The organism is Variovorax sp. OK212 (genome assembly GCF_900112425.1).
Lineage (GTDB): Bacteria > Pseudomonadota > Gammaproteobacteria > Burkholderiales > Burkholderiaceae_C > Variovorax.
Genome location: NZ_FOLP01000027.1, coordinates 1 through 57,368, shown reverse-complemented (window position 1 = coordinate 57,368; position 57,368 = coordinate 1). Strand labels below are relative to the sequence as shown.

Below are 57,368 nucleotides of genomic sequence, written 5' to 3'. Positions count from 1 at the left end.
GCTGCCGGCGGGCATTGGCCGAGTTAGCAGCTGCGGGCGAAGAGCTGGAGGCCGGGCGGCAGGAACCCGTCGGGCGCTTGCGGCTCACCATGCCCGTCATCATCGGGCGGCTGCTGATCGCGCCGCTGCTGTTCGAACTGGGGGAGCGGTATCCGCAGCTGAGCTTCGACATCGCCTACAGCGACCGGCGGGCCGACCTGATCGAGGAGGGCATCGACCTGGCCATCCGCAGCGGCGTGCTTGACGACAGCACCACGCTGGCGGCGCGGCCGCTGGGGCGGCAAGTGATGGCCGTCTATGCGTCACCCGGCTATCTTGCGAAGCATTCACGGCCGACCTCGTTCGACGATCTGCTGGTGCAACGCGAATCGCATCGCTTCGTGGGCTATGCGCGCCAGGGGTGGCGACAGCCCTGGCGCTTCGCCTCCGCCGACGGCGCCGCTGCATCGGTCCCGTTCGAGGTCGAATCGCGCTTCGTCTGCGATGCGCTCGACGTGGTGATGGACGGCGCCGTCGCGGGCTGGGGTCTGGCGCGCGTGCCGGTCTGGATGGCTGCGGGCCACGTCGCCGCGGGGCGGTTGGTGCGCGTGTTCGACGAGCCCGAGCCCTTCGGCTACGAGCTGCATGCGGTCTGGCCGCGCATGCGCACCCTCCCCATGAAAGTGCGCGTGGTGATCGACACGCTGCTGGCGCGGCTTCCCCATTCGATGGCCGCCGCAAAAGCCGGCGAATGAGCGCAAGCTGTTGGAGTCCCCTGCGCTTGGGCCAGTATGGCTCCGAGAGGGCAGATCGTGGCGTATGGCCACCTCACGGTGAGGCGCGCTCGGTGCCGGCACAAATCGTCCGCCGAGAACGGCCCAAGCGCGTGGCTCAAAGTTGTCTGAGCGCGATTAAACTTAACATAAGACACATAGTAGCTTTCGGCAAGCTCCGGTGATCTACAAGAAACGTGAATGAAGACGTTTCGACCCGACAGCAAAAATGGACGTGATGGGTTGACTCTGCCGGCGTTCCTCACAGCGACGCCGACGTCCGCAAACCGGACATTGGAATTCTTCACGCCAGCGTCCACCATCCAACGCGCGCAGGCCATGCTCAGAGCTACGTAGAGCAGCGTGGTGCGTTTTCGACGATTCGTCGGACGGACGCTACGCGTGCCAGGTCAGTACGCGCCCAATGGCTCCGGATTGTTGAACCGCTTGTAGCGCGCAGCACCTAGCAGGTGCCCGAACGGCACCTTCAGCGTGTCGCGCAGGTCCGATTGCCCCAGCGCTGCGGGCGAAACCTCTAGTGCCCTTCGCAGAAAGCGGTTCGCCTGATCTACCTGTGCATGGCGCATGGCGCCGGGTGACTGAGGTGTAGAACGCCACCCCCAGCGACACCGACACGCCGTCATTGGCCGTGACCCAAGGTGGCTCGGAACGAGTCAGGTGCGGCATGGTGCTTGGAAAGTAAATGCCACCGCCCGGCGTGGTGTCAAAGTGGAAGCCGCGCGAGCGATACTCTTCTTTCAGGCGCACGCCTTCGAGCGTTCGTCCGACGATGAAGTCGTCCACAGCCGGCGCACCCACGACCGTGCGGTCGTTTCGGTCCCACACGCTCATAGTCTTGCGACCATGGGCTGCAGCCAGAAGTCGTTCTCGCGGTCAATGTGAAACGGCGTGATGGAGGGTGGCGCCGACAGGAAGATAAAGCCCGTTACCAGGAAGATGCCTGGCTTCTCGCTCGATCTCAGAGCGCACCGCGTCGATGATCTGGTGTAGCAATGCAGCGTACACGGGATGCGTCTCGATGTTGCAGAGCGCCACCCAGGACTCCGGCTCGTGGATGCGTTCGAACACTCGTGGATGCTCTTGCCGAGTGGATCCTGGGCATCGTGCTCGAAATTTGATGCCTGCGTGATGCCCGGGCGCACGAAACGGCATTGCTTCAACGGGGCCAGGTACTTGGCAAGGTCCGCCAGCGCCGATAGCTGCAACAACGGATGCTCGTGGAAATTGAGCCTGAGTGGGCTGATGTGGTTGAGGCTGAAATCCGACTTGTTCGCAGGCCAGATACTGTGGGACTCGGATTGTTGTCTCGGTTCGACCCATGCGCCTGATTGAGCGTCGCGTGCTGCTGTGAAGGCGAATTCTGGATAAGCATTCGTATAACTCTGTCGTTGTCTAGATGGGGTCGATTCAAAGGCGCATGGGCCACTGGCAGCGGAATTGTCCCTAGGCCCGTTGCCGCAGCTGTTTGGCCCACTTGAAGGGCGCGGCAAGGCGAGACACGCCGGAGTAGAGAAGCTCGTCATGGGTGCGCGGGTGCGAGGTCGACAACGCACGCATGAATTTGATTTTCATGCCATCAGCAAGCGCGGATTCGCCTGGGGCTCGGGGGCGAAGCCCGAGCTTTCGCATGCAGTAGTTCGCTTGGTAGACGTGCCCACGCTCCTCCATCTCCGGCATCGAAAAGTACACCGACAGGCTCACTGAAACGTCATCTCGGTTCCGAATCCGATGCGGTGCCAGCGGCGGATGATGCACACCGATTCCTGGTTTGAGCAGGAAAGCGGTCGCGGCTTGCTCGAGCTCCTCGCGGTAGATGCCGGCGACTGGGTTGTGGCGGTAGAAGTCCTCGATCTCAGGCGCGGTGAGGCTGCCGTGCTCTCGGGGATACAGGTGCAGGTCTTTCTCCCCACTGATCTGCATGAGGAAGTTGGTCTCGTGGTCGAAGTGGTAGGGCACGGCAAGGCCGGGCGCGCTCATGAACACCGATAGGCTCCCCCAGGTCATCTGGCTTCGCACCGGAATCTCGATGATTTCCTCGATGTCGGCCAGCAGCAGGTCGAACAGGTCTGCATATTCAGGGTCCATCTCGTCGATGTAGTGGAGTGCCACCCACTTCCCGTTTTCGCCAATCTGCTCGATGCTTTCCCGAAACTGCTTTTTCAGTTGCTCGCGCGGCACCCTCAGCTCGCAAGGCGTGAAGTAGCGCTTGTAGTGGTCACGGTCGAAGGCGCGCTCGGAAAGGCGCGCCAATCGCTCGATGGACAGAAGAGGATGACTGGACAGGGAATGCTGAAAGGCGAATGGCTGGACATTGAGTTGTCCCCACGCCCGTGCGTCGCCATGGCGGATCAAGCCAGACGCGGAATGCCGACCCAAGTGCGGGTTTCGCAAGCAAGGAATCATGCTGATGTCTCCGATCGTTATTCGTTGGAATTTGGAGACTAATCGTTACTAAAAGCGCGTCTATAACCTTCGGGATGAACGTTTTTGCAACATTTGCAACAATCACACGCGAGACGCTCGTGTACTTCGGCGCCGTCCAGCAGCAGGCGCGACGAGACGAAACCACCTGGGAGCACGGACGACGGGCGGCTCGCCCGCTGCATGTCGAGAGCAAGGCGGCAAGTTACAGTGGCGCCCCGCTCGGGCGTCACTGAATTCATTCGAGTGTGGCGCCAGCGCAGGCGGCAGCCGACCATCGCCGCGTCGGCTTCCGCTCCTGACTCGTCGCTCAATCGGCGTCAAGGCGGGTGCTTCGACCGTTGCTTGCATTGCCACCTCAGGCGCGCATGCTGGCGCGCGGCCTCCATTTCGGGATGCGGGCGCCTTACCACGCGCTGCCCTCCCGGCTACTACGTCACCTGCGCACCAAGAGAGCCATTGACCGGGCTCTTCACCTAGGCGTTGCCCCCACGCCCAAAGCAGTTCCTTCAGCACGAATAGCCCAAAAGAGCGAAACGTGTTCCGAGCGCCTCACATAAAAGCAGGATTGATGGGGCCGACGCGTCGCGATCAACTCACGCCCAAAAGAATGACGAGGCACGACGATGAACAAGGGCACCTATCACCGACCCACTACCACCCTCAAGCTACCCTATGAGACGAGCCCAGATGCGGAGCTGAGCGCGCTTAGGGCGGCAGGGATTCCAGTCAACGACTTGGGCGTCGCCACGACGGGATTTCTGCACGTGCGAACGACCAGAGACTACCGTTCGCGCATCTTTCGATGGTTTGACAACACAGGTTCAGAGAGCCCTCCACTTCGGTGCCCTTGTCCGTAGTGTCAGCGCGGGACCCGTCGCCCGCTCAGCCCAAGCCCGTCAGACCTGGTGTGCACCACAGGCAGTTCGAGTGCAGCACACGTGGGTCAAGATCCTGCACGCCGCGCAGGAACGAACGCCGACGATTTCGCGCCTTACCTCGATACGGCCATGCGTGATTGGGCCGAGGTGCTTGCTGGAGACCTTGCTCCCGCCCCCCAAGCGGGCGCAGCGCCAAAGCATCATGCGACGCCTGAAACACCGGCAGGCGATGAACGCGGCAAATAAGAATTGGCGCCCGATCAAAGCGCAGCGCCCTCTGTCATCTCAATGGTCGATCAAAGAATGTTCGCCCGCGCCATCCTGAGGCTGGCAATTGCACTCGGTCGAACGCAGAAGCGTACGTCCTCCCGACTTGAGCTGACAAGCCATTTGAATCGACGTGAGCTATGAGCTTTCTTCCACGAACGCTTCCTCACGCTTGGAACGTATAGAAGGCAGCAGCACGATCAACATCAGGATGACCGCGGCAACCAGCAACCCCGCCGAGATCGGCCGCGTCACGAACACGCTCCAGTCACCGCGCGACAATAGCAGCGCGCGGCGCAGGTTCTCTTCCATCATCGGCCCGAGGATCAGGCCCAGCAGCAGCGGCGCGGGCTCGCATCCCAGCTTGATGAAGGTATAGCCCACCACGCCGAAGATGGCCACGAGCCAGATGTCGAAGACGTTGTTGTTGGTCGAGTACACGCCGATCGCGCAGAACAGCACGATGGCCGGGAACAGCCAGCGATAGGGAATCGTCAGCAGCTTGATCCACAGCCCGATGAGCGGCAGGTTCAGAATCACCAGCATCAAGTTGCCTATCCACATCGAGGCGATCAGACCCCAGAAAAGTTCTGGGTTGCTGGTCATCACCTGGGGGCCGGGCTGGATGTTGTGGATGGTCATCGCGCCTACCATCAGCGCCATCACCGGATTGGGCGGAATGCCCAGCGTGAGCATCGGGATGAACGAGGTCTGCGCGCCCGCGTTGTTGGCAGCCTCCGGCCCAGCCACGCCGCGGATGTTGCCCTTTCCGAAAGTGACCTCGCCGGGTTTGAGCTTGATCTTCTTTTCAAGTGTGTACGCAGCGAAGGCGGACAGCAGTGCCCCGCCGCCAGGCAGGATACCGAGCGACGAGCCCAGCGCAGTGCCGCGCAGCACCGCGGGAAACATATGCTTGAAATCTTCTTTGGTTGGCATCAGGCCCTTGACCTTCGCTGTGAACACTTCGCGCTCATCTTCCGGCCTGGCCAAGTTGGCAATGATCTCCCCGTAGCCGAACACACCCATGGCGATCGCGATGAACCCCAGCCCGTCCGTTAGTTCCGGAATGTCGAAGCTGTAGCGCGCCACACCGGAGTTGACGTCAGTGCCCACAAGCCCCAGCAGCAGCCCGACCATGATCATGCAGATCGCCTTGATCAGCGAACCCGATGCCAACACCACGGCGCCGATGAGGCCGAGGATCATCAGCGAAAAATACTCGGCCGGACCGAACTTGAAGGCGATCTCCGTCAGCGGCGGCGCGAAAGCGGCAAGAATCAGCGTGCCCACGCAGCCTGCGAAGAACGACCCCAAGCCGGCCGCCGCGAGCGCAGGCCCTCCACGTCCTTGCTTGGCCATCTGGTGGCCGTCGATCACCGTGACCACGGAAGAAGACTCTCCAGGCAGGTTCACCAGGATTGCGGTGGTCGATCCGCCGTACTGCGACCCGTAATAGATGCCCGCCAGCATGATCAGCGCCGCTACCGGCGGCAGCGCGTAGGTGGCAGGCAGCAACATGGCAATGGTCGCCGTCGGGCCGATGCCCGGCAGGACACCGATCAGCGTACCCAGCAGACAACCGATGAATGCGTAGAGGATGTTCTGCAACGACACGGCCGTTGCAAAGCCGAGCGAGAGATTGTTGATCAAGTCGGTCATGGCGCTCGCTCCTAATTCAGCCGCTGATGAAGGTCGGCCAGACCTGGAACTGCAGTTTCAGGCCGACGATGAAGGTGAGGTAACTGCCGATGGCCAGAACCGTCGCGAGGATCAGCGAGAGCTTCATCGAGAAGTTTGCCCCCGCCATGCAGGCGACGACGACGAGCGCGTAGATCGCGACGATCAAGCCCATTGCCGGTAGTCCGATGTTGTGCAGCCCCGCCAGCAGCACGCCGAACAGCAGGTTCGCGCCGATGACGAAGCCCAGGGGCTTCCAGGCGATCTTTCCGACAGGGTCGCCGTCGGGCGTCTTCAGCGTGAACGCGCTGGCGGTCACCACCAAGCCCAGCACCGTGAGCAGGGTCCCGATGATCAGTGGGAAATAGCCCGGTCCCATGCGAGCCGCACTGCCCACGTTGTAGTTGTTGGCCCCGATCGCAAAGGCCGCTCCGACACAGGTGAACATGACGCCGGAGAAGAAAGTCTTCTGGCTTTGGATCCGCATGGGCAATTTCTCTTTCCGATGAATGGAGTTCGCCGCGCGCTGCCGCTCGACAGCGGCACGGGACGAAGGAGGAATGCACGCAACAGGCAGCGCTCGGGGCGCTAAGCCCCATCAGTCAGGTTGCAGACAGGTACCTCATGCTATGAGGTTTAATAGATCACACTGTGAGTAATTACCCTCTGTGCGCCTGGGCGCCACTGCTACATTGACCGCCTCGAACAAATAACACGCGGAAAATGTCAATGGCCAGTCAACAGCGCAGCATCGAGAAGCAGCGCCTCGAAGCGCTCTCCGACTTCAGATTCAGGCTGCGCAGCTTCTTGCGCTTCAGCGAGGATGCCGCGCGCGCAGAAGGCGTCACCATCCTCCAGTACCAACTGATGCTGCACACGCAGGCCTTTCCCGGCCGCGAATGGGCTACGGTCAGCGAGATTGCTGAGCGTTTGCAGGCCCAGCTTCACGGCGTGGTCGCGCTTGTTTCGCGATGCGAGGAGGCTGGCCTCGTCAAGCGAAAACCCAGCACGACGGACCGGCGGCAGGTCGAGGTTCACCTCCTGTCGGTGGGACGAAAGAAGCTGGAGAAACTTGCGCGTCTTCACCAAGACCAGATCGGGAAGTTGGCCGAGGTAGTGTTGCTCGCCGGCAGCCCCTCAGGCCATGATGTCGAAACCTGAAGCGGTAACGTGCACCATGTACGCGCCGCATTTCAACGGCGCTCTGCGGGACAACGCCGCATGTCCTCGCTCTGGACCAAGCGTTCTGAACCAAAGACCGCCGAAGTTGCGCGGATTCCCCTGGGCCTCCTGCTCCGGTGCGACCGTTCCGCACATGTGATGAGCGCTCTGATCACGACGGCAGCCCGCCGATGTACCCCTTGAAGGGGTGTCCGCTCTTGGCAACAAGACCGACGCGTCCATTCGCATCTCAGAGTAGTTGATGCCGGGCGAAGCGTCAGTGCGGCGTTGTGCGGGCAGGCACCGCGTAGCTCAACGGACCCAGCGCCGCTTGGATGCGAGCCGACTGCTCCGCGCTGACCAGTTTCGCGAGCGCCTCCTGAAACCGTGGCTCCAGCGCACCGGAGACGATGTACTGCCAGCGATACGCCTTCAACACGGTGGCGTTCACCTGCTCGGTACGTGCACGGTCCCAGCCCATGCCGCAGACGCTCAGAAAATACGCTGCATCGGCCTTGGCCTGGCCTTGCAAGATCCCATCGACGCCGCCGACCAGGGAAATCAGGTCGTCCACTGCCAAGTCGCGCTGCACTTCACTCGTCAGCTTTGAGTCTTCACGCTCCCACTCCAGTTCGTCGATGATTGCGTGTTGGGACTCTTCTTTCCAGTGGAACAAGAAAACGTCCTTGAAGAGTGGCGACAGATGCTCGGCCGCATCGATGCTGGCGCGGTAGTGAGACTGTGAGAACAGCTCGATGTGACAAGTCAACGCGAGCACAGCCCACGTGCACTTGCCGAGCACGAATGTGGCGACGTCGTTGGGGACTACATCGAAGCGGTAGCCCACGGGCATGTGAGCACCCGCCAGCAGTTCCAGCCGGCGGAACAGTTCCTGGTGCTTGAGTTCCTCGTCGGTGAAGCGCACGATCGCTTCGAGCGCCGTCTGATTGCCCAGCCAGTGATCGCGACTGACCTCCAGCATCTTTGCACCGATGAATCTTTCGACCAGACCGAACATGTTGGCGTAGGTGCGGCCCTGGACTTGGCTCAGGAAGCGATGCTCGGCTGGCGCCAGATATGGCAGCTCATCGGCCAGCGACAGGCCGTCCGGCAGGAAGATGTGCGCCAAGTCGAAGGTGCGCCCGCGAATCACGTCGCGGTCGATGTCCCAGCGCACGCGTTTGGAGGCGTCGATGGTTCTGGCATAGCGCGCGATGTCGGGCGTGGCGGTGCAGGTGGTCATGGCGATTCCTTTGAAACGATCCGTCGTGTCGACGTCGATAGAGCGTCTACCTCTGCGGGTTCGCAAGCATGAGGCGCATGTCCCAAGCACGTGGCCCGCGCATGCCGCAGGGACAAAGCCATAGGACATGCGTCCCAGACGCGAGACAATTCTGCATGCCCTCCCCTTCGACCATGCCGCCAAAACTGCGCCAGAGCTTGCGCTTTTGCATCGGCGCCGATGGCACGCGCATTGCCATTGCGTCGATCGGGTCCGGGGCGCCGTTGGTGCGTGCGGCGCATTGGCTCAGCCATGTGGAGCATGATCTGCACAGTCCTGTCTGGGGGCCCTGGCTTCGCGAACTCGGACGAGGTCACCAGTACATTCGATACGACCAACGGGGCTGCGGCCTGTCCGATAACGCCGTAACCGATTTCTCGCTCGACGCTTGGGTCGGGGATCTCGAAGCCGTGGTCGACAGCATGGCCCTGCGCCGCTTCCCGCTCATCGGCATGTCGCAAGGTGGCGCCGTCGCGGTGGCTTACGCAGTGCGGCATCCCGACCGCGTGTCGCACCTGGTCCTGGCCGGCGCCTATGCACGCGGCGCGCTGCAACGTGCCAACAACGACACGCAGCGGCTGGAAGCCGAGACCTTGGTGAACCTGATTCGCGTGGGCTGGGGACGCGACAGCGCCGCCTTTCGACAGGTGTTCACCAACCAGTTCATTCCTGGTGGCACGCAGGAGCAACACCAATGGTGGAACGAACTCGAACGTTTGACCGCAAGCCCCGAGAACGCCGCTCGCACCCTCGACGCGTTCCATCGGGTGGACGTGACTGAGTTGGCACGCCAAGTGCAATTGCCCACGTTGGTGCTCCATGCGCGAGGCGATGCACGTGTGCCATTCGACGAAGGCCTGCGGCTGGCGGCACTCATCCCGGGCGCGCGCTTCGTGCCGCTGGACAGCGACAATCACGTTCTGCTCGACAGCGAGCCGGCGTGGGACGTTTTTCTGGCCGAGGTCCGAAGCTTCTTGGGTTCCGCTCCGGCGGATGCCTTGAAGCCAAATGGCGACGGGGAACTGACGCAGGCAGAGCGTAGTGTCCTGCGCCTTGTGGCACTCGGCCTGGACAACCGAGCGATCGCACGACAACTGTGCAAGAGCGACAAGACGGTTCGCAACCAGGTATCAAGCATCTTCGCAAAAATCGGCGTGCACACGCGCTCGGCGGCGATTGTCCACGTGCGCGATGCAACGCCGCGATGGAACGAAGATTGATGCAGTCTTCAATAGTCCGGTACGTCGAGGATGCAGTCGACACCACCCAGGAGCGTTGCGGCCAGTTCGCGAGGACGAAGGGAAGGCAGCGTTGACCTCCCGTCCGGGGTTGATCGTCTCCGCCCGCGAGACGCCGAGGTCCCGAAAGCGGTTGATTTGGGTCTGTCGATCTCCAGTTGACCGAAGTGACCCGCAGTCCTCGATCAGGGGCGGTGGACTTTTCACAGGTGCGCAAGCGCTGCCGCCCGGAACTTCCGCGCTGGGCTGAGCCCTCCTCGTCGGAGGGCGTAACTTGCCGCACTTTCGTTCGACGCAGGCCATCCGGCAAGCGAGCGTGCGTCGGGCGTTGGCGAGCGCTTCGGTGTGTCGGCATCAATGTCTCGTACAGAGGTCGCGGGCCACGCGCCGGGCGCAGTCTAAGCGGCACGTGAGGCTCGGCGTGAGCGTCCAGTTGTCCCATCTTGACCGGCGCACGCAGTTCACTCGCACTGCAGTAGTGCTCCGATGTAGGCAACGCACTCCACGAGGTTGAAGGCGCCAGCAGCAAGAACTTTTCGGCGTCAGTGCGCACGCGCAACAGGTCGTGCTCGCCTAGGTAGCGTACACGAACGCCAGCAGGTAGCGCTCGGGGTGGTCGACGCAGGATTTCGTAACCATATGCTCGACGAGGTCTGGCGGTACGCCTTCGATGAACCTCATCGTTGCCGCCAGCCTCTGCAAGCAGGTTTCCTGAACGTCTTCAGAGATCGTCGGCACGGCGTGCCCGCAGTGCTTCATGGCCTGCAACGCAACCAGCAGAACATGGATCGGCACCTCAAGCTGCAGCATGTCGACCCCGTAGCGAGGCAACACGAGGATGGAGGCCAGCAGGTTCGGCTGTCCAAGCGCTCGCTGACCTCCCGTCCGATGCGCGTCATCGAGCGCCCGCGGCCGGGCTCCAGGCAGTCGGTGCGCTCGGGCTCGTGGTGGTGTTCCACACGGCGCAAGCGATCGGGGAACGGGTTGCGACGCGGCCGGCGCGGGGCGGCTTGGCCGTCGTGCCCGAGGCAGCTGCTGCGGCGGCGGCCGCCGCAGCTTCACGCCGAAGCCGCTTGAGATGCTCGCGCAGGCCCGCCTCATGTTGTCGGCCCGGTAGAAAGCGCCGCTTATCCTTATCTGTTTGGCCTAAGCGGCCATCCTGTCAGCGTCAGTCGCGCGACGCTTGACGTCGTATACGTCGACCTAGAACGCCATCCCGATCGGGTTTGTCGCTCCAACGTTCAGGCAGCGCTTGGAGCCTTCAGGACAAGTCGCTCGTCATGGAAGGAGAAGCGGGGTGTCTACTCGCTCGAGGAGAGCGCCACGGCGGAACTGCTGCGCCAGCACGGCCCGCTCGATGTCCCAGCCCCTGGTTCATCGCGGCCCCGCTGACGACGAGGATCATTGGCTGCTACCAGCCGGACGTAGACCATTCCGAGCCCCATAAAACTTCGCGCTGGACGGCCACGCGGGCTTTTGCAACTCAGTGCTGGATCAATACATCTTCTTGGGCAACTGCGACGAGCGGACGAGCTTGCGCTGGCGACTGACGGCCGCAGCCTTCTTGCGCTTGCGCTCCGTCGTAGGTTTCTCGTAGAACTCGCGTGCGCGAATCAACGTCAGCAGACCCACCTTTTCGATCGTGCGCTTGAATCGCCGCAAAGCGATTTCGAAGGGCTCATTGTCTTTCACGCGAACAGTGGTCATGCGGGTTCTTGAAGTGCTGGTAGCGCCCGCGGGTCTCCGGCGCGAGATGTGCCGGCCACATGAAACAACCTGGTTTGTGGAGTTCAATTATCAGGGCTTCGAAGCAACTCCTTCAGATACTGCAGTCCTGCGATTCTGAAGATCCTCAAAAGCACCCAGACTAGCTTGTGTTTCGCGAGACCTTGAGCAGCGCCCTCCGCGGGACCACGAGTTCCATTTCGGAAGGAAGACTTCGCGCCTTGTCTTCTTCCTCTTGCCCGCTTGCTCCGCATCCGCAAAGCTGATCTGACCCATCGCTCTTGCTCCTCGGCAGGGGGCGATTCTTCATGCAAAAGCGTGCTCTTTATCAGACATTTCCTAGTGCGCGCGGCGCTGAGCCTGTTGTCCGAGCGCGCGGATCGCATGCCGCAGATCTGAAGCAGCGACTTCAAGTTGCGGCATAGGATCCGCTTGGTGTCAGGTACCGCTCCGACCCAAGCCCGGTTGCCTGACACCCCCGCACCACGCCACCACTTTGCGCAGATCAGGTGGCGTTGCAAGAAAAAGTAAGGTGCCAGGCCCGGCAAGCCGTCGCAAAATGCCGCTCGCCAAGCACGGTGACGCCAAGCCTTGATAGGGTGCGCAAGCCGTCGGACTGCGATGGGCTCATGCACCTGCGTGGGTTCGCCAAAAAGAAGAAGAACGTCTCCTCCCGTCTCAGGCCTGTGGGATGCGACGAAGTAACTAATTCGAGAGGGTGGATGAGTCTTTTTGCATTCAATGAGGAGGCTGCTCGCGCGGCTGCGCAGGCGTCGCTGGACCGTACACATATTCAGGTGCGGGTCGGCCGCGCGTGTTGAAGACAGCGGCATTCAAGTGGCTGGGCGTCCTGCGCGTGATCGCAGGGCTTGCGCTCCTGTCGCTCGTTTTCCTGGTCACGCCCAGCCGCGCCGATGTCCCCGCGTTGCGGCTCGACCCGAAGCTGAGCTTCAGCGAACGAAACTTCGGTGGTCATCTGCAGGCGTTCCACGACCCCACCGGCCAACTGACCCAGCAGCAGGTTGCGTCGCCTCCATACGCGCAGCAGTTCGAACCGATCGAGGACGGCTTCAACGGCGGCTATTCGTCCGGCGCATGGTGGTTGCGCTTCCAGATCCAGGCGACACAGGAGGAGGCCGCCCATCCGCTGAAGGGCGGCTGGTGGCTGCGGCTGGGGGCCCGGTATGCGGACTACCTCGACGTATGGCTGCCGGGGGAGGGTGCCGACGGAGCCACGGCGCTCGTGCACCGCGAACTGGGGGGCATGCGCGCGGGCTCGGCGCGCGAGCTGCCGTGGTCCCTTCCGGCGGTGCGCCTGCCTGAACTGCCCGATGCGCAACCGCGCTGGGTCTGGGTGCGCCTGGCGGGTGACCGGGCGTTGAGCCTCATCGGGGGGGTGTCGCCGCTGCGCGAACTCGCAGCGGTGCAGCAGCAGATCACCGCTGCGGGCGCTGCCGTGGTCGGCATGGTCCTGCTCATGGCCATGGTCAGCCTGATGATGGGCATGGCCTTGCCCGACCGGCGCTTCATCGGCTATGCGGGTTATCTCCTGACGCTCGCACTGCTGTTTGCGACCTCCGAGAACCTGCAGGCCTCGCTGTGGTTCCAGGACAGCCCGGTCGCCGCCGTGCGCCTGCACAGTTTCTCGCTGTGCCTTCACAGCGCGGCCGCCTTCGCCTTCGCACGCAGCCTGCTCGACATGGCGCGCCAGTTTCCGCGCATGGACCGCGTGTTCAAGGCGCTCGCATTCGCTTGCGGCCTGGCTTGCGTGATGGCCGTGGCGGGTTGGTACGGGCGCATTGCCGTTGCGCTGAATGTGCTGTGGGTGCTGTTTGCGGTCTGCGTCGTGGCGCTGTGCGCCGTGCTCTTGCGCCGCAACAGGCACGCCTGGCCGACCCTGGTCGGCTACTCGGTGTACCTGCTGACCGGAGTGATGCACTTTGCCAAGAACCTGCAGTGGCTGCCTTTCACGCTGGCAACGCAATACAGCTACGCGATGGCCGCCATCGCTCACGTGCTGGCCTTCTTCTTCGCGATGGGCTGGCGCGTGCGCCACCGTGAACGCAAGGCGCTCGCGCTGTCCCGGCGCCATGGCGCGCGGCTGGAGCAACGCGTGCACGAGCGCACCCGCGACCTGCGCCAGGAAGTCACGGACCACCAACGCACGCACGAGCAACTGACGCTCGCGCTGCGCGAGCAGAAGGGCTTGCTTGCCATGGTCTCCCACGAGTTCCGCACGCCGCTCGGCACCATCGGCGGCGTGGCCCAGATGCTTTCGGACGAGCGCCTGGGGCTGGCCCGCGAAGAGGTGAAGAGCGAGGCAGAGAAGATCACGCGCACGGTGCTGCGCATGCGCGACCTGGTGGACACCCTGCTGGCCGACGAATGGCTCGAAGCCTCCAGCGAGAAGATGAGCCCGGTGCCCATCGAGCTTGCCGATTTCCTGGGCGAGAAGATCGGGGAGCACAACGAAGGCAACGCCCGCGGGCGGATTTCGCTGGCGCTCGACGCACCCGAGCTGCCCGTGCTGGCGGACGAGACGCTGCTGCACATTGCCGTCGACAACCTGCTGACCAACGCCGTCAAGTACGCGCCTGCGCAGTCGCAGGTGTTCGTGCGTGCCGGGTTCCGGCAAGACCTGCGCGACACCACCGGGCATGCCGGCGCTACCTCATGCGTGCGCATCCAGGTGTGCGACCAGGGCCCCGGCTTCAGGCCGCAAGACCTGCCGCACGTGTTCGAACGCTTCTATCGCGCGGAGGGCGTGCGGCGCCTCCCCGGAATCGGCCTGGGGCTGCACATGGTGCGGCGGATTGCCAGGCTCCACGCCGGCAGCGTCACCGCGGCCAATCGGCCCGAAGGCGGTGCCGTGCTCACGCTGACGCTGCCGCGGCTGGCAAGCGACGACCCGCAGGCGCGCGAGGATGGAGACCCAGCGGTGAACTCAGATCAGCGAGGTTTCGGATGGCAGGCGTGATCCGCGTGCTCGTCATCGAGGACGACGACGACTTGCGCGACACGCTGGTGCGTTACCTGTGCGGCGTCGGCATGCCGGCGCGCGGGGTGGCAAGCGCCGAAGAGGTCGACGCCGAACTGGCGCGCCAGGACTTCGACGCAGCCGTGTGCGACGTCAATCTGCCGGGTGAAGACGGCTTTGCCGTGCTGGCCCGCTTGCGGTCGCGCAGCGCCATGCGCATCGTGATGCTCACCGCGCGCGGCTTGGCGAACGACCGCCTGCGCGGACTCGGCCTGGGCGCCGACTACTACCTCGTCAAGCCGGTGAACCTGCGGGAACTGGAGATGGTGCTGCGCAACCTGCTGCAGCGCAGCCAGGAGGCGCAGGGCGTGCGCGAACCGGCTGAAAAAGATGCGGAAGAAACTGGCGTGGAACTGGCCGCGGGACCGGCCGTGCCGAGCCCCTGGCGCTTCCAAAGTACCGATTGGGTGCTGCTGGCCCCCGACGGCCAGCGCGTGCAGCTCTCGAGCTCGGAGGCGCGGCTGGTGCACAGCCTCATCGCGCGGCCGCGCGAAGTCGTCGATCGCACCACGCTGCTCGTGGCCATGGGGCGCCCGGGACTGGAAGTCTACGAACGCAACCTCGACGTCACTGTCTCGCGGCTGCGCCGCAAGGCCGAACAGGCCTGCGGGCAGAAGTTGCCGATCGTTGCTGTGCGCGGTGAAGGCTACAGCTTCCAGGGAACCGGATGCATCGAGCCATGAGGACCGTGGCTGCAGCGCTCGGCATCTCTTCTTCGAACGCATTCCGGTCGGCTTGCCGCGGCGGGCCGCGACTGTGTTCAATTTTCATTATTCAAGCCGAACTACAGGGAGCGTAGATTTTTCATGAACCATACCCACCGCATCGTCATCAACCGCCGCACAGGCGCGCGCCAGGCTGTTTCCGAAGTCGCGAAATCATCGGGGGGCGGGGGACCGCGGCTCGGCTGCGTTCTGGCGTTCGGCGCGGCATTGCTCGGGGCTGCCGCACTGCCAGTACAGGCACAGGTCATCGACTGGGTGTCTCCCGTTGCCGGCGACTGGCTGGCTGGAAGCAATTGGAGCGGCGGCGTGGCACCGACGGCTCTCGATACAGTTCGCGTCGCGACGCCGGGGATGTTGCAGCTCTCAGGCAGTGGTTCCGAAGGCCAAGCCGCATTCCTCCAGCTTGACGTGCCCGGGGCTTCTTTGTCCGTAAGCAACGGGGCAGCACTGACGATCCGCAGGACGTTTGCTGGGGTCGGCGGTTTGGGCACCATATCGGTAGACGGTGCCAACTCGGTGTTCGATGCGGCCTCCCTCGTCTTGGGTTTCAATGCGCCGGCTACGCTGACCGTCGGCAACGGTGGCACTGTGCGATCGTCTCAGATCGAACTCGGCGCGGCAGCGGGCGGTGCGGGCACGCTCAACCTCAACACCGACGGCACCCTCGAGGTCGGCGGCGTTAACGGCCTGATCCCGGCGAAGGCTGGCGCCACCGACGCGTTCAACTGGGCTGGCGGCATGCTGCGGGTGACAGGCTCCCAACTCGTGACGGGCATGGACGCCACGCTCTCAGGCGCCGGTTCTGCCATCGACACCAACGGTCTCGGCGCGACGATGTCGGGTGTGCTGTCAGGTGGTGGTTCGCTCACCAAGACCGGTGCGGGCGCGCTCACCCTGTCAGGCTTGAACACCTACGGCGGCGGTACGCGCCTCGATCAAGGGGTACTTGCCATCGGCAATGGCGGCGCCCTGGGATCGTCGAGCGTGACGATCTCCAACGGCGAACTTCGTGGCACCGCTTCGATGACGCTCGGCAACGAGGTGCGTCTTGCCGGGCCAGCCACATTTTCGGCTGCGACAGGCACCACACTGGGCCTGACCGGCAACATCCGGTTCGACGGCGACTTCAACGTCGGCGCTGTCGGTCAGCAAGGTGTCGTTGACTTGGTCACGAGCCAGGCCGTTTACTCGACGCCGGGCAAGATCGGGGTGAACTTCGGCACGCTGAAGATATCGGGCAGTGCCTTCGGCAACATGGCTCAAGCAGCGTCCGAAACAGCCATTGCCACAGGTGCCGTGCTCGACCTGAACGACCGTGCGTCCGCGGTTTTCCCCATCGCCAACTTGCTCGGCGGCGGAACGCTCCGAACGGGAACGCTTGCCACTACCGCGGCAGGTGTGCTGGCCGGCGACTTCTCCGGCGTCATCGCAGGCGCGGGCGGTATCGCCAAGAGCGGCGCCGGCACCCTGACGCTGCGAGGCGCAAGCACCTACACGGGCCCGACGCAGGTCACCTTGGGAACGCTGGCATTGGCAGGATCGGGTGCGCTCTCGCGCGCGACCGCTTTGACCGTCACGTCCGGTGCGACTTTCGACCTGCAGGCTATCACCGGCAGCGGCACCGGCATCGGTTCGCTTGCCGGCGCGGGACTGGTGAGCCTTGGAATCAAGTCCCTGAATGTTGGCGCCGACAGCGCGAGCACCACCTTCTCCGGCAGCATCAGCGGCGGCGGCGAGCTCGTCAAGGAAGGCGTGGGCACCCTGACCTTGAGCGGCACCAACCTGCACCTGGGGGGCACCACGGTCACCGAGGGGACGCTGGCGCTCTCAGGAGCGGGCTCGCTGGTGTCGGGCAGCACGGTGACGGTGTTGGCCGGTGCCACTCTCGACACGACGGGGCGTGCCGCCGCAAACATGATCATCGGCGATCTGCTCGGCGATGGCGCCGTACAACTTGGCAACAAGACGTTGACCGTCGGCTCGGGCGCCGGCACCCAGGCGATCTTCTCCGGCGTCGTGAGTGGCGTCGGCGGCTCGCTCGTGAAGCAGGGCGCAGGAACGGTGTGGCTGGACGGCATCAATACCTTCACCGGCCTCACCGACGTTGTCGCAGGCAAGCTGGTGGTGGGCAGCGACGCCACCAAGTCGAGCGCTCGTGTTGCGGGCGCAATGAACGTGGCTTCGGGTGCGACCCTGGGCGGCCACGGCCGCATCGGCGGCAACGTGAGCATTGCCTCGGGCGCGCACTTGGCGCCGGGCAATTCCATCGGCACGCTGACCATCGACGGCGACCTCGGCATTGCCAAGGGCAGCGTGCTCGACTTCGAGTTCGGCGCACCAGGCACCGGTGCCGTGCCCGGGTTGAGCGACAGCGTCGCTGTCGGCGGCAACCTCGCGCTCAACGGCGCCACGCTGAATGTCTCCGACACCGGCGCCATGGGCCTGGGCCTTTACAACCTGTTCAGCTACGGCGGGGCGCTCACGCAGACCAACGGCGGTATCGCGCTGGGGAGCTTGCCCGCGGGCAGCTTTTCGCTGCAATACCTCACGGGCAGCAAGCAGGTCAACCTGATCAGCTTCAGCCCTGCCGCCGTACTGAACTTCTGGAACGCCAACGGCCTGGCCAGCTCGACGGCGATGGGCGGCGGCAACGGCACCTGGAGCCTGACGCAGCCGAACTGGACCGACGACAAGGGTTCGGTCACCGCGGTGATGCAGCCGCAGCCCGCCTTCGCGATCTTCGGTGGCGCGGCCGGCAACGTGGCGCTCGACAACACCGGCGGCGCCGTGTCGGCCACGGGCATGCAGTTCGCGAGCGACGGCTACAGGCTGTCCGGTGACGCGCTCACGCTGGTGGCCGACAAGGCCTCGCCGGGGCCGGTCGAGGTGCGCGTGGGCGATGGCAGCGCCCCAAGCGCCGGCTGGAACGCGACCGTGTCCAACGTCATCGCGGGGACCGACGGGCTCAGGAAGACCGGTGCGGGCACGCTCACGCTCCAGGGCGTGAACACCTACAGCGGCGGCACGACGGTGAGCGCCGGCACGCTGCAGATCTCGGCGGACAACAACCTGGGCAACATGAGCGGCGGCCTTGCGCTCGACGGAGGCACGCTGCGCGTTGCGACGGGCTCGGCGCCGATGCTGTCGAGCCGGGCAGTCACGCTCGGGTCTGCGGGCGGCACCCTGGACCTGGGCTCGAACCTCGTGGCGTTGGTCGGCGGCATCGGCGGCAAGGGAGGCCTGACGGTCACGGGGGCCGGCGGAACGCTGTCCGCCATCACGCCGAATACCTATGAAGGCGGCACCACGGTGCAGGGCGGTGCCACCGTCACCGTCGCCGGTCTCGGCACGCTGGGCACCGGCGCCGTGCAGCAGCAGACCAACGACACGAGGGTTTCCTTCACCAGCGGCGCCAGCGCCGGCAGCAACAGCTACAGCGTGGGCCGCGCGGGCGCCGCCGATGCCAACAACGTGCTGGCGTTCTCGGCGGATGCGACCGCGGCGTCGTCCAGGCTCTTCGTCAACGGCGCGGGCTGGCAGGCGCCCGGCGTCAACTCGCTTCAATTCAGCGGCACCAGCACCGCAGCCGCATCGACCATCACGAACGAGGGTGGGGCGGTGTACTTCCTGCAGGACGCCACGGCGGGCAGCGCGACCATCGTCAACGGCAACAAGAGCCTGTTGAGCTTCAGCGACGCGTCGTCCGCGCGCGGCGCCCGGATCAGCAACGAGACCGGCGGCACGCTCGACATGTCGGGTGTGACGTCCAAGGCCGGCATCGAGATCGGTTCCCTGTCGGGCGCGGGAACGGTCACGCTCGGCGCGGCGAAGCTCACCCTTGGCGGCCTCGGGTCGAACGACACGCTGACCGGCGGCGTCAGCGGAAGCGGCGGTTCCGTCGTGAAGGTCGGCAGCGGCACGCTCACGCTGTCGGGCGCGAGCACATACACGGGCGGCACCGCGTTGAAGGAAGGCAGGCTCGACGTCGGCAACAGCGCGGCGCTGGGCACGGGCGCGCTCGCGATGGACGACGGCACCACGCTGGGCTTCAGCGCCGATGGCGTGAACATCGCCAACGCGATCCAGCTCACGGGCACGAACGACCCTGTCGTCGACACCGGTGCGTTCTCGGGCACCCTGAGTGGCGGAATCAGCGGCGGCGGCTTCCTGACGAAGGAGGGCACGGGCACGCTGACATTGGCGGGTGCCAACACGTACACCGGCGCAACGAACGTGGCGCAGGGCACCCTGCGTGCAGGCGCGGTGAACACCTTCAGCGCGGCTTCCGCACACAGCGTGGCCGCGGGCGCCACGCTGGACCTTGCAGGCTACGACCAGAGGGTGGCCTCGCTCGCCAACAGCGGCACGGTGTCGCTGGCGGGCACCGCCGCGGGCGCGACGTTGACGGTCAACGGCAACTACGTCGGCAACAACGGCGTACTGAAGCTCGGCACCGCCCTGAGCGGCACGGGTCCGTCAGACCGCCTGGTGATCAACGGCGGCACGGCCACCGGCAAGACCAGCGTGCAGGTCGCCAACCTCGGCGGCCTGGGCGCACTCACGAGCGGCAATGGCATCGAGGTGGTGACGGCACAAGGGGGCGCGACGACCACCGCGCAGACCACGAAGGACGCGTTCAGCCTGGCGGGCGGCCACGTCGATGCGGGCGCCTACGAATACCGCCTGTACGCCGCCGATGCCGAAGGTGCCGGCGAGAACTGGTTCCTGCGCTCCACCACCAACGCGGTCGCACCGGGTGCGCCGGCGGTGGTCACCTATCGTCCGGAGGCCTCGCTGTACGCCGCGCTGCCGAGCCAGCTGCGCCAGGGCAGCCTTGCGATGCTGGGAGATGTGCGCAAGCGTGTGGGCGACGACGACGTGAAGGGCTCGGCCACCGCGCCCACCGGTTCCGACCGCCGCGCATGGGCTCGCGTGCTCTCCACCGACATCGACATCCAGCAGAGCGGCGCCGTCGCTCCGACCAGCAAGGGCCGCCTGACCGGCTTCCAGGCCGGCACGGACCTGCTCGCAACGCCCCACTGGCGCGCCGGTATCTACGTCGGCCAGCTCGACGGCGATGCGCGCGTCAACGGGTTCGCCAGCGGCATCCAGAACCTGGGCGTCGGCCGCAACGACCTGCGCAGCCAGTACGTGGGCGTGTACGGCACCTACACCGGCGACAGCGGCTTCTACGCCGACGCCGTGGTGCAGTCCGGCCGCCACCGCTACACCGTCGAGCCGCTCGCCAGCGCGGGTGTCGGCGGCAAGGGCAACAGCCTCTTGGGCTCCATCGAAGTGGGACAAGCCTTCGCGATCAGCGGCAGCGGCTGGACTGTCGAACCGCAGCTGCAGCTGATTCATCACCACATGGACTTGAACAACTCGGCCATCGCCGGCGCCATCGCGCAACCGCAAGCCGACAGCGGCTGGATCGCGCGCGCCGGAGTTCGCGTGAAGGGCCAGATCGACACCGGCATGGGCACGCTGCAGCCGTACGGCCGCTTCAATGTCTACAAGACTTCGAGCGGCACCGACATCGCGCGCTTCGTGAATGGCGCGACCACGACCGACATCGCGGCGCCGACCGGCGGCACCAGCACCGAGCTGGCCGGCGGTTTCACGCTGGCCCTGAGCCAGTCGACCAGCCTCTACGGCGAAATCGGCAAGCTCTGGGGCTCGGGTGGCGACGCCAAGGTGAAGAGTTCGGTCAACGGCTCGTTGGGTGTGCGGGTGAAGTGGTAAGACGCAGGTACGGCGTTTGATGACAGGGTCGGGCAAAGGGCGCCAATGATCGGTCCGCAAGCAACTGGCCCTTCGACCCATTGCGTGATGCTGGCCCGCCTTCCTTCAATATGCTCGACGGCCTGCAAAAGGCCGGTATTAATCTGGACGAGGTGGCGGCGCTCGCCGGCTTCGAAAGCGACGACCTGAAGAAGCCGCTGAAGATCTCCCTTGGCTCTCGCGCCAGCGTTCCCGCCATGTTCTAAATGGCGGCGGCCTTACGCGTTCGAGCTGCCATGACGCTTGGAGGCCTGAACCGGACATTCATCTGTTGATTTCCATCCGGAAGTGACCCACAGTCGGTGCCGGCAAGCTGACCGGCACGAAGACGGTCTTGGGCTCTTGCGCCTTGGCTCCATCCACGACGTTTGCGCGCACGACCTCGCTTCCTGGCTTCATCTCGGCCTCGTGCACCCATCGCCGCAGCAGGTTGGCGTTGATGCCGTGGGCCATTGCCACTGCGGCCATCGACATGCCAGGCTGCGCGCAGGCCGCCACCGCACCGGCCTTGAACTCGTCACTGTGCACGCGACGCCGCCGGCCACTGCCGGCTTGTGGAGCAGAGATAGTGTTCACGTGTCCACCAAGAGTTGAGGTGGACACGAGGCTCCTATGCTCCGAGCCAGCTTTCAAGATGGTCGGACTGGACGCTCACGGCTCGGCGGGCGAATGCTCGCGTGGTGCCGACGATCCGAAAGAAAGAGTCAGCGCGGCGAGCGTGGCGCCCACTGGGCAGTTCCGACCACTTCACGTGTCGCATCGTTGAGAAGGTCCCCGCTGCTGAAGAGCACCACCCACTTCGTGCGCGAAGCCACGATTGCCGGCAGCCGAGCTGCGCGAAATCATCACGCTCGAGCCTCGGCGCAAGGTCACCTTCTTCCAGGCGACCGGTCCGCGCGAAAGCGCGATCGTCAACGAGCTGTTCGAGGATGCGGCCGGCGAGCTGCAGCTTCGGTTCTATTGCTACATCGGCCTGCGCGGCAAGGAACCTGGCGGCCCCGAGGAACAGGCCGAGCAGGCGCAGTTCGACAGTGCGGACAAGGGCTACAAAAGCGCCCTGCTGTCGACGCTGAAGCGCACGCGTGAGCTGCTCGCGCAGGGCAAGCTGTGAGCGCCGGGCCATGAGCATGCAACGCGATGCGAGTGGCCTTGCTGAACCTCGCTGAACCTTGCTGAGCCCGCTGGGGGCAGGCAGCATCGGCCTCAGACGCGCTTGTCGACCAGATGCTGGAGTGCGGCTTCGAGCAACGCCCAGCTCGCAAAGAAGTACACCTTGTCCGTGTGGTCCCAGCGAGCGCCGAACTCGCGCAAGGTCATGGCGACGCTGGAAAGACTCCCGAGAAGTGCGGGCTTGGGGGCGCCCGCCGCCCTTCCCTTCAGTGGTCGACCGCGCGCTTCAGGCCGAGGGCGTGCGCTCGATCAAGCCCTGGAACACGGCCTCGGCGCCTTGACCAAGCCCGACTTGCCGGGCACGGCTGTCTGGAGGCCTCGTTGAATGCAGCCCTCGGCGCGGGGCTGGTTCAATTCTCCGGAATGCAGCCATGTGCAATTCCCGCGGGAACCGATGTCGGGATGACGTTCAACACCCTGTGGCGCTCTGCAATGGGAAGACCTACGCTACTAAATACACTAACGGCAAGAAATTCGTGTTTATGTGCGGATTCCGTCTTGGGACGACTTCCGCGTGCCGTTAGTGTATTTGTTGTTGCGCTTGTAGCGCGTCGCTCACCGGGAGGGCGGGGCTGAGGCCGGCGTATCGTCTCAACTGCCCTGCCCTGCCCTGCGTAGAACACTTCTGTCGCTGGAGCCCGAGGGGTTTCAGAAGAGCGGCGATCGGGGCGCCATCTGCCGATGATCAAGACCCAGGGCGGCCGAATCACGCGCGCCCTCTTCCCCTTGGACGAAAGCGAAAACTCAACGACCGCCACCATCGGAATAATCAACCACCGACTTGCAGCCGCTCCAGCCAAGCCATCCGGCCGTCCAGGCCCATCGGACGACAACGCTCAGCGCGAACGAAAATCGTCCAGCGGTGTACCGCCAGCCAGTGCGTCGCGCAGCCAGCGCGGACGGGGTCCGCACCCACCCCAGACATTTCCGCTGCCGTCGCTGTAGGCAGCGCCAGCGCTGCGCCGAATTTGTGCCGTGCGCGCCTTGCCCGACTTTGCCGATTGGGTGGGCACCGCAGCGCGCTTGTCATGAAGCAATTGCGGCGTGATGCCATAGGCTGCAATGGCTTCCTTGATCCGTGGGACGGACGACATCTGTCACTTCCTTTCGGAGCAGATCCGCTTGGAGCGCCACCCTGGCACTTGGCTTCAACGACTCGGCCACATCGCTGAGCCTCCCTGCTTGGCTATGCACGATGTGGCGGACTTTCAAGCCAGCTTCAGCTGCCTCTAGAGCCGCAGCAACCTGGCTTTGCCTGCCGCTGACAAACACTGAGTTTTTCATCGCGTCGCGGAAGCGGCGTGCGACTACAAGCGAGACGCTGAAACAGCGTAGATCCGACGTTCAAGCCAGCGTCAATCACATCACAACAGAGAGGCTCGACACGCGTTGATCGGTTGACCCGTTCCGTCTTCATGCCTCTTACCACCGTTCTCGTAGAAGACAGTCAAACGATCCGAACCGTCTGATCCCGGCCTTGTGCGCTCTGGCCGGCGACAACGTGGGCGCCATGGCGGAATCGTTGCTGAAGCAAAGACGATGCTTGATGCCCATCGCAACGTATGGCAACTGGCAGTGTTCGACCTCTTCTTTTCCGATGGCTCCGGGCTTTCCGTCCTGGACTACTGCAAGGAACGGCACCCCACCAGCACGTTCAGGTTCTGCCGCACTATGCAACCCCGGACATCAGGTGAGAAATGCCGCGTGCTCCGCATCCCGCCCTCAGTCGCCAGGTCCATCGACTGGAAACGCTCGCCGAAGCTTCCTAGAGACGTAGTGGCAATTCAGTTCTGGCCGTTGCCGGCGGCGCATCGCATGTGCGTACAGGTCGTTTCGGGGCGGTATGCTGAACACCGGACTCCGCCTTGATCGCTCTGCGGACAGCGTGTTACTCCTCGCGTCTTCGATCAAACGGACTGCGGCTGCCATCGTGATGGAAAGTGCTTTCCTTGCCCGTCTTCAGTACCCATCGCGACCGCATGTCCGGCGGGAGCCAATGCAGCCCTTCGCCCGACGTTGGTCTTGGCGCCCACAATGCGCGAAGTGTTCGAACGGCGAGTGGGCACCGTTCGAAGCCAGTTCGCGCCCACTGCTCGACGCTCGGACATGTCACCGCAGCGAGGCCATCGCATGCATTGGGTCGTAGTAAACCGCAGGCACATGCCGCCCGGCAGCCGGGTCAAACACGATCTGCACCACGACGTGCACCAGCATATGCAGCAGGCGCAGGATGTCCTCGAGGCTGAGGCTTCGGCCTTCATCCGACGCCTTGATGAGCAGGGCCACCCGCAGGAACGCCTCGCGCGGTGAATTCGCGTGGACGGTGGTGATGCCGCCGGGGTGGCCGGAGTTGAGCACGTTCTGCACGTAGTAGAAGGTTTCGTCGCCGCGCAGCTCGGCGAGCATCACGCGGTGCGGTGTCTTGCGCATGACCGCCTGCAACACCTCCTTTGCGCTCGCCCCAACCATGCGCTCCCCACCCTGGCTCTCGCGGCGGTAAAACAGTGCCTGCGAATTCGGGTGGTTGTGCAGCGGCATCTCCGGTGTGTCCTCGACCGTGAGGATCCGCTCCCAATTCGGGATGAGTTCGATGAGCGCGCGGATGAACGATGTCTTGCCGCTGCCCGTGGCGCCCGACACAAGGATGTTCTCCCGCCCGCGCACCGCGTGGGCCAGGAAGGCCGGCCAGTCTCCCGCGCACGCGAGCGCCCAGCGTTCGCGCTGCACAGGCTCGAGCACCGAGCCGAGCCGCATGCGCTCCTCCTCGCCCAGCGCCGGCGCGAAGACATGCCGCGTCTGCGTGAAATAGCCCTGCTCGGAGAACTGGGCGAGTGCGAACGGCTGGCTCGTGTGCTTGCGCAGGTTCAGATAGATCATGCCGCGCGCGGCCGTCGGCGGCATCGTCATCTCCACGCGCTCGCCGCCAGGCAGGTGCGCGGACAGCACCGGATGCGCCTCGTCGAAGGGCTTGCGGGAGATGTTGGCCAGGAAGCTGCCGAGCGTTTGCAGATAGTCGAACGAGACCGCAGGTGCCTCGACCGCCTCCCATACCCCGCCGCGCCACAACTGCACCACGCCGGGCGCGTTGACAGCGACCTCGTTGACGTCAGTGGCCTGGAGCCATTCGTCCAGGACACGCAGGTGAACGAGCACCGACAGATAGCGATCGGTCTCGCTCATGGTGCGCGCGCCGGGCGCAGTTCGTACACGTCGGAAAAATCCACATCACGCGCAACGTAGATCTTGATCACCTCGCCCTGGTTCTTGGTCAGGCTCGGCCGCACCGCGCTGCCTTGGCGCAGCATCTCCTGCACGACCGACTGGGTCGTGCTGTCGGTGTTGCCCAGTCGCGAAAGCGTGCCCTGCGTGCCGATGTTGAAGGTGTCCCCCGTACGGCTGCTGGCGCGCTGCGCTGCGCGCGCCTCATCGCGGGCCATCGCGATCTGCTTGGCGTCCTCGAACAGCGAGAAGAACACCGCCCCCGCAAAGCGCTCGAACCACTTGTTGTCGATGTGGCCAGGCGTGCCCGAGCGCCCGAGTGCGTCGGTGCCCGGGGAGTTCAGCGGCACCGCGACAAAGTGCGGTGTCACCGCGCGCGTCCAGAGCGTGAAGATCGTGCTCTGGCCAGCCTGCACACCCGGGGCGTACTCGCCTTCGAGCGTGGTACCTGCCTCCATCAGGATGACCTTGCCATCCATTGAATACACCGGCGCGCTCAGCACGCACTTGAGGAAGCCGGGCTGGTCGCTGAGAACCGCGGTGAGCAAGGTGCAATCGGGCAGAGACCCCTTGCCCAGCGTGAGCGTCGGGTTCGCGATCAGCGTGGCGCTGGCCCCCGGGGTGGCCGCGGCGGAGAGCGAACGACCCAGCACCGCCGCGCCGCCGGCACTCGCGTCGAGCGTGCCGGCAAGGGCCGGCGTACTGCGCGCGTCCCCTGCTGCAGTGCGCGTCGCCATGGTGGCACCCGCGCCATCGCTGACCCCGACACCCGGCGTAATGGAGCCCTTGAGCCGTCGCTCGCGCACCCGCTGCGCCAGCGATTCGCCGCTGGACGCGGCGCCCGACGGCGCAGGAGCAACAGGGGGTGCCGGGCACTCGAGCCCCAGTGGCAAGCGCACGCCATCCGGACACTCGACATACGACGGCGACTGGCCCGCCGGTCCGGCCAGCGACAGGGGCACGGGGACTTCCGGAACACCGACCGGCCGCGCATCCACTGCCACTTCCCCGCGGCCGGCTCGGGGTGCACCGAACCATCCGAAGAAGTTGTTGCGGCTCATGATGCCAAAAAGGATCAAAAGCGCGGCCAGGCACGCCGTCCCCACCAAGATCAGTTTCTGGCCCGGGGCGTTGCCGCGCGCCGGCTCGGCGATGCCGTCCCGCTCCTCCTCCGCGACGGGTTGTTCGTGCTTGCGTTCAAACATGCCCTCAGCCCCCTGTCGCCTTGATCACACGCTGGACCTTGCCGCTCGCGGTGCCGCTGGACATCGGCTCGATCGGGTGCCTCGGCGATCGGTTGGTGATCCCGGCCACCTGGTTGCCCCGGCGCAACAGGATGCGCTCCACGACGCGATGCAGCACCAGCGTGTCGCCCTCGACATGGAAATCCACCAGGCTTTCGCTGCCATCGGGCTCGACCACGAACGCGGCGGGCATCGCGTTCGCCGCCGAGAAGCGCATGAAGGTCTGGCGGCCGTTGTCGTGCATCGCGAGCGGCTGCAAGTCGGCCGAACCCACGATCCAGTAGTCATCATTGCGGGTGCCATCGGACGCGGCGCCGGCCAGGTCCTGCCTCACCTGCGCGCGTTCGGCCTGCGCCCGGTCACCGCCACCCCCGGTTGCCTCTTCCGGATGCACTACGCGAACCCAGTAGGCCACGTTCCGGGCGCCACGCCCGGTGGTGCGCAAAACGAAGAGGTAGGAGCGCCGAAGGGTGAACAGCGTCAGGTTCGTGTCGGCCCTGACGTCCTTGGGCTTGATCAGGAAGAGATTGCCGTTGACCGCGGCGTGCCACGCATCACGGTCGCCCATGGCGAAGTTCGTGATCTGCTCGCCGGGGGCCAGCTCGATGGTCGTCGCCACGCCTTCGGCAGCGAAGATGCGCACCACGTCGTCGCCCGCGAGCCGCACCGTCTGGATTCGCGGATCACGCGCGGAGGGTCGCGTACCGATCTCCGCGCGCGCACCCTGCCAGCCCAGCGCAGCCCCCACGAGCAGCGACGCACACAAGAGACGGTTCATCGCGGCCCCGCCGGCCGCACCGACGCCACGGGCTCAACGACAGCGTCCCGCGGCGTGCCCGAAGTGCCGCTCGAAGCCAGCACCTGTGCCGCGCCTTCCTGGTCGCGCCGGTAGTTCAGCGCGCAAAAGCCGAAGGCGTTGACATGCAGATCCTTGATCTGCCCTGGAATGTTGCCGGCGTCATACTGCACCGTCAGCGTGGCGATGTACCGCGTGCGTACCGGCGCCGCCACACCGCGGCTGACCGTCTTGTCGAAACGCACCTGCGCGACACGCAGGTCGTCTCTGTCGGTCGGCAGAAAGGTCACGTTCAGGATTTCGGCGCGCTCCGAATCGGTCGCGCTCATGGTCTTCACGGGCGACTGCGCGTTGGTCTGAGGATTGAAAAAGTTCTCCCACTCGGCGCGAACAGGACCGCAGGACATCAGGTAGGCGGTCCTGTAGTTGGCCTCGGCTTCGCCGCGCGTGAAGCCCTCGCGCGCGAGCACGTACCGCGCCACGTCGGACAGCAGGATTTTCTGGTCGCGTGCCAGACCCACATGCGCCAGTTCCCCCGGCGCCTGCACATCGTAGGCACCAGTGGCGTTGTCCACGCGGATCACCGCGGGCACGAACTGCTTGAGCGGCAACAGGATGCTCACGCTGAGCACACTCACGCCGCAAAGAACCGCGCAGGCCCAGGCGACGGCCGTGCTGCGAGCGGCGCGGCGCTCCAGATCGTCCCGGCGCTGCGTGTCCCAGTCGAGCGCCGCGTCGAAGTAGGTCTGCTTGCGAGTCATCGCGTGGCCTTCGCGCCGGCAGGCGAGTTAATGGGACGTGCCTCGCCGGTGGGCCAACCCGGCGGCGCGGTGGCACCCGCGCAGCCGGCCAGCATCACGAAAAGCACCGAGAGCATCGCAACCCGCCAAAGGATCGGCATGCCTGTCATGGCCCTACCTCGACCTGCGCAGGCCCGAACCCGCGCGTGCGATCACACCGAGCCCGCTGAAGAACGATCCGCCGCTGCCGCCGGTCATGGACGCGCAGATAGAAGGTATCTGCAGGAACATGCAGAACATCGCCAGGGAAATCAGGATGATCGGAACGCAGACGGCCACCACGTTAAGGCCTTCACCAGCGCCACTCGCTCCGGCAAGACTGCTCGCCACGTTCTGAATGCCGCCGTCGCCCGCCCCGCCCAACTGCGTGGTGAGCTTGGTCAGATAGCCGTTGAGTATCCCGATGAACATGAACACGAACAGCGCCGTGAACACGTGGTAGAACACGAAGTACAGGGCAGTGCTGACCCAGGAGAAGAAGTAGTTCCGCGTCTGCGCCAGCACCAGCGCCAACAGGAAGAAGGGCCCTACGGCGAGCACCAGGCTCAATCCAAGCTTGGAAAAGATTACAGCAAACAGCGCCGTTGCCAGCAGCATGTAGGCCGCCACGGTGACAAGCGCCGCGAGCACAAATACCGCAATCGCCGGCCCAATTGCAAAGTCGTGGGCAAGTCGCGACGCTGCCCCAAACATGCTGGAGATGAGATTGACGATCTTCTCGTTTACCTGGCCCAACAGGTTGGGTGCATCGGTCACTGCATGGTTGGCGGCCGTTGTCAGTTCCGACGGCAAGTTGAAGATCGGTCTGGCCACCCAGCTCAGGTAACCGTTTCCCATGACATGGAGCACCAGCATGAAGCCGACGAACTTGAGCAACCAGTCGCTCACCGGAATGGCCACCTTGCCCTCCATGACCAGGTAACACCAGATCAGCATGCAGATGCCCAGCAGGATCCAGGCGACGGGGATGACATATCCCGAAATGCCCGCCGCTGCACCTTCGTAGAAGCCGCTCAAGGCGTTTTCGAAGTTGGTGTAGATATCGATGATGATCTCGTTGGACATGCATTGCTCCGACGATATGGATTTCTGCCTAGAAACGGATGTTGAGTGGCTTGCGCAGCGAGCCCGCTTTATCCAGCACGGCGCAGAACTCCGCTCGCCGGCCCTTCTTGGACACCTCAGCGGTGCATGCCTTCACAAGTTCAGCCATCGGGCCGAGGTTGCCCTTGTCTGCTTCAGCAGCCACGAACTGTGCATCGAAGGCGACTGCTTCATCTGTCTTTTCGCAGCCCATCAGGACAGCTGCCACAGCGCTACAGGTGAGCGCCAAGATCGTTCTGGTCATGGCGTCAAAACCTGATGCCGCCGGCTGCACCCCGGGCGAGTCCGGCATTGAACCCGTCGACAGTGGCCTGACGGCGAAGCTGCCGGTCCGCCTCCTGCATCGCCTGGATCGTGGACAACTTGATCTGCTCGTTCTGCATGCGCACCGTCTCCACCTGGATGCGTGCCTGGACCTCGGCGATGGCCTTCTGGTCTGTCGAGGCGTTGATCGAGCTCACGAAGGTCTGAAGGTTGCGGATGTTCTGTGCGGCCTTTCGGTAGCCAAGATCGCCGATCTGCTTTTGCAGCGCGAGTTGCTGCCATTGCTGGGTGCACCGCTCGCGCGAAGGGCCGTCGGCGTTGAGTTCGGCGCACGAGCGAAGTTGATTCGCGCGCACAATGTCCTGCATGGCGCCGGAGACTCCCGAGAAGGCGCCGCCGCCGGTGCGCATCGCCTGTGCCGCAGCCGCATAGTCTTCAGGCAGATACTGGGTGATCAGATCGTTGTTCAGAAGGCTGCCGAGGTTGCGAGACCCCTGCAGCGTCCCGTAGAGCTGCTTCATCTGATCGAGCTGCTTGTCCATCGCACTGAGTTGTTCCATCCACTTGGCGATGGTTTCGATCTGGTTGACGACCGCGGGCAGGTCGCTGGTCACCGTCACCGGGACCTGGGCATGCACGCCATGCAGCAGGCCCAGGCACGCCGCGGCGGCAAGGACGGGCCGCCGAACACCACGGGAAATTGACATCACGCTCTCCTTTCAAGAAAGATGGGAAGCCACCGCGCCGCATCGGGGCCGACGTCATCGATCACGGCGCGCATCACCTCGACGTTGTCCAGGCTTGCGGACAGCACGGCGAGCATGTCCTCCATGCCCGAGAGATCCAGCCTCGCGAGGACCGATTCAGCGCCCTTTTTCAAGAGGAACTGTCCCGAGTTCTCTTCGGTGTGCTTGATCAGTTGGAACTCTCGCGGCGTGAGCTTCAGGCCTTCGATGTAGTCCGCCGGGTCCGCTTCGCCGTTGGGCAGGAGCAGCTGCGTGGGAAATTGCGACAACAGCGTGCTTCCCAGGGGTGAACGGCTGATGTCGCTCGGCTCCTGGGTGTCCAGGCCGATGACGCCATCCTCCTTGCGGATCGTCTTGCCCTTGTTCTCGATGAAGCGCTGCATGAGTGGATCCTTCAACGCCCGCCATGCCTCCGCGATATCGATGATGTGCGGCGCGCCCGCAGCCTCCAGGGTGATCTTGTGCGTCAGGTAGCGAAGGATCGGCGTGCGCGCCTCGTCGATGTCCAGGAAGTTGGTCATGTCAAAGCCAAAGGTGTCGCACCCGCGCAGGTCGAACCGGTCCTCGGCGTTGTCCAGCACCCATGCGAAGGCGCCGCCGTCGCACCAACGACCCAGCGCCTGATAGAGGCTGTGCTCCTCATGCGTTGGCAACGCGTCGCGCACCCTCGCGTAGCGACGCTGGTGCGGCGGCAGCTGATAGACCTGTCGGATGCTGCGCAGAAGGTCTTCCTCGTCACGGTGCGACATGAGGTACTTGCCGTCGAACTGCGCATTCCAGGACATGATGCTCAGAATGACCGCAAGGTTCTCGGCAGTTGGCGGCAGCGAAAACGGATTCATCCCCGTCGGCTCTCCGGCTGCGATGTGGAAGTACCGCCCTTCCATGGCACGGATGCAGATCTCTTCGCCGTAGTCCTTGTCGAAACTGAAGACCTTCAGGGTCTTCCCGTCGGCACGTGCGCGCTTTCTCGCGAGCAGGCGCAAAGCCAGCTTCAGCACCGTCTTTCCGCTGCCCGAGCGGCCAATGATCTTGTAGTTGCCCAGTTCCTTGCGATGCGCTCGCTGGGTGCGTCGGGTCCCCGCAGCTCTCGCGCCGCCAGCCGAGTCGACGTCCGGGACGGTCTCGTCGCCGTAGTCCAGATGCACCCCCTGCTCGCGAAGCCGATCGCGGCTCACATGAAAATTGAAGAAGTAGGGTCCTGCCGCCACTGTCTTCATCACTGCAATCGGCGCGCCCCACTGGCTGCCGTGTGCATTCCCAGTGGGATGGTTGTGCAGCGGGAAAAGCTTGGAAAGGTTCCTGCTGCTGATGGGCATCGCGCGAATGCGCCCATGCTTGAAGTTCCCAGGCAGGATGCTGAAGTAGGTGCAGATCAGCGCCCCGCCCCGTTCGCGCGACACCGACATGCTCTTTTGGTCCAGCAATGTGACGGCCGCGTTGATGTTCTGGTTGAGTTCCTTGATCGTCTCGCCGTAGACGACGAGAACGAGTTCATGGTCGAACATCGAGAACCGGCCAGCCTGAAGTTGGGTTCGCGCTGCGGCGACCTCGCCGAGTTGCTCTTCGTTGCCGCTCGTGCTCTTGATGCGGTTGTACTGGGACTTCAGCAAGGCATCCGCGCGATCGAAGGCCATGACGGTCACGGATTGGCTCAGCACGAATTCGAAGGGGGCCGCGAGAAGACCGTCGAACACCTTGACATCCAGCTGCTCGACGCGGTACGGCGCGACGAGCGTCAGGCAGGCTGCCAATTGCGAGCTGGAGGCGCCCTCGATCTCCACCGTTTCGGCACCGAAATTGAGCGCGCCCGCCTGCAGCTTGTGGCTGAGTTCGCAGGCGTCCAGCCGCACATGCCGCTCGACGTGGTGTGCCAGTCGGCCATAGAACTGCGCCGCGCGCGAGCACGCCTGATGATCGATTTCGTACGTGCCCAACAGCCGAGGGTGATAGCGCCTCAGGCTGGCCACGAGTTGGGCTGACAGTCGCGCCAGATCCTCGCGCGCACCCCGCCTCAGATGCACCATGGATTCACCGCCACTTTGCGAAAGGCGAAGACCGAGCCGATCGGCGCGGTTGGCGGCAATCCGGTAGACGGGTGACACGAAGAGTTGGTTGGTGAACAGCCGCTCACCCTCGAACTTCGCCGCGTACTGCTGCGCGAACTCGCGCGACAGGCCGTTGTCATACTCCAGGCCGGAGAGGTCGACATGCACCCGGCGGCGCTCCACATGGGTCCACAGCGCGACATGCGGACTTCGTGCCATGGTGTTGATGGCGGCCAACCATTGTTGGTTCAGGTTGTCGAGCTCCTTGTGCCCCATGGTCTCGAAGGCGATCCCCTGCACCGAGATCGTCTGTGTCAGGTCTCCCTCATAGGTGATGACGGTGTGGTCGTCGATCTGCTGCGAGTAGGGCAGGCAACTGGCCACGCTGCGTTCTGCGCGAGAGGCAGTAGTCGTGCGCATCAGTGCACCTCGCGACGGCTCAGATGAGGCGTGAACACGACGGCGCCGTCCACGCCGCGCCGCCGGTTGGTGGCAAACCAGCGGTACCGATAGCTGGCTGTCAGATCCCGAACCCAGAACGGGTTCTCGTTCGTGCGCAACACCAAAATCAGGTGTAAGGGCAGCAGCAGCAGACTCCAGAACCCCACAAGGCGAACAGCCAGAAGCAACACCATGCATTCGATGCCGAAGACCGGCAGCGGGACGTAGGCCTGCAGAACGGGCACCTGTGGCCCGCGATACACCGTCACCCGCTCCAGCGGCGGCTCGTCGTGGCGTGGGTCGGCCATGTGCTGACCTCAGAGGCTCGAGATGCCGGAGGCAGAGCCTCCCACCGCATCCTTGACGAACTGGATGATCGCCACCACACCGAATGCCAGCGCTGTGCCCAACAATGCCTGAAAGAAGATCTTCTTTGGATCCTCTCGGCCCAGCCAGTTGCCGGTGACCCAGTTCAGCAGCGTGACCAGACAGGCGATGGCGCCGATGACACCGACGACGCCGTAGATCGCGGTGAAGATATTGACGCCCGCCTGTTTGAGGCTTTGCGCAAGGGCTGGATCCAGCGTGGTCAGTGCGACGACCAAAGCGCACATGCGCCGCAAGGACCCTCCGACGAGGAGGTCCGGAGTTTGAGACTGGGTAATTGACCGTCTGGCTGACTTCATAAGAGGCTCCATCTCGTGGGATGTCACGTTGAGTCACGCCAGGCTAGAAGCCTTGGACAGCCGGCTTTTGCTCGAAGATGTCCAGTGTTTCCTCTGACGTCGATGACTTCTCAGTGCGGTCCGCGCGCAACGCCGAAGTCGTCATCTGAAGCGAGACGGGCGATGCAGAAGCAAGGGTGCCTTGCGCGTCAGCCGCGCGTGACCGCGCGACTGCGCCGCCTTGCGCGTATCCGATCACACGGCTTGCGTAGCCGTTCGCCACGCCTCGCCCGATGTCTCCGGCGTTGTATCCCCGCAGCGCCGCCCGGACGGCGCCATCTCCGGTGTACCCGGCGGCTCGCGCATGGCCATAGAAGCCGCGAAGAATCTCCTGCCCCGCGCGAAGATTCGTGCAGGGATCGAACGCGTCCTCCCAAGACATCCCGAAGCGCGCCACGTTGCGAGCGTGGATCTGGGCCAACCCTACCGAGAAGCGCCGGCCCGTTTTGACGAGCGCCTTGGCCTGGGCTACCGCTTGCGTCAGGGTGTCGGGCTGGCTCACAGGCGCCGCGCCCGCATCCATGCCAATGGCGAAAGGTCGCCAGGACGATTCGACGTGCACGAGCGCTCGCATCAGTGACGTTGCGACAAGCGGAGCACATTGGTCGAGCAGCGCGAAACCGTCCATGCTGAAGTTCTCCCGCGCTCCGAAAAGGAGCATAGGCGACTAGAAGTACACTTGTAGAAGACACTCATCTTGAATGTCTTGTTTTGCAAGACTACTGCCTTGACATCGTCTTGAAAAGCATTGGTTACGTCTCGGAACAATATGAATGACGAACTCCTCTTCTGACGACGACAACGTGTCGCGCGGCGCACAGGCCGTCCGGGCGCTTTTGGAGCGGCACGGTGTCCCCAAGCACCGGCACTCGGCCTTTGTGGGCGAGTTCTTCGACCTCTCACGTGCGGCGGCCCATCAGCGTGTCAGCAAGAGCACGGCTTGGACGCTCGAGGAACTTCATGCACTCGCTGAACATTTCGGCGAGACGCTCGGCCACGTCGTCGCGCCTGCGTCATCACGCGCCGACGATGGTCCTGTGGATTCCACCAAGGGCGTCGATGCCACGCTGTGCGTGGGCGCCTCGAACGCCGCTTGTCGGATCTGGCTCGGGCCGGAGGGGAAGCCCTCGCCCGATGACCTTTTCGTCGCCCTGCCGATGGGAGGGAGTTACGTGGTGATGCCCGCACAGTCAGCGCCGCCAGCGCACGCACTGCGGATCACGCGCATGGCGATCGACCAGTCTGTGCGTCCCGCCGCCAAGCGTGTGGCGGTATTCGACACCAACCCCCGATCCGCAAAGGCACTGTGCGAGCAACTCGCCCGCGCTGGGCTGGATGCATGCCCATTCAGCGCGAGCACCGAACTCCTCGCGGCCGCGGCGCAAGCTGCATTTGACGGATATGTCATCGACTGGTCCTCAGCCCGTGGTCAGGATCCTGCGTTGCTGGCGGCCCTTCGGACGCACAAGGCACCGTGCGCGCTCGTGCTGCTGGGTTCCCGGATGACTGGCGCGTCCCAAGACCTCGCCGATCTGGCGGACGCCGTGGCGAGGCATCGTGCCCAGTTTCTGGAAAAGCCGGTCCAACTGCCGCTGCTCGTATCCGCTCTTCAAAGCGGTTTCTAACCCCGCAGCAGAGCACTCGGCGGACGTCTCAGCGCACCGCACGTAAGGCGTTGTCCCGAACGGGCGCGCCCCGCGAACCCTCACGCGGCTTGAGGTTTGCCGCCAGTTTCGCTGCACGAGCACCCGATGGCAACCGCGCCAGCCGGCCGTTCAGAAGGTCAGATTCGCGGCGGTCGTCTCTCAGCTCGAGTGCGGCGAATTTCTTGGGCTCTCGACTCATTGCACTCGCTAGCTTCGACGCGTCGTCGGTAAAGAGGGTGACATGGTGACGCGCACGGGAAATCGCGACGTAGAAGACTGCGCGATTGCTCGACAGGCTGCGTGTGTTGGCGTCCACGAGCACGCGTGCACTTGTCAGGCCTTGGGCGGAATGAACGGTGCTGGCGTACGCATGCTGAAGATGCAGCGCGCGCGCGCGATCCAAGCGAAAGCGCGCATCCTGCCCGCCCAGAGTGACGGTGCTCCCGTCCACCGCGACCACGCGAAAGCGCTCGCCGTTGCGCACGCCCACCACCGGATCATTGGCCGTGACTCTCACCCAGTCCCCCGGCGCGATGTCCACCGTGTCCGGCCGATAGACGCGCAACACCGATCGCCTCGACGGATCGAAGGAAACCGCCACGCCGTCCTCGCGTTGCACGCTCAGGCAGTCGCGCCCTGCCTGGCGATCGAAGCCAACGACTCGCAGCTGCTCGCCCTTGCGCAGTTGCGTCCCGTAGCTGCGCTGCGGCACGATGACCTGCCCGATGTCGTAGCTCTGCGCTGACTTGAGCTCGGCACGGGTCATGTCTACCGGTTCAAGCACCCGAACGCGTTGTCCGCCGTACAGGTCGAGCCCTGTGCGCACCAGCGCATTGATGCTGCGGCGTGCGTCGTTGGTTCCGGCCACGATCAAGGTGTCATCACGCTCGCGCGGTTCCAGCCGCAGGTAGGCTTGGGCGACCATGCCGTGCCTGCGGGCGTCCTCGCGTTCCTCGACCACCGCATGGCGCAGCAGCGCCACGGACAATGGCACCTCACGCCGCGCCGCATGCACGACGGCGGCCCGGATCGATTCGTTCTTCTGCCGGACCACCTCGCTCAGGAAAGCCCTCGTCATCCCGGCGTCCTGAAGCTGTTCGAATGGCTTGCCAGCCTCCACCGCATGCGTCTGATGCCGATCCCCGGTCAAGACCAGACGCGCATTCTGGCGCTCGATGATGGCCATCAGATGCTCGAGCTGGTGCGCAGGCACAACACCCGCTTCATCGAGGAACACGATGCTTCGCGCGCCAAGCCGCTCCTGCTGGCCCTTGCGCGCGAGCAGCGAGGCCAGCGTCTGTGACTCCATCCCGAGCGCCTCCAACGCTCTGTTTTGAGAGGCGTAGGGCGCAACGCCCACGACGTGGTAGCCGCGCAGCAGTGACAATCGCGCGGCTTCTGCGCGGATACCCTGCACGGCTTTGCTGAGCATGTGGCTCTTGCCTGTGCCGGCCAGGCCCTGGATGCCGACGAACCGATCGTTCGACGAAAGAACCATGGCCACCGCCTCGCGCTGCCCCTTGTTGAGGTCACTGCCTGTCAGCAGCCGGTTCACGGCGCTGGGGGACGAGACCGCTGGCACGGCGCCCCTGCCGGCGCGCTCGATTGCAAGAAGGTGCAGCTCGCTGCGACGCGCAGCGGGTGTGGCGAAGCGCGGCTCGGAGGCCACGAGGGCGCCGCGCTGGATGGCTGCGTCCACGGCGCTTTGGGCTTGCGTGTGCGTCTGCCCGCGCGCCGCCATCGTCAGCGCAATCCATGAGCTTCGAGTGAGCTTCTCCGCGTCGTCGTGGGCCTTGAAGCGACTGGCCTGCGGATCCTTTGCGATCGCGGAGGCGGACATGTTGAGCGAACGCGCCGTCTGGTACAGCGCGAGTTCAGGCACAAGCCGGCCGTCGCACCGAGCGCGCCCAAGGGCCGCATCCACGGCGCTGGGCGCAGCGTGGGCCGCCGCACGACCGTACGCCACTTCGAGCAGTTCCGCGCGAGAGAAGACACCCTGTCGCTCCGCAAGATGAGCGATTGCAAAATCGATCGCGGCGTCGGCCCTCGCTGTCGCTTCGGCGTTCATGACCGTCGCCTGGTGCAGCGCCCTGCCCAGACGGCGGGCGCTGCGTCGAGCCGCCGCCGCAAAAGCACCTTGCACGGCCAAATCCAGCCCCGCCTCCCTCGCCGTGTCCAGCCAATGCGCGTGCAGCCAGGCGCGGTCAGCCTCCGTCTTCCTGGGGCGCGAGGCCAGCGCGATGACCTGTTTTTGCGCGGAACTGGCGTGGCTGCGATCATGGCCACTGGCCGCCAACAGCCTTTCGATCTCCTTGCTGCGCTGGCTGAAAAGCCGTACCGCGGCGTCAGGAATGTGGGCGAGCTCCCAGCCGCCCTTGCTGGTCTCGCGCAGATCGAAATCCAGCCGACGCAGGTGCGTTGCCAGCGTAGCTCGGTAGAACGCGCCGACCATCCGCACGTTGCGCAACAGGTCCTCGTTGGACAGGGCACGCCACTGGCCGTCCGCACGTCGCGTGAGATTCATCACGATCGCATGCGTGTGCAATTGCGGATCCTGGGCGCGTGACAGTTCATGGCGAAACGCCGCGGCCACGAGGATGCCTGTTTGCTCGCGAAACGACAGGCCGCGCTCCTTGCGGCGCGCCGCGGCGAATGTCTGCAGCAGCTGCAGGCTTTCCCGCACCGCTGCATCGTGCGCCGCGATGACGCGCGAATCCCCCATCAGCAGCGCCTGGATGCTCACCGACTTGGGTGCACTGAATGTGAAATCGATTCCCTTGCGGTCCTTCGCGGCGCGGGTGCGGCTCGCGCGGACGCGCTGTCCGTCTGGGAGATGTCCGTCGAGCAGTTGCTGGAACGCCTCCCGCTCGACGCCTTCGCGCTCTCCGAGCCCCAGCGCTGCAGCGCCGGCTCCCATCCACTCGCCGCGATGGCCTTCCTTGCCGTAGTAGTCATCGGAGGTCTCGAAATAGTGCGCCGCGCCTGCAGCGTTCGCCACGAATTTGAACGAGAGCATGCGCGTCTCCTCAGGCAGAAGTCTCGTCGTTCGCGGCGAACAGCGTGCTTTGCGCGTCAGGCTCGCCCTGGAAAACATCGGCCAGCACAATGGGCGGCACGACTGCCTGCCGGGCCTTGTATTTCATGCTCACGCGCGCGAGCGGGTAGTCGCCCGCCAGCTTCACGTAGCCCGTCAGGTTGGGCAGCAGATGGAATTCTGCCGGCGATACCATGCGCTCTGTGTCCTGACGGTGAGAGACCGTACCTTTGCCGCCTGCGCTGCCCAGCGACAAGCTGGGCGCGCGCCGTAGCACGGTATGTTCGCCAAGGGCACGGGAGAATTCCTCGGCCGTGTAAGTGTCCAGTTCGCCGATCCCGCACAGGAATGCGCTTCGAAAGCAATTGCGCAAGGTGAGCGCATCGTTCCTGCCGTACGTGTTGTTGAGCTGCGCGAGCGACTGCACACCAGGCACGATGCGCAGTCCCTTCTTGCGCCCCTTGGTGGCCGCATCGACGATGTAGTTGAGCTTCTCGAGCGAGTCGAGTTCGTCACACACGAGATGCATGCGCCGCGCGGGATCTTCGGGCATCGAGAGCACGCTGGCGCACGTGACATCGACCCAGCAGGAGATCAGCGGCTTGAGCGCCTGCAGCATGTCTTCACGCCAGGTGATCCACAAGCTCCCCTGCCCGTCATCGAGCCAGTCCCGAAATGAAAAGTCGCCAGACGGCAAGTGCTTGTGAGGCGTGATGTACTGCGTGAGCACGGTGCGGATGCTCGCGAGCGTCTCTGTCGCCCCGTGAAAACAACCTGCCGCGGGCGTCCCGGCGAGCAACGCTCTGAGATCTTCGTTGCTCGCCGTCGTCAGCCAATGCACCAAGCGCTCGGTGGTTCCCTGGCCTTGGCGCAGCAGGACCGCGAGCGTTTCGCTCACGACGGTTCTTCCCATGCTGTTCCACGTTTCCTGCTCGGTGGAGGGGCTGCGCGGAATCAGGCTGATCGCGTACTGCTCGCAGTCGAAGCTGGTGCGAATCTCGTTGAAGATGCTCCAGCCCTGGCTTCTCTTATCGAAAGGGTTGAGGATCTTGTCACCGGGCGCATGGAAAAACCGCATGGAAGCGCCATCCGGATCGATGCAGATGAGGCGGTCGCCCCGGGCGCGCGCGCTTTCGATGTAGTCGGCGATGCACACGCTTTTGCCAGTCCCGGTCGAGCCCCCGATGAAGAACTGCGTACTCTCGACCGCCTGCGGAACGGGAATGCCGGCAAAGCGAAGCTGGCCCTTCTTGTCTCGTGTGATCGACGCCAAGACGTGCTCGCTGACCATGCGCGGCCCGCGCAGCCGGGCGACGAAGACAGCACCACCGAAGTGATTGGCATACCTGCGCACGGCCACCACGAAGACAGCGATCCCTGCGAGCAGTCCACACAGCGGGCCGATCCAAAGCGCCGGGACACCGGGCGTCGCGCGAGCCGCGAACCAGATCCCGCGCACGATCAGGACATCGGGCACCCGATAGTAGAGAGCGGCACCCACGAGCCATCCGAAGAGGACCAGCACCAAGACGGCCAACGACAGCCAGGCGCGCAAGGCCTGATCGGGCGTTCGATGGCCAGCGATCATCAACGTCCCCTCAGGTAATTCTCCACAGCCGTTGCGTCGACGAGCTGATCGGCCTGAGCACGCACACCTTCGGTGACGGATTTGCGCACCATCAGGTAGATCCCGCAGAGCAGGCTCACGAGCAGTTGCGGGTCAACGCCACCAGCGCTGCTGCCCTGCCACCGCTCGACGCTTTCGCGAAGGCCTTCGAGCTCGTGTCTGAAGCGCTGCAGTGCCTCGGTATTGGGATTCGACGCATCGAAGTAGATGCGCTTGATGTGGGTGCCGAGAGCGGTGTCTCCGGATGCAGCGAAGAGGCGAAGAAGAACGCGCTCTTCGGCGTCGTTGAACCTGAGTGGGACGTACTTGGCCATGTGTTACCGCCCGGACTGCGACGTCAGAGGAAGGACTGGAAGCACGTCACACTGCCAACGCGCCTGTAACACCGCCGAATCGAGGCGCCATGCGGGTTTGTCGGCACCCTGTGGGTGCGTATGGTGTATGGCCCCCTCGACCCCTGGGCGGGGGCGGCCCGGTCGGGCGCGGCAGGCGAGGATGCCCCTCAGGAGGCGCAGCAGGCTGCACCCGGCGCGGTGCCCCGGCCCCCTCGTGCGCAACAGGCGGCGGCCTCCCCCTTCGGGCGTGCCGCAGGCCGCCCGAGCGCGTGACATCGACCGGCCAAGGGCCGGCGCGAGCAGCAGTTGCATCCTCGGTGCGTGCATTGCGTGTCCTTTCCGTCTCCCGCTGCATCGAAATGCTCTCCGTGGCGGCTTCAAAGTGCGTCCGATGACAAAGTCGCGCTTGAAAAATCCACTTCAACGAGACAAACTCCACTTCATCCGGCGAAATGTATCGCCAAAGAGGATTTACAGGCAACCGCATGGACAGCCAGCCCGATCCCCGGCCCGGCGTCGACACGCTCGATGCACTGCAGCGCGACACGCAGGCGCTGGTCGCGCAGCGCCTGCGCAGCGTGTCGGCGGTGATCGCGCGCCTGGCCGACGCCATCGGTCACGCCCACGCCCTGGGTCACGGTCATGCGGCGATCCACGCGCGTCTGCGCGCGGGCGGTCTGTCGGTGAGCTGGAACAACTACCGCGCGGGCCTGGTGCGCGCGCGCAAGCGGCGCGCGGTGCACTCGCCCCTGCCGCCCTTGCCGCCGCAGTCATTGGCCCCCTGCCCGCCCCCGGGCGTCGCGTCCGCGAGCGGGTCCGCGGCAGGCCCCTCGGCGGTGCTGGACGCGCTCGCGAGCGCGCAGCGCGCCGCGTCGCGCGACTACGCGCAGGCCGCGCGCGCGAGCAGCGCTTCCAGGAAAGCGAGGTCCTTCCCATGAAAACCTGCGTTCTCAACCTTTCGGGCAACGTCGGCAAGAGCACGCTGGCGGTCCACCTGCTGGCGGCCTTCACGCCGCGCGCGCGCGTCGTGAGCGTGGAGTCGCTCAACGCGAGCGACGTCGACACGGTCGAGGCGCTCGATGTGGAGGCCTTCAGCGCGAGCCGCTTCCGGGATATCTTTCGCGAGATCATGGTCCACGACGACCTCATCGTGGACGTGGGCGCCTCCAACGTCGCGGCGTTCATGAGCGAGATGGCGCGCTTTCGCAGCGCCGTCCGCGAATTCGACCTGGTGCTCGTGCCCACGGTGCCGGCGGACAAGCAGCAGCGCGACACGATCGCCACCGTCGACTGGCTGCACGCGCTCGGCGTCGAGCCGCGCCGGGTGCGCGTCGTCTTCAACCAGTACCCCAGCGACAGCCTGGAGAGCGTTGCCGCGATCTACCCCCAGGTGGTGGGCTACGGCCTGACGTACGGACAGGGCAAGGCGGTCTTCGAGCCGCACGCGGTGGTCGCGCGCAGCGAGGTCTTCGAGCTCGCGAAAGCGAGCCGGCGCACCATCGGCGAGCTCGCGCGCGACGCCACCGACTGGCGCGCCGCACGCGCCGAAGCGCGGCGCGCGGGCGACATGGAAGCCCTGGAGCGCGCGATGGCCGCGCAGATGACGCATGACCTCGCGGTCACGGCGCAGGACAACCTGGTGCGTGTGCACGCGCTGCTGTTCGCACCGGCGAAGCCGGCGCGCAAGCCATGAGCGCGACAAGCGCCCAGCAGGCCGCGCTGCACATCCTGCTGGAAGATGTCGAACCGCTGCTGCAGCGCGCCGAGGAAGCCGCGTCGAACGTCCAGGCCGCGCGCGAAGCGCTCGCGGCCGACCTCGCCGCGCTCACCACGCTCGTACAGCGCAGCGTCGAGGCCCCATCGGCGCTGCTCGAGGCCGCGCGACGGCTGGACAGCGCGGCCGCGCGCATCGAAGCCGCCCTGCAGGCGCGCGGCGATGCGCAGGGCCCGGCGCGCACCCCGGCGTTGCGCGGGCCCTCGCCGCGGTGGCGCGCCGCCGCGCTGCTGTGCGCGATGGCCGCGCTGTCCGGCGCCGCCGCGACCGTGGCGCTCGGCTGGGAGGATCCTGCACCGGCGCGCCTGGGCCGCGCGCTGCAGCGCAACTGGGCATCGCTCGACGCGCCCACACGTGCCCGGGTCGAGGAAGCCCTGCGCCGCTGAACCCCCCCTCGCCAAAGCCGCGGCGTCGCGTTCGCCGGAAAAAAACCCCGCCCGCACCGGCGGCACAGGCAGGGCTTCGTGCAGGTTCAACCTTGCGTCTGGCGATCAGCGTCGCCCTCTTCGCCTTCGTCTTCCTCGCCTGGCGCCATTTCAGACGCTGCGCCCTCCTCGTTCTGCTCGTTCTCCTCACTCCGCGCGTGCTGCGTACGCAGCGGCAGCGGCACCCACCGCGTGCCTTCGAGCTGGCTGGCGCAATGCGCCGCGAGCGCGGGCTTCTTGAGCGCAGCGAGGGACGCCGGAAGCTCGGCGCCCGTGGCCTCGCGCACCGCTTCGCACATTGCCGACTTGCTCACGTGCAGCAGGTAGTGCCGCTGCGTCGGCTGCCACCAGTCGGCCATGTCCAGGCCGAGCGCGGCGGCGAGCGCGTCGCTCATGTCCGCGCGCGACGGCATGCGCGTGCGCATCGCATCGACGCTGCGCGCCGTGCAGTACGCGAGCAGGTCCAGCAGCACCTCCTGCGGCTGCGCGAGCAGCCACGCGAAGAGCGCGTCGGGGTTGCCCGGCAGCTGGTCGCCCCACAGGCTCTCGGCCTGCCCGAGCACGCCCGCCGCGCGGCTGTCGCCATGGTCGGTGGCCGCCTGCGCGAGCGTGCCGTCGCCGCACACGCGCGTGGACACGCCCACGATGTCGTTGCCCGGCCCGTAGAGGCTGAACACCGTCTCGGCCATGCGATGCGCCAGCGCCGCGAGTGCCACGTGCGGCTGTTGCAGCAAGGCAGCCTGCAGCGCCGCCGTGCGGTGCGCGCTCAGGTCGCGCATCAGGCGCTCGCTGATGGCACCCCTGGCGGTCACGCCAGCCTGCGCATCCGAGGACTGCGCGGATTCGTCATCCGCCGTCATGCCTTCCCCTGCCCCCTCTGCGGTCCCCATCCCGGCGCGACGTGCCGCCCGGTCGGCGGGACGCACGAGGCCGCGCTCGACCACCACCTCGCCGCGGCTGTCCAGCCGCACGAGCGCACCGGCACGCGCGAGCTGCTCGGGCGACCACTGCCGCAGTGCCGCGCGCGCCGCCTCGAGCTCGTCCTCCACCTTGTCCAGCGCGCCGCCGAGCTGCGCCTCGCGCGCCTCGAAGTCATCGGCCTCGGGGTCGCCGTCCGTCTGGTGCGCATCCAGGGCCTGCGCGGACGTCAGCGCCAGCGCCTCCAGCTTGGCGAGGGCCTGGGCCTCCTGCGGCATGGGCGCCCGCTCGCCCTGCGCCTCGAAGCCGAAACCGCGCCATGCGGCCCGATCGGTGTCGAGCGTGACCTCGACCCACGACCAGCCCTCGGTGCGCACGGCCTCGGCATGGCCGCGCAGCCGCTCCATCGCCAACGCATGCAGCCTCGGCAGGTCGTCGAGGAAGATGCCTGACAGATCCTCGCCCGAGGCGAAGAGGTCCCGGCGCACCGCGCCGCCCTCGGCCTCGTAGGCGTCCAGCCCGACGAAGCGAGCGAGCCGGCTGTCCGCGCTGCAGGCCTCGGCGGTGACCGCATCGCGGATGCGCCATGCGCTGCGGTCGTGCGGGCGCAGGCCGTCCCAGACCGCCTCCTGCGCCTGAAGGTCGTCGATCAGCGCGAGCGCCTGCAGCTGGTCGTTGTCGATCTCCCCGGCGCGGTACATGGCGATGAAACGGGGGGCCAGCCGCGCGAGCCGCAGGCGCCGCTCGACGCTCAGCACCGAGACGCCAAAGCGCTGCGCCACCTGCGCCACGCTCAGGTGCTCGTCCTCGATGAGCTGTCGAAACGCCACCATCTGGTCGGCCGGGTGCATGGCCTCGCGCCCCGAGTTCTCCGCGAGCGACACCTGCCGCGCATGCACCGCATCGCACAGACGGCACTCGACCGGGTGGGCACCTGCCAGGCGCCCGCGCTCGGCCAACATCTGCAACGCGCGCAAGCGCCGCCCGCCGGCCACGACGGCGTAGCAACCATCGTCCTGGGCCACCACGCTCAGGCGCTGCAGCAAGCCCTGCGCGTCGATCAGCGCGGCGAGCTCGGCCAGCCCTTCGGCGCCTTGCACACGCCGGACGTTCGCCTCCCCGAGCACGAGGCGGTCCAGCGGCACGAGCAGGTCCCGCGACGGGGGTTTTGCCGTCCCCGACCCGGCGTCTTCACCGGCTTGGCGCGGCGCAGCGCGGCCCCGTTTCGCGCGGGTCACCGGCGGTGCCGCCTTCGTCAAAACCCGGGTCTTCTTCGCATCAGCAATCGCGTTCATGGCAATTTCCTTTCGTTGAAATGAACAGTCAATGCACACACACGGACAAAGGAACCCGAGGCACCGCAGCCGCTGCGCCTCTTTCTTCCGGCAGGCCGGATTCCTAGATTCGGAGCCCTTCCAGGAAGGGTTGCCTGCACGCACCGGCCGCCTCCTGGCGGCTGGCTGCCGTTCTCCTGAGTTCTTCGCCCGGTGGCGTCCGGCGCGCACGGGGACGGGAGCGCAAGGGGGAAGCCTTCGTAACGCGCAGGCGTTATGAACACCCCCTTGCAGGCGCAGCCGGGCGCCCGGCTCCGCGCGCGCACAGTCACCGGACACAAGCGAAGAAATCAGGAAAACGGCCGCCCACGAGGCCTCCGGTGCGGGCAGGCAACCGCCGCGCGGCGAGCGCCCCCACGTGCCGCAGGCACGTCACGCATCGGAAGTCGGGGACGCAGTCCCGCGCCAGGGATGCGCAAGGCCGCCCGAGCGGGCGGTCCCGGCAGGGGATGAACGCGAAGGCGCGAACCTGGAGCTCCCCGACGCCGGCGCCGCCGGCGGGGCGCCCGCCTCACGTCCCAAGGACCCCGCGCCACCCCCAACCCTAGAAAGAAACCACGAAGGGCTCACACGGCCGAGCTCATCGCCCATGCAGCCCCAACGCCGCGCCGATGCACCGCCCCCCGGGGACACCATCGGGCGCCAGCCGCCCCGAAGCTGAACCGGAGGACCTTGTCCAGCCTGACCGCCTCGATCGCCCGCCGAGCGCGAAGATGCAGACCGCCGAAGCATGCGCCATGCGTGCGCGCTCGGCAGGGGTCCGGGCCCGGTCCCGCTGTGCCGGGCGTTGCGACAGCCGGGCCGCCGCACGGTCTTGGTGACCAAGACATGGCCACGGTGAGCGGGCGGGGACGACGAGAACCTGGGCTTGCGCGACAATCGCCCGCCTCGTGACACGCGACGATCCCGTGGTGGCCGTGGCGGCGCGCGAGGCATAAACTCGAGAGACGACGTGGACGACGACCACCCCTTCCTTTTGGGCTCCTCACTGGCACAGCGCGATGCGGATACTGCTCATTGAAGACGAGACCATGCTCACCGATTGCGTCCGGGAGGGCCTGGAAGGATTGGGCTGTCACCTCGATCTTGCGCGCGATGGTGTGGAAGGGCGCTACCTCGCGATCGAGGGAGACTATGCCCTGGTGCTGCTCGACGTGGCCCTGGCAGGCGCCGACCTCGCCGTCCTGCAGGCCATCCGCCGCACCAAGCAAATGCCCGTGCTGATACTCACCGCGCGCGACAAGCTCGCAGACCGCCTGCGGGGACTGCAGCTCGGCGCGGACGACTACCTCGCGATGCCCTTTTCCGCAGCGGCACTGCGCGTGCGCGTGCAGGCGCTGCTGCAGCGACGCACGCCACCGCCGTTGACGCGTGTGCAGTTGGCCGACCTCCAGGTCGATCTCCAACGCCGCGAATGCGCACGCAACCGCGTCCGGCTCAAGCTCTCACCCAAGGAATTCGACTTGCTCGCCGAGCTCCTCCAGCACCCCGGCAAGGTCGTGTCGCACGCCACGCTCGCGCAGCGCGTGTGGAACACGCGCTTCGAGGACGACTGCAGCACGCTCGAGGTCACCGTGGGGCGCCTGCGCAAGAAACTGGACGGCCCCTTCGACGTGAAACTGCTGCACACGGTTCGCGGTGCCGGCTACGTGCTCGAGGATCGCGAAGCGGCATCGGGCGCGCTGGGCGCCTTCTGATCAAACGCGTGGCGCACGCAGGGTCGCTGTGCCATGTCGCTCGCGCGTTGCCGAACGCCGCCGCCGCCGGTCTTTGCCCCTTTATGACTTGGACGCTGCCGTCGACGGCGCCCACCGTCGGCACAGGGCCGCTCGTGGCGGTACCGTCACGCGACGCTCAGCCAGGGGGTTTGATGCGAGGCGGCGCCGCCGCGCGCGACCGGCCGCTGGCCCCTTGCGTGCAGTGAAGCTGCGTGCACCATTCGAAGAATGCATCCATCTCCGTGAATTTGTCGAACAGGACGTCAGCACCGAGCCGCTGGACCCGCTCTCGCATCTCCGGGGTCGCATAGTTCGTCAGGACGACGACTCGCTGATGCGCCAAGCGGCGCTCCATCGCACGCAGCACGTCCAGACCGGATCCTTCGCGCAACACCAGGTCCACGACGGCGAGCTGCCAGCGATCAGGAAGCGCGCCCAGTGCCGCCACCGCGTCACGGGCCGTCTCTGCGACGGCGATGACCTCCACGGCAGCCATGTCGTGCAGCGCCGGGATCAAGCCGTCCCGGAATGTCTGACTGTCTTCAATGAGCAGGGCACAGAGCAGCATGCGAACACCTCCAAGGGGATGATGAAGAACGGGACGCCGCGGGAATGGTCAAGGACGGTCGCGTCACCGCGGCCAGCGCGGTTGCGCATGCCGCGCGGCGAACCTGCCCCAGCAGGGACGAACGCGAAGGAATGGGCGCGCCGAGAGCCCGACGTTCTGCAGCCCTCGAACCGCGCCCGCGCGCCATCGCGCCCTTGCCCATGCGGGGTGAGAGCAACGCCCTGCCGCTCGTCGTCAGTCCGCGGATCACGGCTTCGGCGCTGTCGCCCCCGATCTCGTCGACCGCGCCATGGATCAAACCCTCGGCCACCAGGTGCGCCGCAGCATCGCATTCATCCGGTTGCGTCACGATCGCAGGAAAATCGGCGTGCTCGAGGAAGCGCAGGAAGGCCAGCGCGAGGCTGTGTCTTTCCTGCCCGACCGTCCGCGGGGGAAGGCGTCCCCTCACCTCCGCGATGTCCTGGACCCCCTCTTCGGTGAGGGCGTGAACCAAAGCAGCCCGCGTACAACGCTGGCGAGCGTGCGACAGGGCGAGCGTGGCCTCGATAAGACCGGTCGCTTTCAAACGCGCGACGTGCCTCGACTGCTGGGGACACGTGACGGCCAAAGGCAGGGGTCGCTGTGCGAGTTCAATCAAAAAGGGAAGGGGCATGGGCTCTCGCCTCCGGGTTCACTCTGGGAAGCCGACGGGATCTGACTTCTTTGGTATTACTTTTTATTGCAATGTGAAGTTATCACAATCGAAACCTTTTGTTGTTCAGCCGACGTTCAGGTTTTGAAGCCTGTTGCAGGCGAGGGAAGGTATGACGTGCTCCCGCGCCGAGACGCTGCTGGCACGTCAAGGCGCAACGGCGACGGACAGCGTCGGGCCACAGGCGCGCGATGGGCCCTTGCGCCTGTGCCTAGCGGTTGTGAGGGAAGGCGTGAGGCGTCCGCTCGCGCACGCCCCCCAGAGCGCGCGGGTCCCCAGCGTGGTGACAGTGGCACACGCGCGGCCGTCCAACTGCACGTGCGCCGGGGTGCCCAGCGTTCTCTCCCGATGCCCTGTCGGTGGCCATGGAAGCCGGCAAGACCTGCTTCGTGGCAAGTTCATCATCAAGATGGGCGCGTCCTGGACCGTGCCGTCCTGGAGCAGATCCCCGATGTGGCCAAGCGTGACTTGGCGCAGCCAGGCACCTGCAGCAAATAAGCCCTGGGCGTGCAGGCGGTCCGCAGGGGTTGGCCGCCTTCCGAGCGCCCACCCGGGCGCCACCCGTCGTCGGCCCGACCGCGCCGTGAGCGAAGGTCGGCGTACGGGTGGATGGAGCGAGTCGAATATGGGGGGTGACCCTCACGAAGGGACTCGCACGGACCTGCGTCATGCCGCAATTGGCACCCGCAGGGCGAGCCGGACAGGGCCCAATGTCCACCCGCGTGCCCTTGCCCTCAGGTTTGCACTTGCCGGACTGGCAGTCGCTTCCTCAATGCCTGCGCGACCACTTGTTGGAGCACCCTCGCGTCTTCGATGATGAGCGCATGCAGGCAGATCTCGTTGAAAGGAAGGTATATCGTTCGGTCCGTCACCTTTTCTCGCACCCGCAGGCCGCAGCGTTCAAGCTCTGCGACAAGGCGGCGTGCAATGGGGATGTCGAACTCGCCGAGCTCGACACTGGGTCGCCCCCACAGCTGCCGCACCGCTTGCCCGGCCGAGACCTCGCGCAAGCTCGGCACCGTGCGCCGCAGCGCCTGAATCTGCTGGCGACTGGGTCCCTGCGCGTCGAAGACCACGGTGATGGCGCGCAGCGAGCGGCGAATCTTCAGCAGCGTCCATCCCGATTGCGTTCCGTCCCAAAGATAGCTGTAGCTGGGCATCGTCGGCACTCCTGCTGCCAAGAATAACGCCAGGCAGGCAGGGCATCTTCGGCGCGGCGCTTGGCCGGCGGCCGAACCGCCCTTCGAGGCGTCGCCGACCTGGCGCCCACGGCTCGCAGCAGCTGATGCAGATTCCGGAGCACGTGCCTTGACTCATGGTTCGAGCACCGCCGTCGCGGGCGTCTTCGCGTCGCATGGGCGCGAGCCTGCTTGCATTGCAGGGGACGAAGGCCCGGTGAGCGACCAACAGGCATCGCGTGATTCGTTCGATCGATGAAACCGCGCCAGCCGTGCTGCGATGAGGGGCGGGGCGGGGCGGGCGGGGTGGGACCAGACCGGCACCGGGGCGGACAGGCGCCCTTGGCCAGAGTCCACACAAGGTGCCGACCCGCGCCCCGCGCGGCCGGCGACGTCTGCCGGCGTCCCCGTGTCAGGAGCGCTGCGTGCGGCTGTCACGGTGCAACACGCGGCCGGCGCGAAGAAGAATGACAGCGACCGTGCGACGACGGCCGATGCCTCGGTGTCGCTAGGTCACGATGCGCCCGCCCAGTCGCGCCTCACGCGCATAACCGCTCAGGGGCTTGTTGGCCACGAAATGCAGATCGCGCTCGATCGCCAGCCCCCATGGCCCGCGCAGGCCCTCCAGCTCCAGCAGGCTCACATAGCCGAGTTCGGGACAGCCCACGCCCAGGTCGCACAGCCCGAACGCGATGGCGCCGCCGGCGTCCAGTTCGCTCAGCAGCCAGGTCGCGCCCGCGTGGGGCGTGAACAGCTTGACCACAGGCGCCGGATCGTGACGCGGGTTCTCGGCCGATGTCCGGCCATGGGCCTGCAGCAGCGCGCGCTGGTCGTCGCTCAAAAGATTCGTCATGACGGTCTCTCCTTGGAAGGATGCAGGGCGGGATTGCCCGAGACCGTCACCGGCACGCCGCAGCGCAGCGGTCAGGGTTCGCAGACGGGCGCAGCCCGCCAGCGCACACCGTGCGCGCAGACCTTGACGGCGAGAACGGTGTGGCACCCTGAAGGAAACAGCGAGCCCAGCCCGCTCTCCCCTGCCTTGATTACCCTGCCGCGGCTCCCCGCGCGCCATGCTGTGCCGCGGCAGACGCGAGGGAGCCAAGCGTCCAGTCGCAGTGAAAAGCGCCGCCCCCAGCACAGCGATCAGGCTGCGCCGCACGATCGAGACTGCGGCGGCCACACCTCATGGAGCGCAATCCAGCTCGGCAGCGCGCAATCCCCACTCCGCTGCGCCAACCCGCTCGCCACCGCCGAGAACCACAAGACGCCTGCCCACCTCGCCTGGATCCCGGCGCCGCATGGGAGTCCCCCGCCTTCTTGCGCCAAGGCACCGGAGAATCTTCGAAAAATCAACGGCTTGGCGCAGCACGGAACTCACCGGCCACCGCCGCGCGCCAAGCGCCATGTCCGCACAGTGTCCGGGTCGGCCCGCCCAAGTCCGCCAGGGGCGCACCCAGGCGGCGCCGCTGCCTCGACCCTCAGATGGCCCCATTCCTCGAACGTCACCAAGTCCTTGCCGCTGGCGCTTGGACACGGTCGCAAACCAGCGTCTCGCTGCACCCGCTGCCCGGCGGCACCGAGCACCCGCCGCACGGATTCGGCAGCGGAGAGGACGCGGCGATCGTCGACCCGGCCGGCCCGGGCGGCCCGGGCGGCCCGGTCGGCCTCCCGTGCCGTTCCAGGGACGTCGCGCGACCTCTCGCCGGCGCTTCTGGACGTCACATCGAAGGCCGGGTCGACGCGAACCGCATGCGGCGCACGCGCGGCCGCAGGCACGGGCCGAGCGCGACACAGTGTCGCCTCTGCAACGAAGCGCAGCTTCACGCCCGCGGTGGATAGATCATCTGCGCCATCAGGCAGCAGACCAGCTCGAACCGATCGACCACCAGCAACGCGGGATCGTCCGCGTCCTGCGTGCCCACGAAGAACATCCACGCCTTGACCGCCTTCTCTTTGTGCTGCTTCGCTTCGTCGCGTGCGATCTCGACCTCGCGGCGCAGCGATTCTCGCTGCCGCGGCGTCCAGTGGGACCAGACCACGCGCACGCGGTACGCGATGCCGCGGCGCTTGTGCGCCGCATCCCACTCGCCCGCATCCAGGAGCCATTCCGCCGCGGCTTCGTTGACCGTGGGGGCACACCACTGCAAGGCGGCGTAGTAAAGGCGCCGGGGCTCTCGATGCACCGTGATCTCGCTGCCGGAGAGCCGACGGAAGACCTGATCGAATGTCTGTCCGACGCACTGCGGCACTGCCAACGGCAACCCGGCGCGGTCATGGGGAAAGGCGATGTAGGCGCGGCAGATCGGGCGCAAGGTGCCGACGGCGTGGCCACGACGGCCTTCCCCGCCCCCACGCGGCGGGCCGCCACCTCCGGCCCTGGTCCGGTTTCCAGAGGCGGCGTCCGGGCCGCGGCCGGTGCCTGCCACGTCGACGGCAGGCCGCTCGTGCGCGAGCACGAGCCTGTCCGGCCAGGGAAGCGGAAACCCACCCTCGCCTGTCCCCAGGGGAGCGGCCTTTGCGCGCTCCAGGTACGTCTGCGCGCCGAGCACGCCGCAGGATGGTCCGTGACTGGCGTTGGGCGAGAGCTTGAAATAGGGCCGCCGGAGATTGACGCCGCGCAGATAGGACGCAGGCCACGCCTTGACCGCGCAGTCATGGCACTCGTAGTCGTCCTTGTCGACCGGGTGCGTGTCCCAAAGCGATTCGGCATCGACGATGTCCCCCGTCGATTTGCGGCGCGCGCTGTCCATCTCCATCCCCCCTTCTCGTTGACCATGGCCGTTCTTGGAATGGTACCGGGCGCACCGCACCCGGCCGGCCAGACCCTGCACCGTGCACGCGACCCCATACCGCAAGGACGACGTGCAACGCTCCGGGGCAGTCCGCCCCGCCCGCGCGGGCAGCCCGCCTCGTGCCGCTTGACGTCTCTTGTCACAGTTCGGGCGCGAGCCGCGCCCGTGGCCCGACTATGCTTCGCCCGCCGCGCAGCGCCGCCCGGCGCACACCCTTCTCAGCCTCGCGCACCCCTCGCAGGACGCAAGACCGACCCATCGTTGCTCAGAGACAAAGAAAGCGTTCGACCCATGTTCCGCACCCTGCTCAAGTCCAAGATTCATCGCGTGGCCGTCACCGACTGCGAACTGCACTACGAAGGCTCCTGTGCCATCGACGAAGACCTGCTCGATGCCGCCAACCTGGCCGAGAACGAGCAGGTCCACATCTGGAACATCAACAATGGCGAGCGCTTCGTCACCTACGCAATCCGCGGCGAGCGCGGCAGCGGCATCATTTCGCTCAACGGCTCCGCCGCGCGCCGCGCGTCCGTGGGCGACCTGGTCATCATCGCGGCCTTCGGCCTGGTGGCGGAAGACCAGGTGGCGGGCCACCAACCCAGGCTCGTCTTCGTGGACGACGCCAACCGCATCAAGGAACAGCGCGCCCACATCCCGGTCCAGGCCGCAGCGCCCGCCCCGGCCATGGCCTGACGGCGCGCGTCGCCCCGCGGCATGCGCCCCGCGCGCCCTTTCGCGCCCGGTGCGCGCGCGAGGGCTGCCCGGGGCCGGGCAACTGCGGGAGTTGAGGCCGTTGGGGTGGCTTCCCATCGAGCCCGCGCTCGGGTGCGACGCCCGGCATCGGCCAGTCCGATGTCTGGCCTGCCGTCGCCGATCGATGGTCGTGCTGTCCGATAGTTCAGACAAAAACTTCAGTCTTGCAGCCGATAGAAGACAACTTCGCCAGGGAAGACAAGAAGCAGCGCCGCCACGACCCAGCACCGACCGCTGCGACGGGGCGTGCACCGCACGGCGGCGCTGCCGATGCCTCAACGAAGGTCTTCGACTTCCGGCAGGCCTCGTGCCAGGATCCAGTCGAACGCATCGCTGGCATGCCGCGCGGCCGTGAAGATCGCCGATCGGTCATGGCGCAACAACTGCAGCCAAGCCTCCACACAGCCCGTGTGGCCCTCGATGGTGGCCTGGACGAGCCCACAGTGCCCCATGAGAAAAACCGAGCCCAGCTCCGCCACGAGCGCCTCGAACGCAGGCGCCACGTCACCGAAGCGCGGGCCGAACGCGCGGTGCAGCCGCGCCGGATGCCCCGTCCAGTGCACGAGTTCGTGCAACAGCGTGGCGCAGTAGTTCTCGGCGCTCGCAAACCGCTTCGGCAACGGCAAGCGGATCTCGTCGCGCACCGGCACGTAGCTCGCGACCCCGAAGCCATGTCGCACCACGGCGTCGCAGCCGGCAACCAGCCGCAGCGCGGTCTCCACCGCCCCGCGGCCCTCGCCTGCCAGGGGGCCCGCCCATGCCGACGCCCCCTCGCATGCCGCCATGCCCGGATCGTCCGGCAGCCCGTCGACCTGGGCCAGGTTGAACAACCAGAATGGCCGACACCGCAGCACGCCGACGTGTGCCGACTCGAGACCCTCACCCTCACCCACGCCGCAGGTCGCCCTCTCGCCAGCCGCACCCGCGTGTGCCTCGTCGCGGGCCGGGCGGCCGGGTACACGATCGAAATGCGCGCACATCACCCCGCGTGCGCCCCTGCGGACCTGACCACCGAGCATCGCGGCGTGCCGGTAGGTCATCCAGACGTTCGTCGCATGGCCCTGTGCAATGGCCTCGTCCCACAGCAGCAGCACGTTCGCTCCCCGGTAGCACCGTCCCTTGTGAAGGTTGCGCGGAAAGCCGCGCGACGCCGCAGCGACCCAGCGGGCACGGGCCACGTGGCTGCCCTGCGCGAGCATGGCGATGATCCGGTCCGTCACGGCCTGTCGCACATCCAGGCGCCCGCCCGGGCGCCGTGGCGCCTGAGGCCATTCCCGCAGCCCTGTAGTGGGTGGGTCCTCGGGGGGTACGGGGGGAACGCCCGTGGCAGCCGGGGGCCGCGCAGCGGCCGAGGCCGACGTGCCGCGTCGCGCGAAAGCGCCTGAAGATCGAGTCATGGCAACGCCTTTCTGCGGCACCTGCCGCGGGGGTGGAAGAAGGAAAACCTGCTGTCGGAGCCGCCTCGACGCAGACCGGGCGAGGGGCCAGCGAGAAGGTCCGGGGCCCGGGCGCAGGCCGCAGCCGAGCGCCGCGAGGACCGGGCGAGCACGGGGGCGAAGCCTTCACCCTGGAGCGGGGAGCGACCCGCGCCATGCGTCGATCCAGAGGCGGCACGACCGCGGGTCGACACCTCCCCGCCGCAGGCCACATATGGCCGCCAGCGCCTGCGAGCTGCCGCGTGCCAGGGATGCGGCCAGCCCACTCACCGTGCATGCGCGTCCCGGCGTGCCAGCGCCGGACCTGACGAGGCGGGCCCTCGCCGCCACGCGGCGCTGATGGAAGCGACTTGAGCGCGCACGTGCCAGCGTGCGAGCGCCTGCGCTGTGCACCCGCGCGCACGACAAGCGCCGCCGGCACCTCGCGCGGCCAGCGTGCGAGCGTGCGCCGCGCGCGACCACCCCGAACGCACGCCGTTCAAAAAGCGAGGCCGAAAGAAAGAAAGAAAGAAAGAAAACGAAAAAGGGGCGCCGAAGCGCCCCGCAAGGCCTCGCTCAGACGAGGCCGCGCTCGGCCATCGAGACGGCCCGGTTTCCCGCAACCACGAAGTGGTCGAGCACCCGCACGTCGATGTGCGCGAGCGCCTCCTTCAGCGCATCCGTCAGCGCCCGGTCCGCCGCCGACGGCTCCACCTCGCCCGACGGATGGTTGTGCGCCAGGATCACGGCCGCGGCGTTGTGCTGCAGCGCCCGCTTGAGCACCTCCCGCGGATACACCCCGGTCGCCGTGAGCGTGCCCCGGAACAGGTCCTCGAAGGCCAGCAGCGCGCACCGTGCATCGAGGAACAGGATCGCGAAGCTCTCGTGCTGCTGCCCCGCGAAGTGCAGCTTGAGATAGTCCGAGACGGCGTAGGCAGAGCGGAAGGCCTCGGCCGGGCGCAGTTCTTCGGCGAGCAGCTCCCGCGCCAGGCGCAGCCCGCACAGCAGCTGCGTGCACCCCGGCAGCGACGAATCACGCGCAAAGCAGACCAGCTTGTGCAACGAGCGTCCTTGCGCGTCGTAGAGCACCTCCGCGTCGGCGCCGAGAAACGGCCGCAGCGCCTCGAGCACGCTGCGCTCGCGTGCCGTCATGGCAGACAGCGACGTCGTGAGGTCGGAGCAAACCGCGGAAGAGCCCGCAGCGGCAACGGAGGAAGTGGAAGCGTTCATGATGACGAACTCCTGTGAGATGACACAGGCGGGATTGCCTGCGAGACCCCGCCACCCCGTCGCAGCGCAGCGCTCCAGGCCGCCGCAGGCGCGCGGCACGCGCCGAGCACGCGCAGCGCGCGCAGGGCCTTGAACGCGAGAACGAGGGGGTAGCCTCAGGGCTCACAGGCAAGCCCTCCCCCACCCTGCGCAGAGGCCCCGGACGGGGCCCGCGACCTCGAACCCTCCGCGCACCGCCTGGTGTCCTTGGCTGCCACCCAATAGCGGGCGAACGCACAGGTGCCGGCTCTGAAAGACACAACGCAATGGAAGCCGGCCCTGCAACCCACGTCAAGGCCACGCGAAGCGCCCGGACGAAACGCGCGAGCATTCGACCGGACGCAGCGCCCGCGGCATGGCTGATGACCGATGGCCGATGGCACCCCATCGGTCCGTCGGCCGACAAGATCACGCAAAGACAGGGTGCCCCGGCATGGCGGTGTGCCGCGCGCGCCGCAGGCAAATGCCCGCGGCTCGGCAGCACGCCGCACGGGAGCGCCCCGGTCGACAGGGCCGGCGGCGACGCCGGCCCATGGCCGCCTCAGCGGCCGATGCGCTGCAGCGCCAGGTTCCACAGCCCGGTGTTGAGCCGCACGTTCTCGCGGATCGCGCGGATGCCGCGCGTGTGCATCACCCGGCCACGCGCCGTATGCCCCGGCAACCCGCCGCGCAGCACATGCTCCTGCACCGTGTTGAAGGTCCGCCAGACGTCGTCACCGACATCGGCCATCCGCCGGCGCTCCAGCAACTGCAGCGGTTCCACCGGCAACGCGTCATGACCCGCGAACCGCAACGCCAGCGCCTCGCGCGCGAAGTCGAGCTGCTGCCCCTGCGTCAGCATCGTCAGCCGCATCTGCGCGACCGCCGCCCCGACCTGCGCCAGATCGCGCGTGATCTTCTGCGCCGCATCGACGACGTTGGCCACGACGTTCCCCCGATGGCTCACATGGACGAACCCGACGTCGCCCATCGCCGTCAGCATGCCGTTCGCGCACACCGGCCGGAACAGCCCCGCGCGCAACTGGTAGGCGCTGCGCCCGTCGTGGGAATTGATCAGCACGATCTCGCCCAGCACGTCGTCCAGCGAGGGCGCCTGCACCACCGGCTTGAAGTGCAGCATGTGCCGCGCGTAGCCTTCGTTCCCAGGCGCACGCGAGCGCGTCTGCTGCACCGCCGTCGGCTCGAAGCCCGCATCCATCAGCGCCATCACGATGTCGCGCGTGCTGATGAACACGTACCGGGGACCGGTGATCCCGGCCGCACGCTCGGCAAAGACCGCCGGCGCCCTGCGCTGGACCTCCTGCAGCGACAGCGACGACCGGGCAGCGAAGGAGACGGCAGGCGAAGCAATGGAAGAAAGAGTAAGAAGAGGAGGAAGAGAAGAAGTTCATGACGAGCTCCAAAGGTGACACAGGCGGGATTGCCTGCGACGCCCGTGGATCACGCGGCAGCGCAGCGCTCCAGGCCGCCGCAGGCGCGCGGCACGCGCCGAGCACGCACAAGCGCGCAGGGCCTTGAACGCGAGAACCGCGTGGTACCGTGAAGCGACACAGGCAAGCCCCACCCCTGCCCTCCACTTGCCCCGTTTTTCCGCTCCCCTCCCCCACTCCGCCTTGCGCGCGCACGTTGCCGGGAACAGAGGCCCGGAACCCCTGTGATCGCCCGGAGCGACTCGCGTGCGTCGTGACGTGACCCCGAGTCATCGGCACCGCGGTCCGCGTCAGAGGCGCACACCGCGAGCGTTTACCGAGCGGATAAAATACTGGCCCCTCCTGCATGCGCCGGCTGGCGGCCACGGCAGAGCTGCGGAATGCCTCTCAACGAGACGTTGCGTCCGGCGCCTGGCCCATCGCGCCCCCCCCCCCGAAAGCACGAAATGAACACCACCGCAGACCCAGACATGTTCCAGCGGGGATACCGCGCGGGCGACAAGGCGACGGTGGATCTGTCGGATGAAGAGAACGAGACCCTGCTCCGGGCCTTCAAGGCCGGTTTTGTGCACCGCCGCGCGGAGCGCGCGGCGCTCGCCACGGGAAGTTCGAGTCCGGCCTACATGGGTCAGGAAGCCGCACACCGCGCGGGACTGAACGCCGACGACTTCACACCCTACGTCGGCATCGCGGCCATGCGGGACTGGGCGGAGGTACTCGGTGGAGGCCCGGTCACCGCCTCACACCCGCCGCGCATCGGCCAAGCGCCGCGGGACGTCTGGAACACCGGCAAGTGAGGAACGCGGACCGCGCCTGGATCAGCGCCCCTTCGGCGTCGGCCACCGCTTCACCTCATTCGGCCAAGAATAGGCCGGCGCGGGATGCGAAAGGTGGCGATTCTGGATCAAAAGGTGAGAACTGTGCGTCTCTCGAACT

General features: G+C 66.2%; 48 protein-coding genes and 2 pseudogenes (1 of these 50 running past the window's edge). 17 read left to right on the top strand and 33 right to left on the bottom strand.

Annotation, left to right across the window (positions count from 1 at the left end; genetic code table 11):
* Positions 1-734 carry the 3' portion of a LysR family transcriptional regulator gene (locus BM004_RS36550; protein WP_093221237.1) on the top strand. The gene continues 205 nt to the left of window position 1, outside the view, so the window shows 734 of its 939 coding nt (coding positions 206-939); the start codon falls outside the window, past its left edge; it ends in the stop codon at positions 732-734.
* Between the two features lie 428 nt (positions 735-1,162).
* On the opposite strand, the gene BM004_RS41695 is transcribed toward BM004_RS36550, so the two are convergent.
* From BM004_RS41695 to BM004_RS36530, 5 genes are all read right to left on the bottom strand, one after another.
* Positions 1,163-1,339 carry a hypothetical protein gene (locus BM004_RS41695; RefSeq protein WP_177206737.1) on the bottom strand — a complete coding sequence of 59 codons (177 nt, stop codon included), beginning with the start codon at positions 1,337-1,339 and terminating at the stop codon, positions 1,163-1,165.
* A gap of 307 nt (positions 1,340-1,646) precedes the next feature.
* Complete coding sequence (locus tag BM004_RS41055) at positions 1,647-1,841, bottom strand: hypothetical protein (RefSeq protein WP_143072626.1); 195 nt, start codon at positions 1,839-1,841, stop codon at positions 1,647-1,649.
* A gap of 375 nt (positions 1,842-2,216) precedes the next feature.
* Positions 2,217-3,176 carry a cupin-like domain-containing protein gene (locus tag BM004_RS36545; RefSeq protein WP_143072625.1) on the bottom strand — a complete coding sequence of 320 codons (960 nt, stop codon included), beginning with the start codon at positions 3,174-3,176 and terminating at the stop codon, positions 2,217-2,219.
* A gap of 1,304 nt (positions 3,177-4,480) precedes the next feature.
* Entirely contained in the window at positions 4,481-6,001 is a 1,521-nt protein-coding gene (locus BM004_RS36535) for a tripartite tricarboxylate transporter permease (protein WP_093221229.1), read from the bottom strand.
* A 16-nt stretch (positions 6,002-6,017) separates the two neighbouring features.
* Positions 6,018-6,506: a tripartite tricarboxylate transporter TctB family protein gene (locus BM004_RS36530; RefSeq protein WP_093221226.1), complete on the bottom strand. Its 489-nt coding sequence runs from the start codon at positions 6,504-6,506 to the stop codon at positions 6,018-6,020.
* Positions 6,507-6,748: 242 nt separating this feature from the next.
* Here BM004_RS36530 and BM004_RS36525 point away from each other — a divergent pair, with 242 nt between their 5' ends.
* Positions 6,749-7,180: a MarR family winged helix-turn-helix transcriptional regulator gene (locus BM004_RS36525; protein ID WP_093221223.1), complete on the top strand. Its 432-nt coding sequence runs from the start codon at positions 6,749-6,751 to the stop codon at positions 7,178-7,180.
* 277 nt (positions 7,181-7,457) lie between these two features.
* Here BM004_RS36525 and BM004_RS36520 read toward each other — a convergent pair whose 3' ends face one another.
* On the bottom strand, positions 7,458-8,423 hold the full coding sequence (locus BM004_RS36520) for a hypothetical protein (protein ID WP_093221221.1): 966 nt from the start codon (positions 8,421-8,423) through the stop codon (positions 7,458-7,460).
* A 155-nt stretch (positions 8,424-8,578) separates the two neighbouring features.
* On the opposite strand from BM004_RS36520, the gene BM004_RS36515 reads away from it, so the two are divergent.
* A complete protein-coding gene (locus tag BM004_RS36515; protein ID WP_256220228.1) occupies positions 8,579-9,682 on the top strand; it encodes an alpha/beta fold hydrolase in 1,104 nt (367 codons plus the stop codon).
* A gap of 591 nt (positions 9,683-10,273) precedes the next feature.
* On the opposite strand, the gene BM004_RS36510 is transcribed toward BM004_RS36515, so the two are convergent.
* The 3 genes and pseudogenes from BM004_RS36510 to BM004_RS42555 form a co-directional block, all read right to left on the bottom strand.
* Positions 10,274-10,534 carry a hypothetical protein gene (locus BM004_RS36510; protein WP_256220227.1) on the bottom strand — a complete coding sequence of 87 codons (261 nt, stop codon included), beginning with the start codon at positions 10,532-10,534 and terminating at the stop codon, positions 10,274-10,276.
* Positions 10,535-11,194: 660 nt separating this feature from the next.
* A complete protein-coding gene (gene rpsU / locus BM004_RS36505; RefSeq protein ID WP_093221216.1) occupies positions 11,195-11,407 on the bottom strand; it encodes a 30S ribosomal protein S21 in 213 nt (70 codons plus the stop codon).
* Between the two features lie 184 nt (positions 11,408-11,591).
* Positions 11,592-11,701 (bottom strand): annotated as a pseudogene (locus BM004_RS42555) (IS5/IS1182 family transposase); the annotation flags it as partial.
* Between the two features lie 541 nt (positions 11,702-12,242).
* Between BM004_RS42555 and BM004_RS36500 the strand changes: the two are divergent.
* The 5 genes and pseudogenes from BM004_RS36500 to BM004_RS42210 all read left to right on the top strand — a co-directional run bounded on the left by BM004_RS36500 (position 12,243) and on the right by BM004_RS42210 (position 21,174).
* Positions 12,243-14,402: a sensor histidine kinase gene (locus BM004_RS36500; RefSeq protein WP_256220226.1), complete on the top strand. Its 2,160-nt coding sequence runs from the start codon at positions 12,243-12,245 to the stop codon at positions 14,400-14,402.
* Positions 14,390-15,145 carry a response regulator transcription factor gene (locus BM004_RS36495; protein ID WP_093221214.1) on the top strand — a complete coding sequence of 252 codons (756 nt, stop codon included), beginning with the start codon at positions 14,390-14,392 and terminating at the stop codon, positions 15,143-15,145. Before BM004_RS36500 ends, BM004_RS36495 begins: the two co-directional genes overlap by 13 nt.
* 123 nt (positions 15,146-15,268) lie before the next feature.
* Positions 15,269-15,400, top strand: a pseudogene (locus BM004_RS42550) (ESPR-type extended signal peptide-containing protein); the annotation flags it as partial.
* A gap of 375 nt (positions 15,401-15,775) precedes the next feature.
* Positions 15,776-20,929, top strand: coding sequence for an autotransporter outer membrane beta-barrel domain-containing protein (locus BM004_RS36490; RefSeq protein ID WP_177206736.1), 5,154 nt, complete (start codon positions 15,776-15,778; stop codon positions 20,927-20,929).
* 110 nt (positions 20,930-21,039) lie between these two features.
* Positions 21,040-21,174 carry a hypothetical protein gene (locus tag BM004_RS42210; RefSeq protein WP_256220225.1) on the top strand — a complete coding sequence of 45 codons (135 nt, stop codon included), beginning with the start codon at positions 21,040-21,042 and terminating at the stop codon, positions 21,172-21,174.
* A 58-nt stretch (positions 21,175-21,232) separates the two neighbouring features.
* On the opposite strand, the gene BM004_RS36485 is transcribed toward BM004_RS42210, so the two are convergent.
* Positions 21,233-21,496 (bottom strand): transposase, encoded by a 264-nt coding sequence (locus BM004_RS36485; RefSeq protein ID WP_177206735.1) that lies wholly within the window; start codon positions 21,494-21,496, stop codon positions 21,233-21,235.
* A gap of 289 nt (positions 21,497-21,785) precedes the next feature.
* On the opposite strand from BM004_RS36485, the gene BM004_RS36480 reads away from it, so the two are divergent.
* A complete protein-coding gene (locus tag BM004_RS36480) occupies positions 21,786-22,079 on the top strand; it encodes an AtaL-like protein (RefSeq protein WP_256220224.1) in 294 nt (97 codons plus the stop codon).
* Positions 22,080-22,974: 895 nt separating this feature from the next.
* On the opposite strand, the gene BM004_RS36475 is transcribed toward BM004_RS36480, so the two are convergent.
* The 12 genes from BM004_RS36475 to BM004_RS36425 form a co-directional block, all read right to left on the bottom strand.
* Entirely contained in the window at positions 22,975-23,232 is a 258-nt protein-coding gene (locus BM004_RS36475) for an H-NS family nucleoid-associated regulatory protein (protein WP_093221206.1), read from the bottom strand.
* Between the two features lie 1,015 nt (positions 23,233-24,247).
* Positions 24,248-25,318 (bottom strand): P-type DNA transfer ATPase VirB11, encoded by a 1,071-nt coding sequence (gene virB11, locus BM004_RS36470; protein ID WP_093221204.1) that lies wholly within the window; start codon positions 25,316-25,318, stop codon positions 24,248-24,250.
* Positions 25,315-26,562, bottom strand: coding sequence for a TrbI/VirB10 family protein (locus BM004_RS36465; protein ID WP_093221201.1), 1,248 nt, complete (start codon positions 26,560-26,562; stop codon positions 25,315-25,317). The genes virB11 and BM004_RS36465 overlap by 4 nt, the downstream gene beginning before the upstream one ends.
* 4 nt (positions 26,563-26,566) lie before the next feature.
* Positions 26,567-27,379 carry a TrbG/VirB9 family P-type conjugative transfer protein gene (locus BM004_RS36460; RefSeq protein ID WP_093221197.1) on the bottom strand — a complete coding sequence of 271 codons (813 nt, stop codon included), beginning with the start codon at positions 27,377-27,379 and terminating at the stop codon, positions 26,567-26,569.
* Positions 27,376-28,158, bottom strand: coding sequence for a VirB8 family type IV secretion system protein (locus tag BM004_RS36455; RefSeq protein ID WP_093221194.1), 783 nt, complete (start codon positions 28,156-28,158; stop codon positions 27,376-27,378). Before BM004_RS36455 ends, BM004_RS36460 begins: the two co-directional genes overlap by 4 nt.
* Positions 28,159-28,311: 153 nt before the next feature.
* A complete protein-coding gene (locus BM004_RS36450; RefSeq protein WP_093221192.1) occupies positions 28,312-29,262 on the bottom strand; it encodes a TrbL/VirB6 family protein in 951 nt (316 codons plus the stop codon).
* 28 nt (positions 29,263-29,290) lie between these two features.
* On the bottom strand, positions 29,291-29,545 hold the full coding sequence (locus BM004_RS36445; RefSeq protein WP_093221189.1) for a hypothetical protein: 255 nt from the start codon (positions 29,543-29,545) through the stop codon (positions 29,291-29,293).
* Between the two features lie 4 nt (positions 29,546-29,549).
* Entirely contained in the window at positions 29,550-30,272 is a 723-nt protein-coding gene (virB5, locus tag BM004_RS36440) for a P-type DNA transfer protein VirB5 (RefSeq protein ID WP_093221186.1), read from the bottom strand.
* Positions 30,272-32,779 (bottom strand): VirB4 family type IV secretion/conjugal transfer ATPase, encoded by a 2,508-nt coding sequence (locus BM004_RS36435; RefSeq protein ID WP_177206734.1) that lies wholly within the window; start codon positions 32,777-32,779, stop codon positions 30,272-30,274. The genes virB5 and BM004_RS36435 overlap by 1 nt, the downstream gene beginning before the upstream one ends.
* A complete protein-coding gene (locus BM004_RS41690) occupies positions 32,779-33,108 on the bottom strand; it encodes a hypothetical protein (RefSeq protein ID WP_177206733.1) in 330 nt (109 codons plus the stop codon). Before BM004_RS41690 ends, BM004_RS36435 begins: the two co-directional genes overlap by 1 nt.
* Before the next feature lie 9 nt (positions 33,109-33,117).
* On the bottom strand, positions 33,118-33,486 hold the full coding sequence (locus BM004_RS36430) for a hypothetical protein (RefSeq protein ID WP_143072624.1): 369 nt from the start codon (positions 33,484-33,486) through the stop codon (positions 33,118-33,120).
* A 43-nt stretch (positions 33,487-33,529) separates the two neighbouring features.
* Entirely contained in the window at positions 33,530-34,153 is a 624-nt protein-coding gene (locus BM004_RS36425) for a lytic transglycosylase domain-containing protein (RefSeq protein ID WP_177206732.1), read from the bottom strand.
* A gap of 145 nt (positions 34,154-34,298) precedes the next feature.
* Here BM004_RS36425 and BM004_RS36420 point away from each other — a divergent pair, with 145 nt between their 5' ends.
* On the top strand, positions 34,299-35,150 hold the full coding sequence (locus BM004_RS36420) for a helix-turn-helix domain-containing protein (RefSeq protein ID WP_093221177.1): 852 nt from the start codon (positions 34,299-34,301) through the stop codon (positions 35,148-35,150).
* 28 nt (positions 35,151-35,178) lie between these two features.
* Here BM004_RS36420 and mobF read toward each other — a convergent pair whose 3' ends face one another.
* From mobF to BM004_RS36405, 3 genes are read right to left on the bottom strand one after another with little or no spacing between them, the layout of a single operon-like run.
* Positions 35,179-38,187 carry a MobF family relaxase gene (gene mobF, locus BM004_RS36415; RefSeq protein WP_177206731.1) on the bottom strand — a complete coding sequence of 1,003 codons (3,009 nt, stop codon included), beginning with the start codon at positions 38,185-38,187 and terminating at the stop codon, positions 35,179-35,181.
* Positions 38,188-38,197: 10 nt separating this feature from the next.
* The gene (locus tag BM004_RS36410; RefSeq protein ID WP_093221291.1) at positions 38,198-39,793 is read right to left on the bottom strand and encodes a type IV secretion system DNA-binding domain-containing protein; all 1,596 of its coding nucleotides are present in this window, start codon (positions 39,791-39,793) and stop codon (positions 38,198-38,200) included.
* Positions 39,793-40,146 carry a hypothetical protein gene (locus BM004_RS36405; RefSeq protein WP_093221172.1) on the bottom strand — a complete coding sequence of 118 codons (354 nt, stop codon included), beginning with the start codon at positions 40,144-40,146 and terminating at the stop codon, positions 39,793-39,795. The genes BM004_RS36410 and BM004_RS36405 overlap by 1 nt, the downstream gene beginning before the upstream one ends.
* A 473-nt stretch (positions 40,147-40,619) precedes the next feature.
* Here BM004_RS36405 and BM004_RS36400 point away from each other — a divergent pair, with 473 nt between their 5' ends.
* From BM004_RS36400 to BM004_RS36390, 3 genes are read left to right on the top strand one after another with little or no spacing between them, the layout of a single operon-like run.
* The gene (locus BM004_RS36400; protein WP_143072623.1) at positions 40,620-41,105 is read left to right on the top strand and encodes a hypothetical protein; all 486 of its coding nucleotides are present in this window, start codon (positions 40,620-40,622) and stop codon (positions 41,103-41,105) included.
* The gene (gene stbB, locus BM004_RS36395; RefSeq protein ID WP_093221167.1) at positions 41,102-41,860 is read left to right on the top strand and encodes a StbB family protein; all 759 of its coding nucleotides are present in this window, start codon (positions 41,102-41,104) and stop codon (positions 41,858-41,860) included. Before BM004_RS36400 ends, stbB begins: the two co-directional genes overlap by 4 nt.
* Positions 41,857-42,327 (top strand): hypothetical protein, encoded by a 471-nt coding sequence (locus BM004_RS36390; RefSeq protein WP_093221164.1) that lies wholly within the window; start codon positions 41,857-41,859, stop codon positions 42,325-42,327. The genes stbB and BM004_RS36390 overlap by 4 nt, the downstream gene beginning before the upstream one ends.
* Before the next feature lie 86 nt (positions 42,328-42,413).
* Here the strand turns inward: BM004_RS36390 and BM004_RS36385 are convergent, their stop codons facing one another.
* Positions 42,414-44,429 (bottom strand): ParB/RepB/Spo0J family partition protein, encoded by a 2,016-nt coding sequence (locus BM004_RS36385; RefSeq protein WP_177206730.1) that lies wholly within the window; start codon positions 44,427-44,429, stop codon positions 42,414-42,416.
* 1,190 nt (positions 44,430-45,619) lie between these two features.
* On the opposite strand from BM004_RS36385, the gene BM004_RS36380 reads away from it, so the two are divergent.
* Positions 45,620-46,315: a response regulator transcription factor gene (locus tag BM004_RS36380; protein ID WP_093221157.1), complete on the top strand. Its 696-nt coding sequence runs from the start codon at positions 45,620-45,622 to the stop codon at positions 46,313-46,315.
* A gap of 157 nt (positions 46,316-46,472) precedes the next feature.
* On the opposite strand, the gene BM004_RS36375 is transcribed toward BM004_RS36380, so the two are convergent.
* Positions 46,473-46,904, bottom strand: a complete 432-nt coding sequence (locus BM004_RS36375) for a response regulator transcription factor (RefSeq protein ID WP_093221154.1) — start codon at positions 46,902-46,904, stop codon at positions 46,473-46,475.
* 289 nt (positions 46,905-47,193) lie between these two features.
* Between BM004_RS36375 and BM004_RS36370 the strand changes: the two genes are divergently transcribed.
* A complete protein-coding gene (locus tag BM004_RS36370) occupies positions 47,194-47,601 on the top strand; it encodes a hypothetical protein (RefSeq protein ID WP_093221152.1) in 408 nt (135 codons plus the stop codon).
* A gap of 728 nt (positions 47,602-48,329) precedes the next feature.
* On the opposite strand, the gene BM004_RS36365 is transcribed toward BM004_RS36370, so the two are convergent.
* The 3 genes from BM004_RS36365 to BM004_RS36355 all read right to left on the bottom strand — a co-directional run bounded on the left by BM004_RS36365 (position 48,330) and on the right by BM004_RS36355 (position 51,529).
* Positions 48,330-48,755, bottom strand: coding sequence for a hypothetical protein (locus tag BM004_RS36365; protein WP_093221149.1), 426 nt, complete (start codon positions 48,753-48,755; stop codon positions 48,330-48,332).
* Positions 48,756-49,281: 526 nt separating this feature from the next.
* Complete coding sequence (locus BM004_RS36360) at positions 49,282-49,626, bottom strand: DUF2958 domain-containing protein (protein WP_093221146.1); 345 nt, start codon at positions 49,624-49,626, stop codon at positions 49,282-49,284.
* A 967-nt stretch (positions 49,627-50,593) separates the two neighbouring features.
* Entirely contained in the window at positions 50,594-51,529 is a 936-nt protein-coding gene (locus BM004_RS36355; protein WP_093221140.1) for a hypothetical protein, read from the bottom strand.
* A 327-nt stretch (positions 51,530-51,856) separates the two neighbouring features.
* Between BM004_RS36355 and panD the strand changes: the two genes are divergently transcribed.
* Positions 51,857-52,258: an aspartate 1-decarboxylase gene (panD, locus tag BM004_RS36350; RefSeq protein WP_093221137.1), complete on the top strand. Its 402-nt coding sequence runs from the start codon at positions 51,857-51,859 to the stop codon at positions 52,256-52,258.
* A 335-nt stretch (positions 52,259-52,593) separates the two neighbouring features.
* On the opposite strand, the gene BM004_RS36345 is transcribed toward panD, so the two are convergent.
* From BM004_RS36345 to BM004_RS36335, 3 genes are all read right to left on the bottom strand, one after another.
* Complete coding sequence (locus tag BM004_RS36345) at positions 52,594-53,550, bottom strand: ArdC family protein (protein WP_256220222.1); 957 nt, start codon at positions 53,548-53,550, stop codon at positions 52,594-52,596.
* A 759-nt stretch (positions 53,551-54,309) separates the two neighbouring features.
* Positions 54,310-54,963 carry a JAB domain-containing protein gene (locus BM004_RS36340; RefSeq protein WP_093221134.1) on the bottom strand — a complete coding sequence of 218 codons (654 nt, stop codon included), beginning with the start codon at positions 54,961-54,963 and terminating at the stop codon, positions 54,310-54,312.
* 580 nt (positions 54,964-55,543) lie between these two features.
* Positions 55,544-56,254, bottom strand: a complete 711-nt coding sequence (locus BM004_RS36335) for a DUF932 domain-containing protein (RefSeq protein WP_256220232.1) — start codon at positions 56,252-56,254, stop codon at positions 55,544-55,546.
* A 624-nt stretch (positions 56,255-56,878) separates the two neighbouring features.
* Here BM004_RS36335 and BM004_RS36330 point away from each other — a divergent pair.
* A complete protein-coding gene (locus tag BM004_RS36330) occupies positions 56,879-57,229 on the top strand; it encodes a hypothetical protein (protein ID WP_093221127.1) in 351 nt (116 codons plus the stop codon).
* Positions 57,230-57,368 lie beyond the last annotated feature (139 nt).

Excerpts from the sequence above, each read along its gene's own strand:
- BM004_RS36530 (WP_093221226.1), bottom strand. The coding sequence starts at position 6,506 with ATGCGGATCCAAAGCCAGAAGACTTTCTTCTCCGGCGTCATGTTCACC.
- BM004_RS36405 (WP_093221172.1), bottom strand. The coding sequence starts at position 40,146 with ATGGCCAAGTACGTCCCACTCAGGTTCAACGACGCCGAAGAGCGCGTT.
- BM004_RS36360 (WP_093221146.1), bottom strand. The coding sequence starts at position 49,626 with ATGACGAATCTTTTGAGCGACGACCAGCGCGCGCTGCTGCAGGCCCAT.
- BM004_RS36535 (WP_093221229.1), bottom strand. The coding sequence starts at position 6,001 with ATGACCGACTTGATCAACAATCTCTCGCTCGGCTTTGCAACGGCCGTG.
- BM004_RS36340 (WP_093221134.1), bottom strand. The coding sequence starts at position 54,963 with ATGAACGCTTCCACTTCCTCCGTTGCCGCTGCGGGCTCTTCCGCGGTT.
- BM004_RS36495 (WP_093221214.1), top strand. The coding sequence starts at position 14,390 with ATGGCAGGCGTGATCCGCGTGCTCGTCATCGAGGACGACGACGACTTG.
- BM004_RS36545 (WP_143072625.1), bottom strand. The coding sequence starts at position 3,176 with ATGATTCCTTGCTTGCGAAACCCGCACTTGGGTCGGCATTCCGCGTCT.
- BM004_RS36445 (WP_093221189.1), bottom strand. The coding sequence starts at position 29,545 with ATGACCAGAACGATCTTGGCGCTCACCTGTAGCGCTGTGGCAGCTGTC.
- BM004_RS36355 (WP_093221140.1), bottom strand. The coding sequence starts at position 51,529 with ATGGAGATGGACAGCGCGCGCCGCAAATCGACGGGGGACATCGTCGAT.
- rpsU (WP_093221216.1), bottom strand. The coding sequence starts at position 11,407 with ATGACCACTGTTCGCGTGAAAGACAATGAGCCCTTCGAAATCGCTTTG.
- BM004_RS36515 (WP_256220228.1), top strand. The coding sequence starts at position 8,579 with ATGCCCTCCCCTTCGACCATGCCGCCAAAACTGCGCCAGAGCTTGCGC.
- BM004_RS36465 (WP_093221201.1), bottom strand. The coding sequence starts at position 26,562 with ATGTTTGAACGCAAGCACGAACAACCCGTCGCGGAGGAGGAGCGGGAC.
- BM004_RS42210 (WP_256220225.1), top strand. The coding sequence starts at position 21,040 with ATGCTCGACGGCCTGCAAAAGGCCGGTATTAATCTGGACGAGGTGGCG.
- virB11 (WP_093221204.1), bottom strand. The coding sequence starts at position 25,318 with ATGAGCGAGACCGATCGCTATCTGTCGGTGCTCGTTCACCTGCGTGTC.
- panD (WP_093221137.1), top strand. The coding sequence starts at position 51,857 with ATGTTCCGCACCCTGCTCAAGTCCAAGATTCATCGCGTGGCCGTCACC.
- BM004_RS36525 (WP_093221223.1), top strand. The coding sequence starts at position 6,749 with ATGGCCAGTCAACAGCGCAGCATCGAGAAGCAGCGCCTCGAAGCGCTC.
- BM004_RS41690 (WP_177206733.1), bottom strand. The coding sequence starts at position 33,108 with ATGGCCGACCCACGCCACGACGAGCCGCCGCTGGAGCGGGTGACGGTG.
- BM004_RS36400 (WP_143072623.1), top strand. The coding sequence starts at position 40,620 with ATGTATCGCCAAAGAGGATTTACAGGCAACCGCATGGACAGCCAGCCC.
- BM004_RS36475 (WP_093221206.1), bottom strand. The coding sequence starts at position 23,232 with ATGTCGTCCGTCCCACGGATCAAGGAAGCCATTGCAGCCTATGGCATC.
- BM004_RS36410 (WP_093221291.1), bottom strand. The coding sequence starts at position 39,793 with ATGATCGCTGGCCATCGAACGCCCGATCAGGCCTTGCGCGCCTGGCTG.
- BM004_RS36425 (WP_177206732.1), bottom strand. The coding sequence starts at position 34,153 with ATGGACGGTTTCGCGCTGCTCGACCAATGTGCTCCGCTTGTCGCAACG.
- virB5 (WP_093221186.1), bottom strand. The coding sequence starts at position 30,272 with ATGTCAATTTCCCGTGGTGTTCGGCGGCCCGTCCTTGCCGCCGCGGCG.
- BM004_RS36455 (WP_093221194.1), bottom strand. The coding sequence starts at position 28,158 with ATGACTCGCAAGCAGACCTACTTCGACGCGGCGCTCGACTGGGACACG.
- stbB (WP_093221167.1), top strand. The coding sequence starts at position 41,102 with ATGAAAACCTGCGTTCTCAACCTTTCGGGCAACGTCGGCAAGAGCACG.
- BM004_RS36450 (WP_093221192.1), bottom strand. The coding sequence starts at position 29,262 with ATGTCCAACGAGATCATCATCGATATCTACACCAACTTCGAAAACGCC.
- BM004_RS36520 (WP_093221221.1), bottom strand. The coding sequence starts at position 8,423 with ATGACCACCTGCACCGCCACGCCCGACATCGCGCGCTATGCCAGAACC.
- BM004_RS41695 (WP_177206737.1), bottom strand. The coding sequence starts at position 1,339 with ATGCGCCATGCACAGGTAGATCAGGCGAACCGCTTTCTGCGAAGGGCA.
- mobF (WP_177206731.1), bottom strand. The coding sequence starts at position 38,187 with ATGCTCTCGTTCAAATTCGTGGCGAACGCTGCAGGCGCGGCGCACTAT.
- BM004_RS36390 (WP_093221164.1), top strand. The coding sequence starts at position 41,857 with ATGAGCGCGACAAGCGCCCAGCAGGCCGCGCTGCACATCCTGCTGGAA.
- BM004_RS36330 (WP_093221127.1), top strand. The coding sequence starts at position 56,879 with ATGAACACCACCGCAGACCCAGACATGTTCCAGCGGGGATACCGCGCG.
- BM004_RS36430 (WP_143072624.1), bottom strand. The coding sequence starts at position 33,486 with ATGAAGTCAGCCAGACGGTCAATTACCCAGTCTCAAACTCCGGACCTC.
- BM004_RS36420 (WP_093221177.1), top strand. The coding sequence starts at position 34,299 with ATGACGAACTCCTCTTCTGACGACGACAACGTGTCGCGCGGCGCACAG.
- BM004_RS36435 (WP_177206734.1), bottom strand. The coding sequence starts at position 32,779 with ATGCGCACGACTACTGCCTCTCGCGCAGAACGCAGCGTGGCCAGTTGC.
- BM004_RS36370 (WP_093221152.1), top strand. The coding sequence starts at position 47,194 with ATGGATCAAACCCTCGGCCACCAGGTGCGCCGCAGCATCGCATTCATC.
- BM004_RS36365 (WP_093221149.1), bottom strand. The coding sequence starts at position 48,755 with ATGCCCAGCTACAGCTATCTTTGGGACGGAACGCAATCGGGATGGACG.
- BM004_RS36380 (WP_093221157.1), top strand. The coding sequence starts at position 45,620 with ATGCGGATACTGCTCATTGAAGACGAGACCATGCTCACCGATTGCGTC.
- BM004_RS36375 (WP_093221154.1), bottom strand. The coding sequence starts at position 46,904 with ATGCTGCTCTGTGCCCTGCTCATTGAAGACAGTCAGACATTCCGGGAC.
- BM004_RS36460 (WP_093221197.1), bottom strand. The coding sequence starts at position 27,379 with ATGAACCGTCTCTTGTGTGCGTCGCTGCTCGTGGGGGCTGCGCTGGGC.